At 71.5% G+C, this 55879-nt stretch carries 53 protein-coding genes and 2 tRNA genes (2 of these 55 only partly in view); 29 read left to right on the forward strand and 26 right to left on the reverse strand.

Annotation, left to right across the window (positions count from 1 at the left end):
- The 6 genes in view from tdh to QOL88_RS34135 are tightly spaced (at most 46 nt apart) and all read left to right on the forward strand, a layout consistent with a single transcriptional unit that may run on beyond the window.
- A protein-coding gene (gene tdh, locus QOL88_RS34110) for an L-threonine 3-dehydrogenase (protein ID WP_097222086.1) crosses the window boundary here: on the forward strand, positions 1–97 show its 3' portion. 932 nt of this gene lie to the left of the window's left edge; the window shows 97 of its 1029 coding nt (coding positions 933–1029); its start codon lies beyond the left edge, outside the window; it ends in the stop codon at positions 95–97.
- A 36-nt stretch (positions 98–133) separates the two neighbouring features.
- The gene (locus QOL88_RS34115) at positions 134–1327 is read left to right on the forward strand and encodes a glycine C-acetyltransferase (RefSeq protein ID WP_097222087.1); all 1194 of its coding nucleotides are present in this window, start codon (positions 134–136) and stop codon (positions 1325–1327) included.
- Positions 1328–1363: 36 nt separating this feature from the next.
- Positions 1364–2266 (forward strand): LysR family transcriptional regulator, encoded by a 903-nt coding sequence (locus QOL88_RS34120; protein WP_097222088.1) that lies wholly within the window; start codon positions 1364–1366, stop codon positions 2264–2266.
- Between the two features lie 46 nt (positions 2267–2312).
- Positions 2313–2885, forward strand: coding sequence for a helix-turn-helix domain-containing protein (locus QOL88_RS34125; protein WP_097222089.1), 573 nt, complete (start codon positions 2313–2315; stop codon positions 2883–2885).
- A 5-nt stretch (positions 2886–2890) separates the two neighbouring features.
- Positions 2891–3409 (forward strand): GNAT family N-acetyltransferase, encoded by a 519-nt coding sequence (locus QOL88_RS34130; protein WP_373559360.1) that lies wholly within the window; start codon positions 2891–2893, stop codon positions 3407–3409.
- Between the two features lie 30 nt (positions 3410–3439).
- On the forward strand, positions 3440–3796 hold the full coding sequence (locus tag QOL88_RS34135) for an MmcQ/YjbR family DNA-binding protein (protein ID WP_179879035.1): 357 nt from the start codon (positions 3440–3442) through the stop codon (positions 3794–3796).
- A gap of 13 nt (positions 3797–3809) precedes the next feature.
- On the opposite strand, the gene QOL88_RS34140 is transcribed toward QOL88_RS34135, so the two are convergent.
- Positions 3810–4019, reverse strand: coding sequence for a hypothetical protein (locus tag QOL88_RS34140; protein WP_143668910.1), 210 nt, complete (start codon positions 4017–4019; stop codon positions 3810–3812).
- Positions 4020–4185: 166 nt separating this feature from the next.
- Between QOL88_RS34140 and QOL88_RS34150 the strand changes: the two genes are divergently transcribed.
- A tRNA-Pro gene (locus QOL88_RS34150) sits at positions 4186–4259 on the forward strand.
- 203 nt (positions 4260–4462) lie between these two features.
- Here the strand turns inward: QOL88_RS34150 and QOL88_RS34155 are convergent.
- The 6 genes from QOL88_RS34155 to QOL88_RS34180 all read right to left on the reverse strand — a co-directional run bounded on the left by QOL88_RS34155 (position 4463) and on the right by QOL88_RS34180 (position 9894).
- Positions 4463–4621: a hypothetical protein gene (locus tag QOL88_RS34155; protein WP_179879036.1), complete on the reverse strand. Its 159-nt coding sequence runs from the start codon at positions 4619–4621 to the stop codon at positions 4463–4465.
- A gap of 101 nt (positions 4622–4722) precedes the next feature.
- Complete coding sequence (locus QOL88_RS34160; protein ID WP_179879161.1) at positions 4723–5250, reverse strand: NUDIX hydrolase family protein; 528 nt, start codon at positions 5248–5250, stop codon at positions 4723–4725.
- An 85-nt stretch (positions 5251–5335) separates the two neighbouring features.
- Positions 5336–6475, reverse strand: a complete 1140-nt coding sequence (locus QOL88_RS34165) for an amidohydrolase family protein (RefSeq protein WP_097222093.1) — start codon at positions 6473–6475, stop codon at positions 5336–5338.
- 1 nt (position 6476) lies between these two features.
- Positions 6477–7880 carry a type I glutamate--ammonia ligase gene (locus QOL88_RS34170; RefSeq protein ID WP_097222094.1) on the reverse strand — a complete coding sequence of 468 codons (1404 nt, stop codon included), beginning with the start codon at positions 7878–7880 and terminating at the stop codon, positions 6477–6479.
- A 47-nt stretch (positions 7881–7927) separates the two neighbouring features.
- Entirely contained in the window at positions 7928–8740 is an 813-nt protein-coding gene (locus QOL88_RS34175; RefSeq protein WP_097222095.1) for an SAM-dependent methyltransferase, read from the reverse strand.
- A gap of 338 nt (positions 8741–9078) precedes the next feature.
- Positions 9079–9894, reverse strand: a complete 816-nt coding sequence (locus QOL88_RS34180; RefSeq protein WP_097222096.1) for a hypothetical protein — start codon at positions 9892–9894, stop codon at positions 9079–9081.
- A 279-nt stretch (positions 9895–10173) separates the two neighbouring features.
- Between QOL88_RS34180 and QOL88_RS34185 the strand changes: the two genes are divergently transcribed.
- The 7 genes from QOL88_RS34185 to QOL88_RS34215 are packed head-to-tail and all read left to right on the forward strand — an operon-like array spanning position 10174 to position 17177.
- Positions 10174–10815: a helix-turn-helix domain-containing protein gene (locus QOL88_RS34185; protein ID WP_097222097.1), complete on the forward strand. Its 642-nt coding sequence runs from the start codon at positions 10174–10176 to the stop codon at positions 10813–10815.
- A gap of 52 nt (positions 10816–10867) precedes the next feature.
- Positions 10868–12265 (forward strand): M24 family metallopeptidase, encoded by a 1398-nt coding sequence (locus QOL88_RS34190; protein WP_257027970.1) that lies wholly within the window; start codon positions 10868–10870, stop codon positions 12263–12265.
- Positions 12265–13242: a thiamine pyrophosphate-dependent dehydrogenase E1 component subunit alpha gene (locus tag QOL88_RS34195; protein WP_097222098.1), complete on the forward strand. Its 978-nt coding sequence runs from the start codon at positions 12265–12267 to the stop codon at positions 13240–13242. Before QOL88_RS34190 ends, QOL88_RS34195 begins: the two co-directional genes overlap by 1 nt.
- Positions 13230–14210 (forward strand): alpha-ketoacid dehydrogenase subunit beta, encoded by a 981-nt coding sequence (locus tag QOL88_RS34200; RefSeq protein ID WP_097222099.1) that lies wholly within the window; start codon positions 13230–13232, stop codon positions 14208–14210. The genes QOL88_RS34195 and QOL88_RS34200 overlap by 13 nt, the downstream gene beginning before the upstream one ends.
- Positions 14211–14251: 41 nt before the next feature.
- Positions 14252–15613: an amidohydrolase family protein gene (locus QOL88_RS34205; RefSeq protein ID WP_097222100.1), complete on the forward strand. Its 1362-nt coding sequence runs from the start codon at positions 14252–14254 to the stop codon at positions 15611–15613.
- Positions 15610–16491 (forward strand): cupin domain-containing protein, encoded by an 882-nt coding sequence (locus QOL88_RS34210; protein WP_097222101.1) that lies wholly within the window; start codon positions 15610–15612, stop codon positions 16489–16491. The genes QOL88_RS34205 and QOL88_RS34210 overlap by 4 nt, the downstream gene beginning before the upstream one ends.
- The gene (locus QOL88_RS34215; protein WP_097222102.1) at positions 16488–17177 is read left to right on the forward strand and encodes an SDR family oxidoreductase; all 690 of its coding nucleotides are present in this window, start codon (positions 16488–16490) and stop codon (positions 17175–17177) included. The genes QOL88_RS34210 and QOL88_RS34215 overlap by 4 nt, the downstream gene beginning before the upstream one ends.
- A gap of 105 nt (positions 17178–17282) precedes the next feature.
- Here QOL88_RS34215 and QOL88_RS34220 read toward each other — a convergent pair whose 3' ends face one another.
- The 4 genes from QOL88_RS34220 to QOL88_RS34235 are packed head-to-tail and all read right to left on the reverse strand — an operon-like array spanning position 17283 to position 19062.
- A complete protein-coding gene (locus tag QOL88_RS34220; protein ID WP_097222103.1) occupies positions 17283–17930 on the reverse strand; it encodes an HhH-GDP family DNA glycosylase in 648 nt (215 codons plus the stop codon).
- A 4-nt stretch (positions 17931–17934) separates the two neighbouring features.
- Entirely contained in the window at positions 17935–18279 is a 345-nt protein-coding gene (locus QOL88_RS34225) for a DUF3140 domain-containing protein (RefSeq protein ID WP_097222104.1), read from the reverse strand.
- A 52-nt stretch (positions 18280–18331) separates the two neighbouring features.
- On the reverse strand, positions 18332–18808 hold the full coding sequence (locus QOL88_RS34230) for a Dps family protein (RefSeq protein ID WP_097222105.1): 477 nt from the start codon (positions 18806–18808) through the stop codon (positions 18332–18334).
- Entirely contained in the window at positions 18805–19062 is a 258-nt protein-coding gene (locus tag QOL88_RS34235) for a WhiB family transcriptional regulator (RefSeq protein ID WP_097222106.1), read from the reverse strand. The genes QOL88_RS34230 and QOL88_RS34235 overlap by 4 nt, the downstream gene beginning before the upstream one ends.
- A gap of 184 nt (positions 19063–19246) precedes the next feature.
- Here QOL88_RS34235 and QOL88_RS34240 point away from each other — a divergent pair, with 184 nt between their 5' ends.
- Positions 19247–20434 carry a thiolase family protein gene (locus QOL88_RS34240; protein WP_097222107.1) on the forward strand — a complete coding sequence of 396 codons (1188 nt, stop codon included), beginning with the start codon at positions 19247–19249 and terminating at the stop codon, positions 20432–20434.
- A gap of 134 nt (positions 20435–20568) precedes the next feature.
- On the forward strand, positions 20569–21342 hold the full coding sequence (locus QOL88_RS34245; RefSeq protein WP_097222108.1) for a sulfite exporter TauE/SafE family protein: 774 nt from the start codon (positions 20569–20571) through the stop codon (positions 21340–21342).
- Here QOL88_RS34245 and QOL88_RS34250 read toward each other — a convergent pair.
- Positions 21328–22128, reverse strand: a complete 801-nt coding sequence (locus QOL88_RS34250) for an HAD-IIA family hydrolase (RefSeq protein WP_097222109.1) — start codon at positions 22126–22128, stop codon at positions 21328–21330. The two genes, QOL88_RS34245 and QOL88_RS34250, sit on opposite strands and share 15 nt — an antisense overlap.
- 171 nt (positions 22129–22299) lie before the next feature.
- On the opposite strand from QOL88_RS34250, the gene QOL88_RS34255 reads away from it, so the two are divergent.
- Positions 22300–23040 carry a cobalt-precorrin-6A reductase gene (locus QOL88_RS34255; RefSeq protein WP_097222110.1) on the forward strand — a complete coding sequence of 247 codons (741 nt, stop codon included), beginning with the start codon at positions 22300–22302 and terminating at the stop codon, positions 23038–23040.
- Between the two features lie 204 nt (positions 23041–23244).
- Here QOL88_RS34255 and cobF read toward each other — a convergent pair whose 3' ends face one another.
- Positions 23245–24015 (reverse strand): precorrin-6A synthase (deacetylating), encoded by a 771-nt coding sequence (cobF, locus tag QOL88_RS34260; protein WP_179879037.1) that lies wholly within the window; start codon positions 24013–24015, stop codon positions 23245–23247.
- A 191-nt stretch (positions 24016–24206) separates the two neighbouring features.
- Entirely contained in the window at positions 24207–24746 is a 540-nt protein-coding gene (locus tag QOL88_RS34265) for a DUF309 domain-containing protein (RefSeq protein WP_097222111.1), read from the reverse strand.
- A 98-nt stretch (positions 24747–24844) separates the two neighbouring features.
- Here QOL88_RS34265 and QOL88_RS34270 point away from each other — a divergent pair.
- A tRNA-Pro gene (locus tag QOL88_RS34270) sits at positions 24845–24918 on the forward strand.
- 74 nt (positions 24919–24992) lie between these two features.
- Here QOL88_RS34270 and QOL88_RS34275 read toward each other — a convergent pair.
- Positions 24993–25736 carry a TetR/AcrR family transcriptional regulator gene (locus QOL88_RS34275; protein ID WP_097222112.1) on the reverse strand — a complete coding sequence of 248 codons (744 nt, stop codon included), beginning with the start codon at positions 25734–25736 and terminating at the stop codon, positions 24993–24995.
- Positions 25737–26078: 342 nt separating this feature from the next.
- On the opposite strand from QOL88_RS34275, the gene QOL88_RS34280 reads away from it, so the two are divergent.
- From QOL88_RS34280 to QOL88_RS34295, 4 genes are read left to right on the forward strand one after another with little or no spacing between them, the layout of a single operon-like run.
- Complete coding sequence (locus QOL88_RS34280; RefSeq protein ID WP_097222113.1) at positions 26079–28226, forward strand: glycosyltransferase; 2148 nt, start codon at positions 26079–26081, stop codon at positions 28224–28226.
- Complete coding sequence (locus tag QOL88_RS34285; RefSeq protein WP_097222114.1) at positions 28226–29629, forward strand: O-antigen ligase family protein; 1404 nt, start codon at positions 28226–28228, stop codon at positions 29627–29629. The genes QOL88_RS34280 and QOL88_RS34285 overlap by 1 nt, the downstream gene beginning before the upstream one ends.
- 10 nt (positions 29630–29639) lie before the next feature.
- Positions 29640–30323 carry a YveK family protein gene (locus QOL88_RS34290; RefSeq protein WP_097222115.1) on the forward strand — a complete coding sequence of 228 codons (684 nt, stop codon included), beginning with the start codon at positions 29640–29642 and terminating at the stop codon, positions 30321–30323.
- Positions 30320–31087, forward strand: coding sequence for a polysaccharide deacetylase family protein (locus tag QOL88_RS34295; RefSeq protein ID WP_097222116.1), 768 nt, complete (start codon positions 30320–30322; stop codon positions 31085–31087). The genes QOL88_RS34290 and QOL88_RS34295 overlap by 4 nt, the downstream gene beginning before the upstream one ends.
- Here QOL88_RS34295 and QOL88_RS34300 read toward each other — a convergent pair.
- Complete coding sequence (locus QOL88_RS34300) at positions 31020–32195, reverse strand: glycosyltransferase (RefSeq protein ID WP_373559328.1); 1176 nt, start codon at positions 32193–32195, stop codon at positions 31020–31022. The genes QOL88_RS34295 and QOL88_RS34300 overlap by 68 nt on opposite strands.
- A 281-nt stretch (positions 32196–32476) precedes the next feature.
- Between QOL88_RS34300 and QOL88_RS34305 the strand changes: the two genes are divergently transcribed.
- Together QOL88_RS34305 and QOL88_RS34310 are read left to right on the forward strand one after the other, a co-directional pair.
- On the forward strand, positions 32477–33778 hold the full coding sequence (locus QOL88_RS34305; protein WP_097222117.1) for an exopolysaccharide biosynthesis polyprenyl glycosylphosphotransferase: 1302 nt from the start codon (positions 32477–32479) through the stop codon (positions 33776–33778).
- Between the two features lie 83 nt (positions 33779–33861).
- Positions 33862–35202, forward strand: coding sequence for a UDP-glucose dehydrogenase family protein (locus QOL88_RS34310; RefSeq protein WP_097222118.1), 1341 nt, complete (start codon positions 33862–33864; stop codon positions 35200–35202).
- Positions 35203–35228: 26 nt separating this feature from the next.
- Here the strand turns inward: QOL88_RS34310 and QOL88_RS34315 are convergent, their stop codons facing one another.
- Complete coding sequence (locus QOL88_RS34315; RefSeq protein ID WP_097222119.1) at positions 35229–36314, reverse strand: GNAT family N-acetyltransferase; 1086 nt, start codon at positions 36312–36314, stop codon at positions 35229–35231.
- A gap of 252 nt (positions 36315–36566) precedes the next feature.
- On the opposite strand from QOL88_RS34315, the gene QOL88_RS34320 reads away from it, so the two are divergent.
- Complete coding sequence (locus QOL88_RS34320; protein WP_143668911.1) at positions 36567–37658, forward strand: GNAT family N-acetyltransferase; 1092 nt, start codon at positions 36567–36569, stop codon at positions 37656–37658.
- A gap of 33 nt (positions 37659–37691) precedes the next feature.
- On the opposite strand, the gene QOL88_RS34325 is transcribed toward QOL88_RS34320, so the two are convergent.
- Positions 37692–39170, reverse strand: coding sequence for a flippase (locus tag QOL88_RS34325; RefSeq protein ID WP_179879038.1), 1479 nt, complete (start codon positions 39168–39170; stop codon positions 37692–37694).
- 323 nt (positions 39171–39493) lie between these two features.
- Here QOL88_RS34325 and QOL88_RS34330 point away from each other — a divergent pair, with 323 nt between their 5' ends.
- Positions 39494–41380: a glycoside hydrolase family 15 protein gene (locus QOL88_RS34330; protein WP_097222122.1), complete on the forward strand. Its 1887-nt coding sequence runs from the start codon at positions 39494–39496 to the stop codon at positions 41378–41380.
- A 33-nt stretch (positions 41381–41413) separates the two neighbouring features.
- On the opposite strand, the gene QOL88_RS34335 is transcribed toward QOL88_RS34330, so the two are convergent.
- Together QOL88_RS34335 and galE are read right to left on the reverse strand one after the other, a co-directional pair.
- Entirely contained in the window at positions 41414–44560 is a 3147-nt protein-coding gene (locus QOL88_RS34335; protein WP_097222123.1) for an EAL domain-containing protein, read from the reverse strand.
- A 140-nt stretch (positions 44561–44700) separates the two neighbouring features.
- The gene (gene galE / locus QOL88_RS34340) at positions 44701–45732 is read right to left on the reverse strand and encodes a UDP-glucose 4-epimerase GalE (RefSeq protein WP_257027971.1); all 1032 of its coding nucleotides are present in this window, start codon (positions 45730–45732) and stop codon (positions 44701–44703) included.
- Positions 45733–46048: 316 nt separating this feature from the next.
- Between galE and QOL88_RS34345 the strand changes: the two genes are divergently transcribed.
- Together QOL88_RS34345 and QOL88_RS34350 are read left to right on the forward strand one after the other, a co-directional pair.
- Positions 46049–47032 (forward strand): aldo/keto reductase, encoded by a 984-nt coding sequence (locus QOL88_RS34345; protein WP_097222125.1) that lies wholly within the window; start codon positions 46049–46051, stop codon positions 47030–47032.
- 75 nt (positions 47033–47107) lie between these two features.
- A complete protein-coding gene (locus QOL88_RS34350; protein WP_097222126.1) occupies positions 47108–47911 on the forward strand; it encodes a DUF427 domain-containing protein in 804 nt (267 codons plus the stop codon).
- Here QOL88_RS34350 and QOL88_RS34355 read toward each other — a convergent pair.
- Genes QOL88_RS34355 through iolC form a run of 6 tightly spaced genes read right to left on the reverse strand, consistent with a single transcriptional unit; the run spans position 47901 to position 54916 of the window.
- Positions 47901–48686, reverse strand: coding sequence for a GntR family transcriptional regulator (locus QOL88_RS34355; protein ID WP_097222127.1), 786 nt, complete (start codon positions 48684–48686; stop codon positions 47901–47903). The genes QOL88_RS34350 and QOL88_RS34355 overlap by 11 nt on opposite strands.
- 21 nt (positions 48687–48707) lie before the next feature.
- Positions 48708–50201, reverse strand: a complete 1494-nt coding sequence (locus tag QOL88_RS34360) for a CoA-acylating methylmalonate-semialdehyde dehydrogenase (RefSeq protein WP_097222128.1) — start codon at positions 50199–50201, stop codon at positions 48708–48710.
- A gap of 41 nt (positions 50202–50242) precedes the next feature.
- Positions 50243–52117: a 3D-(3,5/4)-trihydroxycyclohexane-1,2-dione acylhydrolase (decyclizing) gene (gene iolD / locus QOL88_RS34365; protein WP_097222129.1), complete on the reverse strand. Its 1875-nt coding sequence runs from the start codon at positions 52115–52117 to the stop codon at positions 50243–50245.
- Positions 52114–53007: a 5-deoxy-glucuronate isomerase gene (iolB, locus tag QOL88_RS34370; protein ID WP_097222130.1), complete on the reverse strand. Its 894-nt coding sequence runs from the start codon at positions 53005–53007 to the stop codon at positions 52114–52116. Before iolB ends, iolD begins: the two co-directional genes overlap by 4 nt.
- Positions 53008–53020: 13 nt before the next feature.
- The gene (locus tag QOL88_RS34375; RefSeq protein WP_097222131.1) at positions 53021–53899 is read right to left on the reverse strand and encodes a Cgl0159 family (beta/alpha)8-fold protein; all 879 of its coding nucleotides are present in this window, start codon (positions 53897–53899) and stop codon (positions 53021–53023) included.
- Positions 53900–53938: 39 nt separating this feature from the next.
- Entirely contained in the window at positions 53939–54916 is a 978-nt protein-coding gene (gene iolC / locus QOL88_RS34380; RefSeq protein ID WP_097222132.1) for a 5-dehydro-2-deoxygluconokinase, read from the reverse strand.
- Between the two features lie 322 nt (positions 54917–55238).
- Between iolC and QOL88_RS34385 the strand changes: the two genes are divergently transcribed.
- Positions 55239–55879 carry the 5' portion of a sugar ABC transporter substrate-binding protein gene (locus QOL88_RS34385; RefSeq protein ID WP_030840685.1) on the forward strand. It continues 379 nt past the right edge of the window, so 641 of the gene's 1020 nt are visible here — the first part of the coding sequence; its start codon is at positions 55239–55241; its stop codon lies off the right edge, out of view.

The raw sequence follows: 55879 nt of genomic DNA on the forward strand, positions 1-55879 counted from the left end.
CATCACCGGCCGCTACGGCCACCGCGACTTCGAGGCGGCGTTCGAGGACGCGGCGAGCGGCCGCGGCGGCAAGGTCATCCTCGACTGGACCGCGTAACCCCCCTTCTCCGCGAGCACCTTAGGAGCTTCCCCCATGTTCGACTCCGTGCGCGACGACCTGCGCGCCACCCTCGACGAGATCCGCGCCGCCGGCCTGCACAAGCCCGAGCGCGTGATCGGCAGTCCGCAGTCCGCCACCGTCGACGTCACCGCGGGCGGCCGTCCCGGCGAGGTCCTGAACTTCTGCGCCAACAACTACCTCGGTCTCGCCGACCACCCCGAGGTCGTCGCCGCCGCCCACGAGGCCCTGGACCGCTGGGGCTACGGCATGGCCTCCGTCCGCTTCATCTGCGGCACCCAGGAGGTGCACAAGGAGCTGGAGGCTCGCCTGTCCGCCTTCCTGGGCCAGGAGGACACGATCCTCTACTCCTCGTGCTTCGACGCCAACGGCGGCGTGTTCGAGACACTGCTCGGCCCGGAGGACGCGGTCATCTCCGACGCCCTCAACCACGCGTCGATCATCGACGGCATCCGCCTGTCCAAGGCCCGCCGCCTGCGCTACGCCAACCGTGACCTGGCCGAGCTGGAGGCGCGGCTCAAGGAGGCCTCCGACGCGCGCCGCCGCCTGATCGTCACCGACGGCGTCTTCTCCATGGACGGCTACGTCGCCCCGCTGCGCGAGATCTGCGACCTCGCCGACCGTTACGACGCGATGGTCATGGTCGACGACTCCCACGCCGTCGGCTTCGTCGGCCCCGGCGGCCGCGGCACGCCCGAGCTGCACGGCGTCATGGACCGCGTCGACATCATCACCGGCACCCTCGGCAAGGCCCTCGGCGGCGCCTCCGGCGGCTACGTCGCCGCCCGCGCCGAGATCGTCGCCCTGCTGCGCCAGCGCTCCCGGCCGTACCTGTTCTCCAACACCCTCGCCCCGGTCATCGCGGCGGCCTCCCTGAAGGTCCTCGACCTGCTCGAGGCCGCGGACGACCTGCGCGTCCGGCTGGCCGAGAACACGGCCCTGTTCCGCGGGCGGATGACCGAGGAGGGCTTCGACGTCCTTCCCGGCGACCACGCCATCGCCCCGGTGATGATCGGCGACGCGGCGGTCGCCGGGCGCATGGCCGAGCTGCTGCTGGAGCGCGGCGTCTACGTCATCGGCTTCTCGTACCCGGTGGTGCCGCAGGGCCAGGCCCGGATCCGCGTCCAGCTGTCGGCCGCGCACTCCACGGACGACGTCAACCGCGCCGTCGACGCCTTCGTGGCGGCGCGGGCCGAGCTGGAGGGCTGACCGCCGGCACGGGGCGCATTTGAGACAATCGATCGCATGATCGAAGCGCGGCGGCTCCACATCCTCCGGGCGGTGGCCGACCACCGTACGGTGACGGCGGCTGCCGCCGCGCTGTATCTCACGCCGTCAGCCGTGTCCCAGCAGCTCGCCGCCCTGGAGCAGGAGACCGGCCACCGGCTCGTCGAGCGCGGCGCCAAGGGCGTACGGCTCACCCCTGCCGGCGAGATCCTGCTCAACCACACCAACGCGGTCCTCGCCCAGCTGGAGCGGGCCGAGGCCGAGCTCGCCGCGTACAGCTCGGGAGCGGCCGGCACCGTCACGGTCGCCTCCTTCGCCACCGGCATCGCCCTGGTCGTCGCGCCCGCGGTGGCCGCTCTCGCGCGCTCGGCGCCCGGGATCCGCATCCGTGTCCAGGACGCCGAGGGCGACGCCAGCCTGCCGATGGTGCTGGACCGGCAGGTCGATGTCGCCGTCGCCGTCGAGTACCGCGGGGCCCCGCCCGCCGACGACCCGCGACTGGCCCACGTACCGCTGTACGCCGAGCCCTTCGACGCGGTCGTCCCGGTCACCCACCGCCTGGCCGATGCGGCCGAGGTGCCCCTCGCCGACCTGGCCAAGGACCCGTGGATCGGCCAGTACCCCGGCAACCCCTGCCACGACGTGGTGATCCTGGCCTGCGAGAACGCGGGTTTCCAGCCGCGCATGGAGCACTCCTCCGACGACTTCCGCGCGGTCGTCGCCCTCGCCTCGGCCGACGCGGGCGTCGCCCTGGTGCCGCGCTCGGCGCTGCGCGGGATGGACCTCGCCGGGGTGGTCGTACGCCCCGTCGACGGAACACCCCCCACCCGCCGGGTCTTCGCCGCCGTCCGCAGGGGAGCAGAGGAGCACCCCCTGATCCGCCCCGTGCTGGACGCGCTCGGCGAGGCGGCCCGGCTGTGAGCGTCCCGTAACGCCCTCGTCTCATATCCGGGATAGCGTCCCGAATGTGAGACGCGACGAGACGGACCCCGTGGACGCCCGGCTGGGTGCGCGCCTGGCCGAGTTGCGGGCCGAACACGACTGGTCCCTGGGCGAGTTGGCCGACCGCAGCGGGGTGAGCCGGTCCACCCTGTCCCGGGCCGAGCGGGCGGAGGTCAGCCCCACGGCCTCCCTCCTGAACCGCCTGTGCGCCGTCTACGGGCGCACCATGTCCCAGCTCCTCAGCGAGGTCGAGGCCGAACCGGAGGCCGTCGTCCGTTCCGCTGCCCAGCCCGTGTGGCAGGACCGCACCTCCGGCTTCGTACGCCGGTCCGTGTCACCCCCGCACGCCGCCCTGCGCGGCGAACTCGTCGAGGCCCGCCTCGCACCCGGCGCCGACCTCGCCTACGACCGTCCGCCCGTGGCGGGACTGGAGCAGCACATCTGGATCCTGGAAGGCGTCCTGGAAGTGACCGCGCAGGACACCGAGCACCGTCTGCACGCGGGGGACTGCCTGCGGATGCGGGTGTGGGGCCCGACCCGGTTCCGGTGCGCGGACCCCGAGGGTGTCCGCTACCTGCTGGCGGTGGTGCGACCGTGAACCGACTGAACGAGGCCCAGCTGCTGCAAAGGGCAACGGAGTTGGCGGATCTGCTGACCGGCACCGTGAACGGGGGTGCCTCCGTCGGCTTCCTCGCCCCGCTCGGCCGGGCGGAGGCCATGGCCTGGTGGGAGGGCCGGGCCGCCGACGTCGCCGCGGGCCGGCTCGCCGTGTGGGTGGCGTGTGACGGGGAGCGGGTGCTCGGCACCGTCAGCCTGGCCTTTGCCGACAAGGCCAACAGCCGTCACCGCGCCGAGCTCGTGAAGCTGATGGTGGCGCCGGAGGCCCGTGGGCGCGGCCTCGGCCGCGGGCTCCTGGCCACGGCGGAGGCCGCGGCCGAGGCGGCCGGCATCACCCTCCTGCACCTGGACACCGAGACCGGCAGCCTCGCCGAACAGCTGTACCGCTCCAGCGGCTGGACCCCCATCGGCGCCATCCCGGACTACGCGGCCGACCCCGGCGGCGTGCTGCGGCCGACGACGATCTACTACAAGCACGTACCGGTAACCGCTCCCACCAGGTGATTGTCGGTGGGAGCCGATACGGTGCCTGCCATGCCGGATGCCGAAGACGTACGACGGATCGCCTTGTCCCTGCCGGACACGACGGAGAAGATCGCCTGGAGCATGCCCACGTTCCGGGTCGCGGGAAAGATGTTCGCCACGCTGCCGGAGAACGAGACCTCCATCGCCGTGCGCTGCCCCAAGGAGGAGCGCGACGAACTGGTGCTCGCCGAGCCGGGGAAGTTCTGGATCGCCGACCACGAGTCCCAGTTCGCCTGGGTGCGGGCCCGGCTCGACGCCATCGAGGACGAGGGCGAGCTGCGGGACATCCTCGCCGACTCCTGGCGCCAGGCGGCCCCGACCCGGCTCCTGGAGGTTCACCCGCGGCTCGGCCTGCCCGCGGAGTGACGACCTCCTGATCTCAGACGCGGACCGTCGCCCCGAGAAACCCCGAGACGCGCTCCCGCAGTGACCGGGCGTCGAGACCATGGGCGGCGACACGCTCCTCCAGCAGCCCGTACCGCCGCGGTTCGCGGCGGCCCACGCCCAGCCCGAGGGCCCGGTGCGGCACATCCGGCAGCGCGTCGTTCGCGGCGGCCGTCGATCTCGGCCCCGGTCGGACAGCGCCCACAAGACGTCCAGCGTGGACGCCGCGGCCGGGTCGTGCTTCTCGTCGCCGGTCATGACGACGAGCGTGCAACCTCAACGGCCCGGAAACGGATGCGCGATCAGTGGTGCGAGTGCGGTATTGTTTCCCTGCGCGTTGGGCCGGGGGAACTCCCAGGTCAGACGGGCAACGGGACGTGGCGCAGCTTGGTAGCGCACTTGACTGGGGGTCAAGGGGTCGCAGGTTCAAATCCTGTCGTCCCGACTGTGAGGCAGTCATTCAGAGGCCGTATCGGATTCCACGGATACGGCCTCTTGATCATGTCTACGGACGGGGAGCCGGCCGGCGGTCGCTGGTGGCGCTTCTGGCCACCAGCTCGGAGAGCTGTCTGCACGCCTGCGCGATGACCGACACCGCGAGGGCGCAGGTCGCGGCCCCGGCCAGCCGGAAGCGGAAGCCGACCCGGATCAGCAGCGGGAAGCCGAGGAAGCCGGCCCGGTGGCGGGCAGCTCCACCTCACGGCTGATGGCCACCACGGCGTCCAGCAGACCCCGCATCCGGTCCATCGCGTCCAGCCGGGCGCGCAGCTGTTCGTCGAGCGGGCTCAGCTCCGTGCGCAGGCGCACATGCGGCTCGGCAGATGCGGCTGCCCCGGGAAAGGGTCCCGCTCCGCGTCCATCACCTGCACCTCCAGGCCGGAGGCCGGTCACGTGACAGAGCCCAGGCCTCAGATCGCGCAGCCCGCATGCGCCAGCGCCTGCTTCAGCAGCACTCCGTGCCCGCCCGGCATCTCGCTCTGCACGGCCTCCGAGACGGCGTCCTGGGGGCTGAACCACACCAGGTCGAGCGCGTCCTGCCGGGGCCGGCAGTCGCCCGTCACCGGCACGATGTAGGCGAGGGACACCGCGTGCTGGCGCGGGTCGTGGTACGGCGTGACGCCGTGGGTCGGGAAGTACTCCGCGACCGTGAACGGCTGGAGCGACGCCGGGACGCGGGGCAGCGCGACCGGGCCGAGGTCCTTCTCCAGGTGGCGCAGGAGGGCGTCGCGGACGCGCTCGTGGTGCAGCACGCGGCCGGAGACCAGGGTCCGGCTGACCGTACCGTCGGGGCCGATGCGCAGCAGCAGGCCGACGCTGGTCACCTCGCCGCTGTCGTCGACGCGGACCGGGACGGCCTCGACGTAGAGGATCGGCATGCGGGCGCGTGTCATCTCCAGCTCGTCGGAGGACAGCCAGCCGGGCGTGGTTTCGGTCATGTCAGACATTGCTTGATCATACTTTCAGCCGTTCGGACTTCCTGGGTAGCCGCTCCAGGAGAACTGTGACCGGCCACACGCCTGTTCAATCGTCCTGCGGCCCGTCGGTCTCCAGCCGGTAGACCCGCAGGGCGTTGTCCCGCCCGGTCCACCGCGCGATCCGCAGCGCGTCCGGCAGGGACAGCTCGTCGGCGTCCACGCGCTCCTGGAGCAGTTCCGCGAGCCCTTGCCGGAAGGCGAGCGCCCCGAGGTGGTAGAACTCGGCCACACCGTAGGCGTCGGAGCTGTACAGCAGTTTGCGGAACGGTGTGATCTCCAGGGCCTCCGCCAGGACCGCACCGGCCCGGGCGGGGCCGACGTGGTGCAGGGTGAGTCCGACGTCGAGGTACACCTGCTCGAAGACCGCGGCGAGGTAGGCCGCCTGTCGCTGGTACGGCCAGCAGTGCAGGAGCAGGACGGGGATCGTCCCGGCGGTGAGGTGCAGCCAGTCGGTGAGGTGGGTGGGGTCGACGCGGTGCAGCCGGATGTCGTTGTCGCCGAAACCGGTGTGCAGCTGGAGCGGCAGACCGAGGTCGACGGCGGTCCACAGCAGGTGTCGCACGAGGACCGGGTCGTCGAGGCGTCCGCCCCCGGAAAGCCAGCGCCGGGCCGCTTCGGTGACCTGCGCCTGCGAGGGGCGGGCCGGGTCCAGGTCGAAGCCGGTGCGGTAGGCCGCCACCGACTTCACGGCCACAACACCGGGCCGCCGCACGGCGGCCAGCGCGGCCGCGTGGAAGGCGTCCGCGTAGGCGTCCGGGTCGACCCCCGCGGCCTGCACCGACTCCGCGACGCCCTCCAGCCGCACGACCTCGTACGAGGTCCCGCCCGCCGCCTCGGCGATCTCCCGCGGCGTGGTGAGGGGGTCGGGCGCGTAGCCGGTGTCGACGCAGAAGACGTCCGTGCCCGCGGCGCGCAGGAAGCGGCGCTGCACCTCGCGCCGGCCGAGTTCCGAGCGGCGGGCGAGGTACTCCTCGGCGGGCGCGTGCCGGGGCAGGTCGAGCAGGGGAGCGCAGTGCCGGCGCAGGGCCACGCCCACCGGGCTGTCGAAGGGGGAGATCCCCGGCCACACCTCGCCCTCGGTGAGGTGGGCCTCGAAGGCCTCCCGGCCGAGGTCGGCCGTGACCGTGCCGTGGCAGTGGTGGTCGACCAGCCGCACGGAGCCGAGCGCCTCACGGACCGCGCTCACGTCAGTACACCCAGCGGTACGCCGCCGCCACCTGGTCGTCGTCCAGCCCGGCGACGGACGCCTGCTCGCCCCGCCGTACGGCGACGACCGCGTCGGCCAGGACCGGGCCGAGGGCCGTCCGCAGGGCCTCGTCGTCGCGGAAGGCCTCGACGGCCCGCTCCAGGGACTCCGGCAGCCGGCGCACGCCCCGGGCCGCCGCCTCCGCCTCGCCCAGGTGGGCCGGGTCGCCGGTGGTCTCGTCGGGCAGGACGGCGGACGACGTCAGGCCGTCCAGCCCGGCGGCGATCAGGGCACCGATCGCGAGGTAGGGGTTGGCGGCCAGGTCGACGGGCTTGATCTCCAGGTTGGCCGCCCGGTCGCGCAGCCCCGCGGTGCCGGTGACGACCCGCAGCGCGGTCTCCCGGGTCTCGCGGCCCCAGGCGGTGAACACCCCGGCCCACTGGGAGGGCTTGAGCCGCAGACGGCTGGCGGGGCTCGGGGCGGTGACGGCCGTGAGGGCGGGCAAGTGGGCCAGGATGCCGGCCGTGAACGACTCGGCCTGAGCCGTCATCCCGTGGCGGCGATCGCCTCCGGCGTGCAGGTTCGCCCCGTCACGCCAGGCGGACAGGTGGACGTGCCCGCCGTTGCCGACGCCGCGGCCCACCACGGCCGGGGCGAACGAGACCCGCAGTCCGTGCCGCTGGGCCACCGCCCGGACGGTCTGCCGGACCAGCACACTCCGGTCGGCCGCCGCCACCGGATCGACGGCACCCACCGAGATCTCGAACTGTCCGGCCGCGTACTCGGGATGGACCTGCTCGACGTCCACGCCCTGGGCCGCGCATGCCGCCAGCAGGTCGGCGGTGTAGTCCCCGAGCTCGATCTGCCGGGTCGCCCCGTACGCCGGTCCGGTCGTCGCGGGCACGAACGCGTCGCCGGGCGCGTCGCCCCGGGCCACGCTCCACTCGATCTCGATGGCGGCCTTGAAGGTCAGGCCGTGCCGCTCGGCCGCCTCGGTGACGATCCGGCGCAGGAACGTGCGGGTGCAGCCGGGATGCCGCTCCCCGTCCTGCGTGACGCGGTCCACCGGCGCCCAGGCCCAGCCGGGCTGCCCGGCCAGGACGACGAGCCGGTCGAGGTCCGGGTAGAGGCGCAGATCGCCGTCGGGTGAGCCGAGGACGTCGGTGGTGACGACGGAGTCGTTCGCCAGGAACGTGTCGAACACCGGCGACATGCCGACGCCCCAGGCCGCCGCGGAGGCGAGGCGGGCCGTCGGGACGGTCTTCACCCGGCCGATGCCCGCGGTGTCGACGTAGGCCAGCACGACGCCGTGCACGCCCCGGCCGGCGAGTTCGCCGCTCAGCGCGGTGGCCCGCTCGACGTCGCCGGGGCGGCCGCCGGGCACGGGATCGGCCAGGGTGGTCATACGTCCTCCGCGGTTGTCCTCGTTCTTCTCCGGCGAAGGCGGCACCGTCAGGGCTTCACGGCCACCGCGCCGTACTGCGGTACCAGCACCGCCGAGCCGGGCTCGGCGCGCCACTGCCCGCACGACACCATGCCCGGTTCGAGGACCTCGAGGCCCTCGAAGAACGCGGCGATGTCGGCGCCGCTGCGGGCCGTGATCGGGGGAGTGGCGTTCTCGTTCCAGAACTTCATGGCCGGGATCTGGCCCGCGCCGCCGAGCTCGTCGTCGAAGGTCGGGTGGGTGAGGACCAGGAAGCTGCCGGACGGTGCCGCGGCCATTACCCGGCGCACGATGTCCCGGGCCTTGTCGACGTCCAGGACGAAGTTGAGGATGCCCAGCATCATCACGGCGATGGGCCGCGTGAAGTCGAGGGTGTGCCCGGCCCGTTCGAGGATGGCGTCCGGGTCGTGCACATCGGCGTCGATGTAGGCGGTGACGCCGTCGTGGGTCCCGGTGAGCAGGGTGCGGGCGTGCACCAGGACGATCGGGTCGTTGTCGACGTAGACGATGCGCGAGTCGGGCGCGATCCGCTGGGCGATCTGGTGGGTGTTGTCCGCCGTCGGCAGTCCCGTGCCGACGTCGAGGAACTGCCGCACCCCGCGCTCACCGGCGAGGAAGGACACGGCCCGGCCGAGGAAGTCCCGGTCCGCGCGGGCGATGTCCCGGATGATCGGGAACATGCCGGCGACGTGCTCGCCGACCTGCTGGTCGACCTCGTAGTTGTCCTTGCCGCCGATCCAGTAGTTCCACACGCGCGCGTTGTGCGCCACACCGGTGTTCAGCCTCGCCGACCCTCCCGAAGGGGTGTGGCCATCACTCACGACTCGTCCTCTCCTCGCACGCACGACCGAGGCCGGTCGCCGCCGCCATTGTGCCGCTCCGGTGATCACGCTGTCCCGGGAATCGTGGGAGCGGACACGGCGGTTGGGGCGGTCCGGCGTGCGGGAGGAAGCTGCTTGCCGTGCCGACCGGTCTAGGGCCTGTCGTTTGGATCAGGCCGCAGGAAACTGACGGTGCGGGTCGATGCCGGTGAGCGGGGTCTGGTGCGTGCAGCTGCAAGGCGGAGGAGGGCGTCGACGCGGAGCGTCGGCAACCGACGACAACGCGGCAGATGTGCGTGCCAGACCCCGCGTCTGCGGCGTGATCCAAACGACGGGCCCTAGTTGGGGCTCGCGGCGGGCGACTTCCCGGCCAGGATGTCCTTGAGGCGCTGGGTTCCCTGCTGCACCGCCTGCTTCACGGAGTCGTTCTCGTCCCCGTCGAGCCCGCCCGCCGTGACGGTGATCGCGTCGTCGCCGACCCGTACGGCGGCGACGTCCAGGGTCAGTGTGGCGTCGTCACCGCCGGCCGAGCCCTGCACGGTCACGCGCAGGCCCTCACGTGCGTCGCCCACCTTCGGCAGCGAGATCTCGATGACCTGGACGGTGCGCTTCTCCTTGCCGTCGGTCACGGTGAACTGGTCGCACTTCTCCGGCAGGGTCGCCATCCAGTTGAGCGAGTCCTGCGGGTCGGTCCGGTCGTAGGAGGCGACCTGGTACAGCAGCCGGGAGTCGCCCTGCGCGAAGCCGCGCAGCTCGGACGCGCCCGACGGCCTGCCCAGCAGATCGTCGTCGAACAGCGAGTCCAGGAGTCGCTGGCAGTCGGACGCCTGGGCCTTGGCGGTGAGGAAGTCGGAGACGTCGACCGTGCCGATGAGCAGACTGTCGTGCCAGTTCTCGGCCTCCGTGTCCTTGACCTGCGTCCAGTTGTCCTCGATGTCCGCCTCGGTGATCAGCGCGGTGCGGGCGCCGTTCGTGGAGAGGGTGGCGGTGGGGGAGGGCGTCTGCCGCACTTCGGCGGCCTGGGACGCGGTGACGCCGGAGACGCGCGAACCGTCCGTGCCGCCGTCGTCCGAGCAGGCGGCGATGGAGAGCAGCGTGCCTGCCGCCAGGGCGCAGGAGAGGACGCGGACGAGCCGGGTCGGACGACGGGTCATCGGGAGTGCCTCCTGAGAACGTGGCGCGTGCCCTCAGCGCACCACCGCCACCGACGGCCCACCACCGGCACCGGACCGTTCGGGTGAGCGCCGCCGGGGGTGCCGGGGGCTCCCGTTCCGGGCCGCCGGCGACAGGAGCCGGGCGACCGCGTCGAGCGGATCCTGGCGCCGGGACGTGCCTGCGCTGTTCAATGAAACTGCACACTCTTCCGGAGCAGAGCAGAGCAGAGCAGAGCAGAGCAGAGCAGAGCAGAGCAGAGCAGAGCAGAGGAGCCGACTGTGTCGATCGCCGTCGTGCCGCCCGTCGGGGCGCGCATCCGGCAGGCGCGCCTGGAGCGTGGCACGAGCCTGCGCGCGCTGGCCCGGGAGATCGGGGTGTCGGCGAGTCTGGTGTCGCAGATCGAGACCGGCAAGAGCCAGCCGTCCGTCAGCACGCTGTACGCGATCACCATGGCGCTGGGGATCTCCGTGGAGTCCCTCTTCGACGCCCGGGAAGGCCCCGCCGCGAGCCCGCCCGGGACGCCCCCGGCCACCGTGCCGCACGCCCTCGCCGCCTTCGCCGCCGATCCGGGGCGGCGGATCGGGCCCCTGGTCGGCTCGGGCGGACGCGAGACGCTGGAGCTGGACTCGGGGGTCGTGTGGGAGCGTCTCGGGCGGGTGCCGGGCGCGGAGGCCGACTTCCTGCTGGTGACGTACCGGCCCGGCGGCTCGTCCTCCGGCTCCGGCGGGCTGATGCGGCACGCCGGCACCGAGTACGGCTATCTGACCTCCGGCGAGCTGGTCCTCACCCTCGGTTTCGAGGAGTACACGCTGCGGGCGGGCGACTCCGTCTGCTTCGAGTCGACGACCCCCCACCGATACCGCAACGATGGAGAGGTACCGGCTGTGGGCGTCTGGTTCGTGTCCGGCGATGTTCAGTGACACTTGACACCCATGGCACACGGGCGTTCACTCCGAAGTGGGGGTGGTCGCCATGGCGATCCGCACATACGGCCCCAACGCCGTCGACTGGGAAGAGCGCATCGACCTGGACCGGCTGCGCGGGCAGCGGCTGGCCCGGCTGCACGAGTCCCTGAACCGCTCCGAGCTCGGCGCGGTGCTCAGCTTCGACTTCGCCAACATCCGCTACATGACCGCCACCCACATCGGCACCTGGGCGATGGACAAGCTGATCCGCTTCGCCCTGCTGGTGCGCGACGGCGAACCGGTCGTCTGGGACTTCGGCTCCGCCGCGCGCCACCACCAGCTGTACAACCCGTGGCTCGACTACAGCGACGGCAAGGCCGGCCCGCCCACCGGCGCCCGGGCCGGCATCTCCACCCTGCGCGGCGCCTTCCACCCGGACGCCGGGATCGCTGAGGACGTGGCCGCCAAGATCGCCACCGAACTGCGCGACCACGGGCTCGCGGGCGAACCCCTCGGCGTCGACGTCGCCGAGATGCCGGTCCTCGCCGCGCTGCGCGCCGAGGGCATCGACGTCGTCGACGGGCAGCAGGTCTTCCTGGAGGCCCGCCGCCTCAAGACCGTCGACGAGATCGCCCTGCTCACCCAGGCGTGCGCCATGGTCGACGCGGCCTACGAGGAGCTGTACGGCTACCTGCGCCCGGGCGTGCGCGAGAACGAGTGCGTCGGCGTGGTCAGCAAGGTGCTGTACGACCTCGGCAGCGAGTACGTCGAGGGCGTCAACGCCATCTCGGGCGAGCGCTGTTCGCCGCATCCGCACGTCTACAGCGACCGGTTGATCCGCCCCGGCGACCCGGCCTTCTTCGACATCCTGCACAGTCATCTCGGCTACCGCACCTGCTACTACCGCACGTTCGCCGTGGGCAGCGCCTCACGGGCGCAGCGGGACGCGTACGTGCGCTGCCGGGAGTACATGGACGAGGCGATCGCGCTGGTCCGGCCGGGCGCCACCACCGCCGACATCGTGCGGCTCTGGCCGCGCGCCGAGGAGTTCGGCTTCGCCGACGAGACCGCCGCCTTCGCCCTCCAGTACGGCCACGGCGTCGGCCTGTCGATCTGGGAGAAGCCGATCTTCAGCCGGCTGGTCTCCCTGGACCACCCCGAAGTCCTCGAAGAGGGCATGGTGTTCGCCCTGGAGACGTACTGGCCGGCCGCCGACGGCTGGTCCGCCGCCCGCATCGAGGAGGAACTCGTCGTCACCGCCGACGGCTGCGAGGTCATCACCAAGTTCCCCGCCGAGGAACTGCTGGTGGCCGGGCGCAAGTACTGGACGGTGGGCGGCGAGCTGAACACCCGCCGCGAGGCGCAGTCCCACCTCAACACCGGGGACCGGGCACGGGCGGACACCGGGGAGCGCTCACGCGCGCACACCGATCACGGCCCGCGGACGACCCACGGGGACCGCTGATGGACGCGGGCGCGCTCCTCGACCGGTACGAGCGGATGAACGTCATCCGCCGGACGGAGAAGGCCGCCCACGACCTGTTCCTCCAGGGCCTCGTGAAAGGCACCACGCACCTGGCCGCCGGGCAGGAGGCGATCGCCGTGGGGGCGAGCGCCGCCCTGCGCCCGGACGACTATGTGTTCGCCACCTACAGGGGCCACCACCATGCCCTCGCCCGGGGCGCCACACCCGAGGAGTGCCTCGCCGAGCTGATGAGCCGGGCGACCGGGCTGTGCGGGGCCAAGGGCGGCTCCATGCACCTGACCAAGGCGGCCACCGGCATGCTCGGTTCGTACGCCATCGTCGGCTCGCACCTCCCGATGGCGGTCGGCGCGGCCTGGTCGGCCCGGCTGCGCGGCACCGAGCAGCTCGCGGTCGCCTTCTTCGGCGACGGCGCGACCAACATCGGCGCCTTCCACGAGTCCCTCAACCTGGCCGCCGTGTGGAGGCTGCCGGTGCTGTTCGTGTGCGAGAACAACCTGTACATGGAGTACACGCCGATCGCCGACGTCACGGCCGTGCCCCGCCCCGCAGCCGACCGGGCCCCCGCCCACGGCATCCCGGGCGAGGTCGTCGACGGCAACGACGTCGTGGCGGTCGAGGAGGCGGTGGGGCGGCTCGCGCGACGGGCCCGGGCCGGAGACGGGCCCGCCGTGCTGGAGGCCGAGACCTACCGCCACTTCGGGCACAGCCGCGCCGACCCGGCGGCCTACCGCCCGGCCGAGGAGGTCGAACGCTGGCTGAAGCACGACCCGTTGGACCTCGCGCGGGGGCGCCTGGCCGAACTGGGCGTGGGCGAGGAGACGGTCGCCGAGGCCGACGAGCGGGCCCGGGTCGTCGTGGAACGGGCCGTGGAGGCGGCGAAGGCGGCGCCGCCACCCGATCCACGCGAGGCACTGACCGACGTGTGGGCGGACGGAGGCGCCGCATGGCGGACGTGATCACCTACCGGGACGCGGTCGCCGAGGGCATCGCCCGCGAGATGCGGCGCGACGCGTCGGTGGTGTGCCTCGGGGAGGACATCGCCGCGGCCGGCGGGGTGTTCAAGACGACCACGGGCCTGCTGGAGGAGTTCGGACCCGAGCGGGTGTGGGACACGCCCATCTCCGAACAGGCCATCGTGGGCGCGGCGATGGGCGCCGCCATGACCGGGATGCGGCCCGTCGCGGAGATCATGTTCTCCGACTTCCTGGCCTGCTGCTGGGACTACCTCGCCAACGAGATCCCCAAGGTCCGCTACATGACCGGCGGCCAGGTGACCGTGCCCCTCGTCGTGCGCACCGCCAACGGCGGCGGACTCGGCTTCGGCGCCCAGCACTCCCAGGCCACCGAGAACTGGGCCCTGACCGTCCCCGGGCTGAAGATCGCGGCGCCGGCCACACCCGCCGACGTCATCGGCATGCTGGCCGCGGCCATCCGCAGCGACGACCCGGTGGTCTTCTTCGAACACAAGGGGCTGCTCGCGACCAAGGGCCCACCGCCCCCGCCCGGTCACGTAGTCGAGCTGGGCCGGGCCGCCGTCGTCCGCGAGGGCGGCGACATCACGCTCGTCGCGCTCGCCTCCATGGTGCCCCTGGCCCTGAAGGCCGCCGGCGTACTGGCCGAGGAGGGCATCGAGGCCGACGTCGTCGACCTGCGCTGCCTGGTCCCGCTGGACGCCGCCACCGTCCTCGCCTCGCTGCGCAAGACCTCACGGCTCGTCACCGTCGAGGAGAACCCCTACCAGGGCGGCTGGGGCGCCACCGTCGTCTCGGTCGTCGCCGACGAGGGGTTCGGCCTGCTGGACGCGCCCGTGCGGCGGGTGGCGGGGGAGTGCGTCCCGCTGCCGTTCGCCGACGCGCTGGAGCAGCAGGTCATCCCCACCGTCGACAAGGTCGTCACGGAGGTCCGCAGGCTCGCCGCGTACTGAGGCCGCACATCCGCCACCGAACACCCATGGGAGGAAGCGCGATGACCACAAGGACACTGCTGCGCTCCGGTCACGTGATCTCGATGGACCCGGACATCGGGGACCTGCCCCAGGGGGACGTCCTCGTCGAGGACGGCAGGATCACGGCCGTCGAGCCCGAGATCAGCGCCGACGCCGAAGTCCTCGACATGAGCGGACACATCGTGATCCCCGGCTTCGTCGACACCCACCGCCACACCTGGGAGGCACCCATCCGGGGCGTCGCCCCCGACGCCACCCTCGACGACTACTTCGTCGACATCCTCGACACCTTCGCACCCCTGTACACCCCGCAGGACGTGTACGCGGGCAACCTCGCGGGCGCGCTGGAGTGCCTCAACGCCGGCATCACCACGCTCGTCGACTGGTCGCACATCAACAACACCCCCGAGCACCCGGACGCGGCGATCCAGGGCCTGGCGGAGTCCGGGATCCGGGCGCAGTACGCGTACGGCAGCGCCAACACCTCCCTCGCGGAATACTGGTTCGAGAGCAGGATCGCCATCCCGGCGGACGACGTACGGCGGATCCGGTCGACCCACTTCGCGTCCGACGACGGGCTGCTGACCATGGGGCTCGCCACCCGCGGCCCCGGCTTCTGCGTCGACGAGGTCGTCGCGGCCGAGTGGGCCATGGCGCGCGAGCTGGGCCTCCCGATCACCGTGCACGTGGCCATGGGACGGCTGGCCGGCCGCTTCGGCATGGTGAAGCAGCTCCACGACCTGGGGCTGCTCGGCCCGGACACCACCTACGTCCACAGTTGCCACCTCAGCGGGGAGGAGTGGCGGATGGTCGCCGACAGCGGCGGCACCGTGTCGGTCGCGCCGCAGGTGGAGCTCCAGATGGGGCACGGCTGGCCGCCCGTGATGCAGGCCATCGAGTACGGCCTGCGGCCCGCGCTCAGCATCGACGTCGTCACCACCGTACCCGGCGACATGTTCACCCAGATCCGGGCGGCCTTCGGCGCCGAACGCGCCCGCGTCAACGCCGACTGCTGGCAGTCCAACATGCCGGTCCCCAGCACCATGCTGACAGCACGTCAGATGCTGGAGATCGCCACCGTGAACGGCGCCCACGTCGCCGGGCTCGAGGACCGCACCGGCTCCCTGACCCCCGGCAAGCGCGCCGACATCGTCGCGATCGACGCCACCGCTGTGAACGTCGCCCCGGTGCACGACGCGGCGGCCGCGGTGACCTTGTGCGCCGACGTCTCCAACGTGGACACCGTCCTCGTCGACGGCGTGATCCACAAACGCGACGGCCGGCTCCTCGGCGATACCGCACGCGCCCTGCGGCTCGTCGGCGAGGCCCGCGACCGGCTCCTCGCGGCGAAGGAGGCCAAGGGGGCGAAGGCGCCGGCATGACGAACCACCTGGTGCGCCACGCCGCCGACCTGCCCGAGCCGCCGTACGACGGCCACGGCCACCGGCGCAGGACGATGGTCGGCGAGGACGACGGCAGCGTCCACACCGGCTTCGGCCTGTGCGAACTGCGGCCCGACGGCCGGGTGCCCGCCCATGTGCACTCGTACGAGGAGACCTTCTTCGTCCTCGACGGGGCGCTGATCCTCGACCTGCCGGACGGCTCGTACCTGCTTCAGGAGGGCGACCACGGACTGCTGCCGACCGGCGTCCCGCACGCCTGGCGCGGGGCCGGGAGCACCGGCGGACGCTGGGCGGACATGCTGGCCCCCGTGCCACGGGCCCGCTACGGACACGACACCCAGGCCGTGCCGGATCTGCCCGCGCGCGAGCCGGCCCGGGTCGACGTCCGCGACCCGCGCACCCGCGCCTTCGGCCACTTCGAGCCCGCCCAGATGGACCCGGGCAAACAGTCCCAGGAGCTGCTGGCCGCCACGGCAAGCATGCGGACCGCGCTGCTGGTCTACAGCGGGATCACGGTGAAGATGATGATCGACGGCGACCTGGGCGCGGTCGCCTCGACGATGTTCATGGTGCAGTACGCGTCCGACGGGATCATCGGCACCCACGACCACCCCTTCGAGGAGACGTATCTGATCCTGGAGGGCGTCGCGGAGGCCACCCTCGACGGCGAGCGGTACCGGCTGGAGCCCGGCGACCTGGCCTGGGCGGGCGCCGGATGCGTGCACGGCTTCGGCAACGCGGGGCGGGGGCCCCTGCGCTGGCTGGAGACACAGGCGCCGCAACCGCCGTCGCGGCACTCGTACCGGTTCACGCGGGACTGGGACTACCTGCGCGCGGCACTGGAGGAGAAGTCATGAGCAGTGTGCTCGTCGTCGGCGGAACGTCCGGGATCGGGCTGGAGTTCGCCCGCACACGTGCCGAGCGCGGGGACGACGTGGTGCTCACCAGCCGCGACGCCCAACGCGCCGACGTGGTCGCGAAGGAGGTGGGCGCGCGCGGACTCGCCCTCGACCTGGAACGGCCGCTGGAGATCGCGGCGGCCCTGGCCGGCATGGGACGTGTCGACCACCTGGTCATCGCGGGCGTCTCGCGCGACGACAACAAGGTCACCGACTACGACATCGACGCCGCCCTGCGGCTGGTCACCCTCAAACTCGTCGGCTACACGGAGGTGGTGCACACGCTGCGCAGCCGGCTGCACGACGACAGCGCCATCGTGCTCTTCGGCGGCCAGGCCAAGGAACGCCCCTATCCGGGCGCGACGACGGTGGCGACGGTCAATGCGGGGGTGCGCGGCCTGATGAACTCCCTCGCCGTGGAACTCGCTCCCGTTCGGGTCAACGCCGTGCATCCCGGTGTCGTGGGGGACAGCCCGTACTGGCAGGCCAAACCGGAGAAGGTCCTCGCCACGCTGCGCACCGAGACTCCCACGGGGCGGCTCGCCGCGATGGTCGACGTGGTGGACGCGGTGGACTTCCTGTTGCGGAACGCATCGGTGAACGCGGTCGAACTGACCGTGGACGGGGGCTGGTTGCTCGGGTGAGGGCCGGTTGCCCGAGTGAGGCCCGGCTGCTCGAGTGAGGGCAGGTTGCCTGGGTGAGGCCAAGGCTGCTCGGGTGAAGCCTGGCAGCTCGGGCGACGGGGCTGCTCACCCGGCGCGGCTGAGCGTGTCCCGCACGACCTCCTTGTCCACCGCCGCCCGTACCAGCGCGGCGGCGAGCACGGCCGGGTCGGTGTCCCCGGCCAGTGCGGTGAGGCGCTCGGGGTCCTTCGGCAGATTCAGCCGCTCGGCTCCCTGGAGGGCCTTGGCGTCCAGGCAGGGGGCCGCCTCCGGCCAGACGCTCTGCGCCTCGCGCAGGAAGATGCCGGCGCCGGCCGGGCCCATGCCGGGGAACTCCTGGAGCAGGCGGCGCAGTTCGGGCACCTCGCCGTCCGCCTCCCGGCGCAGCCGCCGCAGGTCGCCGCCCCACCGGTCGTTCAGCAGCTCGGCGGCTTCCCCGAGCTGGGTCGCCGTCCGCTCGTCGTAGCGCCGGTAGCCGCCCCGGCCCAGCGCGTCCACCCGCTCCTGCCAGGAGGCCTGTGCCATGCGCCGCGGATCGCGCAGCCCCGCCTCGTGCAGGGCACGGGCGGTGGCCAGCGCGATCGAACCGCGGATGCGGGCACTGAGCAGATGGGACAGCACCAGCAGCCGGTACAGCGGCTGCGGGGTGTCCTTCAGCGCGATGCCCGCCTCCTCGGCGTACGTCCGGCCGTGCGCGCCGACGAGTTCCCGTACGACGCGTTCCTCGCGGCCCACGGGCCTATCCCCGCAGCGGGTCGTGCCCGACCGTCATCAGCCGGTGCCGGCGGCGGGTGTCCTCCGCCGTCACCTCGGGCTCGGGCTCGTTCTCCAGGTCCACCTGGTCGGTGACCGTCTCCACGACCTTCCGCATCACGCGCAGGTCGTCCTCGGTCAGGTCGGTGCGCCGCTTCTGGAGGATCGCCAGGACGTGCTGTCCGGTGGCGGAGCCCGCCTGGTCCGGCAGCGGCTCGGTGGTCTCGTCGGCGTCGCGGACCCGCAGCCAGGCCGCGAGTTCCTGCGAGGTCATGTTCACCACGCGGTGGAAGTCCTCCCACAGCGCGTCGAGTTCGAGGGCGTCGGTCATCGCCTGCCCCTTCCGTACGTCCGTCGGATGTTCTGTGCCGTCGCTCCGCGGGTCAGCGGGGGAAGTTCTCGGCGTCGAACATCCACCGCTGCTTCTCCAGCTCCGCGGTGATGGCGATCAGCAGGTCCTGGGTGACCGGGTCGGACTTCTCGGTCGCGTCGATGCGCTCGCGCAGCCGGCCCACCGCCTCCTGCAGCGCCTCCACCATCACCTGAACGGCGTCCGAGTCGCGCACCCAGCCCTCCTTGGGGGCGGGCAGGGTGAAGGCCTTGGCGACGGTCTCCGGACGGCCGTCCGGCGGGACGCCGAGCGCCGCGGACCGCTCCGCGACCGTGTCGGCGAAGTCCCGCGCCGCCGTGACCACCTCGTCGAGCTGGAGGTGAATGGACCGGAACCGCGGTCCGACGATGTTCCAGTGCGCCTGCTTCCCGACCAGCGAGAGCCCGAGCAGATCCACCAAGGTGTCCTGGAGTGCCTCGCAGGCGACCTTCCGGGCGTCGTCGGGCAGTGTGCTCCTCACAGTCGTCATAGGGCGCTTCTCCTTCTCGCGTCGTTCCTGGTCGTCCGGAGCAGTCGGTCGCGCTCCTCCTCGCCGGTGCCGCCCCACACGCCCGTGGTCTGACCGCTGCCCAGCGCGAAACTCAGGCACTGGTCGGTCACCGGGCAGCGCGCGCAGACCCGTTTGGCGGCGCTCACGTCACGCAGGGCGGGGCCGGCGGTGCCGACGGGAAAGAACAACTCGGGGTCCTCGTCCACGCAGGCGGCGCTCCGCAACCACTCCATGGACGCGCGGGTGCCCCGGGCGTCCTGGTGCAAACGCGACGCATGGGAGTCGTCCGGCCTGCGATATGCCCCCTGGGGAACGCCGGAAGGCGCGGAATCTTCACAGACGGCGGGGCGAGGGTCTATAGTCCGAAACTAGCAGTGCTAATTAATGCGCGTTGATGCGCGGCGTGAGGAGCCTCTCGTGCGTCCCGTCCACTTCGCGGCCGCCCGCCGCACCCCCATCGGCAAGCTGCGGGGAGCCCTCTCCTCGGTACGGCCCGACGACCTCGCGGCGACCGTCGTCCGCGCCCTGGTGACCGGCGTGCCCGCGCTGGACCCCGCCCGGATCGACGACGTCTACTGGGGAGCCGCCAACCAGGCCGGCGAGGACAACCGCAACGTCGCCCGCATGGCCGCGCTGCTCGCCGGCCTCCCTGACTCCGTGCCCGGCGCCACCGTCAACCGCCTCTGCGCCTCGGGCCTGGAGGCCGTGACCACGGCCGCCCGCACCATCGCCTCCGGCGAGGCCGACATCGTGATCGCCGGCGGCTCGGAGTCGATGAGCCGCGCCCCCTTCGTGCTGCCCCGCCCCGACGAGGCCCTGCCGCACCGCATGGAGACCGCCGACACCCGCCTCGGCTGGCGGCTGGTCAACCCGGCGATGCGCGATCTGCACGGACTGCTGGCCATGGGCGAGACGGCCGAGGAGGTCGCCGCGCGGTACGGCATCCCCCGTGAACGCCAGGACGACTTCGCCCTGCGCAGCCACCAGCGCGCCGCCCTGGCCCGCAAGGACGGCCACTTCGACGACGAACTCCTCCCCGTGGAGCGCCCCGACGGCGTGGTCGTCGACACCGACGAGTGCGTCCGCGAGGACACCTCGTACGAGAAGCTGTCCCGGCTGAAGCCGGTCTTCCGCGACGGCGGCACGGTCACCGCGGGCAACGCCTCGCCGATGAACGACGGCGCCGCCGGTCTCCTCCTCGTCAGCGAGGACGCCCTGAACGACCTGGGCCTTACGTCCCTGGGCCGCTACGTCGCCGGCGCCTCCGCCGGTGTCCACCCCGACGTCATGGGCATCGGGCCTGTCCCCGCCACCCGCAAGGTGCTGACCCGCGCCGGCTGGAGCGTCGGCGACCTGGAGGAGGCCGAGTTCAACGAGGCCTTCGCCGCCCAGGCCCTGGCCTGCGTGGACCAGCTCGGCATCGACCCCGACCTGGTCAACCCCAGTGGCGGCGCCATCGCCCTCGGCCACCCCCTGGGCTGCTCGGGCGCCCGCATCCTGACGACGCTGCTCCACCGGATGCGGCGTACGGGAGCGGGCCGGGGTCTCGCCACGATGTGCGTCGGGGTGGGGCAGGGGAGCGCGATGCTCGTCGAACGGCCCTAGCGGCAGGCGAACCCTCCTCGCGGCGGTCGCACGTCCCTCGCGGCAGTCGTGCGTCCTTCGCGACCCCGGCCTGGCCCACCAGGCGAGACAGCGCTTACGGACCCCTGTTCGTTGCACATAGCATCAGTCTTCGCATGAACACCATGACGCTCTGGCACATCACCGGCTGGGAGTTCGCCGCCCTCGCCCTCGCGGCCCTGCTCGTCGGCTTCTCCAAGACCGCCGTGAGCGGGGCCAACACGGTCAGCCTCGCCATCTTCGCCGCCGTGCTGCCCGCCCGCGCCTCCACCGGCGTGCTGCTGCCCATCCTGATCGCCGGGGATCTCCTGGCCGTCGCCACCTACCGGCGGCACGCCCACTGGCCCACGCTGTGGCGGCTGTTCCCGGCGGTCGCCGCGGGCGTCGTCGTCGGCACGGTGTTCCTGCTCTGGGCGGACGACGCGATCGTACGGACCTCGATCGGCGCGATCCTGCTGCTGATGGCGGCCGTGACGGTGTGGCGCCGCCGTGCGGCCGACAAGGAGGAGGAACCGGAGTCGGTCACCACCCGGTCGGGTCGCCTCAAGGCCCGCTCCTACGGCGTCCTCGGCGGTTTCACCACCATGGTCGCCAACGCGGGCGGCCCCGTGATGTCGATGTACCTGCTCTCCGCGGGCTTCCGCAAGCTCGGTTTCCTCGGCACCTCGGCCTTCTTCTTCCTGATCGTCAACGTCTCCAAGCTGCCCTTCAGCGCGGGCCTCGGCCTGATCGACGGCCGCTCGCTGCTGCTCGACCTCGCGCTCGTGGTGTTCGTCGTGCCCGGCGCGCTGTGCGGCAAGTGGGCCGTGCACAGGATCAACCAGCGGCTGTTCGAGCGGCTCGTCATCGCGGCGACCGTCGTGGGTGGTCTGCAACTACTGCTGCGCTGACCGCCGCAGCAGTGCCGGAAGGTCCGCGAAGGAGTCGATCACGTGGTCGGGCGTGCCGTCGGCGGCCCGCAGCGTCTCCGGCTGGAACTTCCCGGTCCGCACGAGTACGCCGGTGACCCCGGCGCGCTGCGCCGCGAGCACGTCGGACTCGACGTCGTCCCCGACCATCAATGCCTCCTGCGCGCCGACGCCCAGCCGGGCGAGCGCCGACGCGAAGAAGGCCCGCGCCGGCTTGCCGGTGATCTCGGCCTCCACCCGCGCGGCCCGCTCCAGCCCGGCCAGGAACGCCCCCGAGTCCAGCCGCAGCCCCTCGGACGTGCGCCAGTACAGGTTGCGGTGCATCGCCACCAGCCGGGCCCCGCGCTGCAGATGGCCGAAGGCCCGGTCGAGCGCCGCGTAGCCGAACTCGGGGCCGGCGCCGCCGACCAGGACGACATTCGGCACGGCCTCGGTGTCACTCGCCTCGACGACGGTGACCCCGTCGAGGTCCTCCGCGATGTCGCCGCTGTTCAGCAGCGCGCAGCGGGCGCCGGGGTGCTGCTCGGCGAGGTACGCGGCGGTGGCGGCGGGCGCGGTCAGGATGTCCTCCGCGGACACCGGGAACCCCGCCTCCGCCAATGTCGCGGCGATCGAAGCCCGGGTGCGGGAGGTGGTGTTGGTGACCAGCAGAACGCCGAACCCGGCCTCCCGGACCTCCCGCAACGCCTCGACGGCCCCGGGCAACGGCCGCCACGAGACGGTGAGCACCCCGTCGATGTCGATGAGCACGGCACGCACGGACTCCATGGCAGGACGATAACCACGGAGAGCGGCCTTCGCCGGTCGGCACCGTCGCGCTGCGGCTCCCGTTCGCCGGTTCGCCGCTCGGCACCCCCGTCCCGCTGCCGTCAGCCGGTCGGCACCCGTCCCGGCACCCGTCCCGGCACCCGCAGCACCCGACCTCGTACGCTCGACGTCGTGTCCCCTCACGTCCTGATCCTCGGCGGCACGGCCGAGGCACGAACCCTGGCCGCCGCGCTGTGCACGCGTCCCGACGTGCGCGTCACGACGTCCCTCGCGGGGCGCGTGGCCAAGCCGGGGGCGCTCCACGGGGAGGTGCGCGTCGGAGGCTTCGGCGGGGCGTCGGGGCTGGCCGATTGGCTGCGGGCGGAGCGGGTGGACGCGCTCGTCGACGCCACGCACCCCTTCGCCGAGTCGATCACGGCCAACGCGGCCCGCGCCGCGTCCGAGACCGGCGTGCCCGCGCTGCTGCTCCGCCGCCCCGGGTGGCGGCCCGGCCCCGGGGACCGGTGGCATTCCGTCCCCTCGCTGGACGCGGCCGCGGACCTGCTCCCGCGCCTCGGCCGCCGGGTGCTGCTCACCACCGGGCGCCTCGGCCTGGCCTCCTTCGCCCACCTTTCGCGCCTGCACTTCGTCGTGCGGTCGGTGGATCCCCCCGAGCCGCCGATGCCGCCCGACACCCATGTGCTGCTCGCCCGCGGCCCGTTCACCGTCCCCGGCGAGACGGCCCTGCTGCGCGAGCACCGCGTCGACGTCCTGGTGACCAAGGACAGCGGGGGAGCGGCGACGGCTGCCAAACTGACCGCGGCCCGGGACCTCGGACTGCCGGTCGTGGTCGTACGGCGGCCGCCACTGCCGGACGGCGTGACGGCGGTAGCGGATGTGGAGGGCGTGCTGGAACGGCTGCGGCTCGACTAGGGCGCTCACACGAGCCGGCCGTGAGGGACTTCTCCGCACTGCGCGGCAGCCCATGGTGCGACGACGGGCGTTCAGCACCGGCGGCGGGGAGTCGGGCGGGGCGGTTTCGCCCGCGACGGTCACGTCGTCACCCGCACACCTGTGGGCTACGCGCGCAGGCCGGAACGGCCGTACGAGAGCCCGGTGATGCGGCCGCCGGTCCCGTCAGTCGCGGGGGTTGCGGCGCAGCAGATAGGTGTCCATGATCCAGCCCTTGCGCTCGCGGGCCTCGGCGCGCAACCGCTCGATGCGGGGGGCGGCCTCGGCGATCGGACCGGCGACGAGGATCTCGTCCGGAGTGCCGATGTAGGCGCCCCAGTAGATGTCGACGTCCTCCTGCGCGTACTGTCGGAAGGCCTGATGGGCGTCGAGCATCACCACGACGTCGTCCACGCCCTCCGGGAAGCCCTCCGCCAGCCGCCGGCCGGTGGTGATCTGCACGGGCCGCGCGACGCGGTTGAGGCCCGTGCGGTGCCGGGCGACGAGCGCCGAGACGCTGCTGATGCCGGGCACGACGTCGTACTCGAACGCCACCGCACCCCGCTCCAGCACCTCCTCCAGGATCCCGAGCGTGCTGTCGTACAGCGACGGGTCCCCCCACACCAGGAACGCGCCGGTCTGCTCCTCGCCGAGCTCCTCGGCGATCAGCCGCTCGTAGATGTCGGCGCGGGCGCTGCGCCAGTCCCCGACGGCGGGGGAGTAGGCCGAACCGCCGGCGCTCCGGTCCCGCTCCGGATCACGCGCCTCGACGACGCGGTACGTCCCCTCGGGCACGTGCGCGTCGAGCATGTCCCGGCGGAGCCCGGTGAGATCCGCCTTCACCTCGCCCTTCTCCAGGATGAAGAACACGTCCGTGCTCCGCAGTGCCCTGACCGCCTGGAGGGTGAGCTGGTCGGGGTCGCCCGCGCCGATACCGATGACATGAATCTTTCGCACGCCCCGAGTCTGCCGTACGGGGATGTGGCCGGGTTCACCGCGGTCGGGCCTCCGGCCCTCGACTCGGGGTCCGGCCCCGTCGTCCGGCTCGGAGCCCGGCCCCTTCCGTCGTCGGTCCCCGGCTCGGAGCCCGGCCCCCTCCGTCATCGGCCCCCGGCCGAGCCCTCGGGCACCCCGTCATCGGCCCCGGCTCAGCGCCCGGGGGCCCCGCCCCGCAGCCGAGGCGCCCGCGCACCCGCGTCCACGGCTCGGCCCTCCCGCTCCACGTCCCCGGCCAGCTGCCGTGCCCAGGCGGCCACGCTCGCCACGTCGATGCCGTGCGGCCGGGGCTGCCCGGGCCCGGACACCCACGCCTCGGTCGCACCCGCCCCACGCCGGAGCAGCCGCGCCCCGCCCGTCAGATTGCCGCGGGCGGCGTGCGTCAGACCCACCGCGAGCTGGGCGAGGCCGCGCCAGAGCTCGCGCTCCTCGTCGGGCCCCGACTTCCACGCGTCCTCGAAGACCTCGTGCGCGTGGAACGGCTTGCCCTCGTCCAGCAGCCGCTGCGCTTCCACCACGGTCTGCTCCGGGGTGCGGACGACGCCCTCGGGCTGCCGGGGCACACCGTCGGCGTCGTACGGCAAGGGCCGGCCGAGCCCGTCCCGGGGCCGGGCGTTGCGCGCCCGCCCCTCAGTGTCACGGTCCCGTGCGTCGCCCGGCCGGCCCGGGTCGGTCTCTCCTGTGCTGCCCATACGCCGATTGTCCCGCCCGGCCCGTTTTCGGCGCGGCCAGGGGTGTGGGGTAAAGTGCTGTTCGCGCGATCACGCGGTTCACCGCGGGTGGCGCGCACCGGGACGTGGCGCAGCTTGGTAGCGCACTTGACTGGGGGTCAAGGGGTCGCAGGTTCAAATCCTGTCGTCCCGACGGTGTGGAAGGCCCTCACAGGCATGGCCTGTGAGGGCCTTTCCCTGTCGCTGAAGCGAGAGCGATCACTGAAATCAGCCCTGGGCTCCGGCGTCCTGGCCCGGAACGAACCGGTCGAGCAGCCCGTCGAGCCCGGCCGCCAGTGCCTCCGGCCCGCCGGGCTCGGCCAGCGCCGCGGCCGTTGCCCGGAGCGTGGGCAGTTCCTGGGCCGGCAGACGGTGCAGGCCGAGGCGGAAGGCCGGCTCCGGTTCCTCGGGGTTGTCCACCATGGGCTGGAGCTCCACCGACACATAGCCCAGTAGCCACGCGGTGAACGCGCGGAAGACGGTCGACGCGGTGGCTTGGTCGAACCCGGCCTCCTTCAGTAGCGCGAGCACCCGTTCGTGGTCCAGGAGGACGGCCGACGGCCGCCGCGCCAGGGGCACCGCCAGCATGCGCGTAGCGAGCAGGGGCACCGCCCGTGGATGGGCGAGGCAGACGTCGTACGTCGTCCGGGCGATGCGGTGGAGTCCGTTGCGCCATGCGGGGGCGTCGGCGAGGGCATGGGGATCTTCCCCGGTGTCGAGCCGTTCCTCCAGTTCGAGGTACAGGGCCTCCACCAGACCGTCCAGGAGGGCGTCCTTGCTGGCCGCGTACCGGTAGAGGGCCATGGCCTCCACTCCGAGTTCGGCACCCAGCCGTCGCATGCTCAGAGCCGAGAGGCCTTCGCGATCCACCAGTTCCAGGGCGGCTGCCAGTACCCGTTCCCGGTTGAGCCTGCCGTAGCGCCCGCGATCGCTGGCGCGTCGAGCCGGGCTCGCCCCTGAGCCGTTCGCCATGCGCGTGCCTCCTTCACGTCGACCCGGTGACGCGGGGTCGGTATCCGTTTTCCGCAACGTAAAGATATGCGGGGCCACCGCACATGTGCGGCTCTGGCGCAGCAACTCGGGGCTCGTACTCAGGACGGCTGTCATCTGTTGGCACGCCCGAGCGGTGTGAGTAAGGATTGATGAAGGGCTCCCCGCCGAGGAGTTCCCGCCTCGTTTTCTTTTCCCTTTTCTTGCCACCACGGAGCTCGGCGTCAGGATAATCGGCAATTCTGCGTATGCGCTCGTAGCACCATACGCCGGTCCGGAACAGGTGCACGTCCTGCGCGGAATCCTCATGCCGAGGAGGAGCACATGATCGAGCCGCTGCGCGTCACCGTCGTGGCCCCTGTCGGTGTTCTCGGTGGTTCCGAGCTGTGGCTGCTCTCCCTGCTGGACGCCACCGACCGGCTCGCGCCGGAGGTCGTGATGCTTGCCGACGGGCCGCTGCGCGACGAGTTCACCCGCCGGGGCATTCCCTGCGTCGTACGCCCGACCGGCGCGTCTGGCGGTGCGGTGGCAGGGGCAGCCGCGTGGCTGACCCGCCGACTGCGGGGCAGCCGCCCTGACGTGGTCCTCGCCAACGGAGTCAAGGCCGCGGTGGTGGCCGCTCCAGCCGCGTGGCTCGCGGGGATCCGGTGCGTCTGGGCCAAGCATGACCACTCGTTCGACGGCCCTGTCATGACGTCACTCGCCGCTCTGACCGACGCCTGCGTCGCCACCGAGGCCGCCTTGCTCGCCGACTCGCGGCACCCCAGGGCGACCCTCGTCCCTTTTCCCGCTCCGGGACGGGATGCTCTGCCTCGGGACACCGCGCGTCAGGAACTCGTCCGACGAGGGGTGAGACTTCACCGGGATGAGCTGTTGCTGGTCATGGCGGCACGGTTGGTCGGATACAAGGGCGTGGACGACGCCGTCACGGCTCTCGCACAACCGCGCGGATCCCGCTGGCGGCTTGCCGTGATCGGCCCCGAAGACCCGGCGGCACCGGACGAACACAGGCGACTCGCGACACTGGCAGCGGACTTGGGCGTCGCCGACCGGGTGGACTTCACCGGCTGGGTGCCGGACGCGTGGCGGCTCCTCCCCGGCGCCGACGCGGTCGCCGTGCTGACCAAGCCGTACGGGAGCGGCCCGGAGCAGGAGAGCTTCGGTGCGGTCGCGCTCGAGGCGATGGTGTCCGGCGTCCCCGTGATCGCGACGGCGCCCGGCCCTGTCGCGGACCGGATGGGCGGGCCGGGTGAACGTCCCGGGATCACGGTGCCGCCCGCGCAACCCGTCGAGGTGGCCGATGCGTTGCACCAGATGGAGGATCCGGCAGCCCGTGCTGCGATGGGCCGGGCCGGACGGTCCCGCGCCACCTCTCATCCGAGCGCGGTTCCGTGCGCCGCGCTGCTCGCGCAGGCTCTGTCCGAAGCTGCCCGCCTGCCCGGTGCGGGACTGACCGGGACAGCGCCGATATCCGTCCTGACGTGCTTCTGGAACGAGGGAGAGGCCGTCGACCGACTCCTCGGTCTCCTCCTGCCACAACTCACCGTGGACGGCGACGAACTGGTGGTCGTGGACGACGGCTCCATGGACGACACGGCTGATCGAGTCGCCGCCTGGGCTGCCAAGGACGCGCGTGTACGGTTCCTTGCCCTCCCTCACCAGGGCATCTCGGCTTCCCGCAACGCCGGTGTCCGCGCGGCCCGGCACTCGCTGATCGCCTGTACCGATGCGGGGTGCGACCCTGCTCCCGACTGGCTGGCCAGGCTGCGTGCGGCGTGGGCCGAGCCGAACCCCGCCGATCTTCTCGCCGGCGTCTACCGGGTGAGCGGTCACGGCACGCTCGACAAGGCAATGGCGCTGGTGGGGTCTCCGCTCCCCGAGGAGGCGCGTCATCCAGGGCCGTGGACCCGTGTGTACTCGCGGTTTCTCGGCCGGGCCTTCGACGCGGCCAGACCCCCGGGCCGTTCGATGGCCTTCACCCGCGAGGCATGGCAGGGCGCGCGCGGGTTCCGCGAAGGGCTCACGTCGGCTGAGGACATCGCCTTCGGGCAGAGCGCCATCGCGGCCGGCCATCGGGCCGTGGTCGTCGCGTCCGCCGTAGTGGTCTGGAAACAGCATCCGACGCTGCGTAAGACGGCCCGGATGTACTTCCGTTACGGCCAGGGCAGCGGGCGCTCGGCCGATCCTCGCCTGATCATGCGCGACATCCCGAGAGCGATCGCCTACCCGGCCGCCGCGACCGCCGTGCGAACACCCCGCGGCCGACGCGTCACAGCGGTAGCGGCCCTCGTCTACCTGTCGCTGCCGGCAGCGCGGGCCGTGCGCGAACGTCATTGGGCCGTCCTACCGGTCCTACCCCTGGTCGTGGTGGTACGCGATCTCGCCAAGGCGGTCGGCACGGTACACGGACTGGCCGAACGACTGAGGGCCGGTCGGACCACGGAGCCCGCTGCGGACAGGGACGGCCGTTGATGGAGCAGAACAAGGCCGTCGACCTCCGAGGCGTGTTCGGCGCCCTCGCCCTGACGCTCGTGGCTGTCGGCGTCTGGGTCACCGGGCAGAGCGTGCCCCTCCGCGTCGTCCTCCTGCTCGCGGTACCGGTGCTCGTCATCGCGGCCGTCATCGCCGTCCATCGGCCGGTGCTGGCCCTGGCTGTGGTCGCCGTCCTTCTGGTATCGGGAGACGTCGACCTGCCGCCGGGGATTCCGCTCGTACGGCTGCTCGCCCTGGGCGCGGTGGTGATCGTCGTGACGGCCCGGTTGTGCGGACGAGGACGGCCCATCGGCTGGTCGCCGCTGCTCGCCGTCATGGCTCTGCTGGTCACGGCTGCCTTGCTGTCCACGATTTTCGGCGTCGATCCGAGCCGTGCGCTGCGGCAGGACTTCGCCTACGTCGTCGGACTGATGTTGGCGGCAGCCATCGTCATGGCGACGGCCGATCACTCCGACCTGTTCCTGCTCGCCCTGGCCCTTTGCCTCGGAGGGGCACTGCTGTGTGTGACGGCCCTGACCAAGATGCCTGACTTCGAGGTGGCGAGCAGTGACGCGGCCGTGGTCAGCAACCGGCCGGTGGGAGTCTTCGCACAGCCCAACGAGTTGGGTCTCTGTGCGGCGATGGTCTTCTGCTTCAGCTTTGCCATGATCATCTTGACTCGTCGTCAGCGCCGTTCCTGGCTGGTCGCACTGTGCGTGGTGGCGGCGCTGCTGGCCCTGACAGCCCTGCTGCTGAGCCTGTCCCGTGGGGCCTGGATCGGCACGGTGGTGGGACTCCTGGTCCTCGCCCTGCTGCTGCGCGAGGCGCGTCCGGCGCTGCTCTGCCTGGCCACGGTGGTCACCATCGGCTTGGCGCTGCTGGTGGTCGTCCCGTCGGTGAACCCTCCGGTCATCGCCCAACGGCTGCTGTCCGTGTTCGGCGGTCCGGGCAACCCGTACGACGAGCGGCCGGCCGCGAGAGCCGAGGCCGTGGTCCAGATGTCCGAGCGTCCGCTCCTGGGGAGTGGACCCGCCTCCTATTCGTGGGCTGCCCAGCAGGGCCTCGCCCACGTACCGGCTGCAAAGGGGGAGGAGCACGCCCACAATCTGTATCTCGCCGTGGGCGCGGAGCAGGGAGTCCTGGGCGTGACCCTGCTCGTCACCGCGGTCGGTGTCGGTGCGGCCGCCGCGCTGCGCAATGGGGGTGCGCGGGGAGATCGCGGCGGCGATCCGACGGTGCGCATGGTGTCCGCGGGCTCGGCCGCCGCGCTTGCCGCCGTCCTCGGCCACGGGGTGGTCGATTACCCCTTGCGCAATCCCATCATCGCGACCATGACGTGGCTGTTCATCGGCCTTCTTGCGGCGTGCGCACGAACGCGCCGGACTTCTACCCACCCATCCTGAGGCGGAAGAAATGAGAGCTTGGCAAGCCAGAGCATCCGGTGGTTCGGCGTCCCGAACCGGGACGGGACCGGACACCGCCGATCCGGACGAGGCGGCGGCACCGGGCAAGTCCGGCCCGGCGGGCTTTCTGAGCTCCGGCAGCCCGCGTCGGCGCGGACTGCTGGCGGCGCTCCTGGCGGGCCTGATCGTGCTCGGCGCCGGTCTCGTGGTGGTCGAGCAATTGCCCACCCGTTATTCGACGACCAGCACGATCTCCTTCGCCCCCCGCTCGCTGAACGTCGTCGACGCGGACGTCGTCGAACTGATCGCCAACAAGTACTCGGTGGTGGCAGGCGCGACGGCGACCGTGGATTCAGCCGCCGACACGGCCGGGGTCACGCCCAAGCAGCTCCGGGACACGTTGTCCGCCACCGTGGAGCCGAACACCGGCAACCTCAACATCTCCGTCTCGCTCGGCAACGCCCGCCAAGCCGCCGTGGCGGCGAACTCGATCGCGAACACGGTCAACCGAGCGGCGGGCAACGACCGGCTGATCGCAGGGGAGATCACCGCTCGGGCCGACCCCACGGCGGCACAGCTCAAGCCGTCCCGCACGCTGCTCCGTGTCGTCGTCGTGGCCGCTGCCCTGCTGGTGGCGGGCTGGGTCGGCTTCGCCGTGCGGCAGCTCAGCCGTCGAGCGGGGAAGGAGACATGACCGCGTCGAGACAGGGTCCCCTGGTGCTGATGTACCACGGGGTGGGCCGGCGTAGTGGCCAGGAAGATCCTTTCAACCTGTTCGTCTCACCGGACCGGCTCCACGGGCAGCTCACCGCTCTGCTCCGGCGCGGCTGGACGCCGCTGACCCTCGAGCAGTATCTGCATCGCACCGCCCCGCGCCGAAGCGTGCTGTTGACCTTCGACGACGGGTACCGGGCGATGGTGGACGAAGGGCTCCCGATCCTGCGGGAGCTCAACGTGCCCGCCACCGTCTTCGTGCTCAGTGGCCTGCTGGGCGGCAGGTCCCGGTGGATGACGGAGATGCCCGACGAGGCACTCGTCGACGCCGAAGACGTGGCGAGGCTGGTTCGCGCCGGACTGGATGTGGAGTGCCACGGTTGGGACCATAGATGTCTCACGGCGGCGGATCCCACGACCCTGGTCCGCAATGTCGTGGACGCGGCCAGGGCTCTGCGCGACCTCACCGGCCGCCGCCCGCGCGCATTCGCCTACCCCTACGGGGAGCACGACGCCACGGCCCGTCGAGCGGTCGCCGAGGCCGGCTTCGAGGTTGCGTTCAGCACCCACCACGGAGGAGGGCGGTATGCCGTGCCCCGTGTCGACGTCAACTCCACCGACACGGACACGACGTTCCGGATCAAGACCTTGCGCGGCTACCCGGCCATGCGTCGGGTCACCGGGCGCGTTCCCGCGCTGCGTCCGGCTCTGCACTCCCTGATCGGCCGCGCCGCACGGCACTGACGGGGGTCCGTCGTGTTGCGGTCCGGGACGCACGTCCGCGGGCGGCAGGCCTCCGGGTGGTCCGGGCGGCCTGGTAGGCGGCCTCTGTGCGCTCCAGCATGGAGCTCACGTCGTGGTGCCGTCGTACGTGCGCACGTCCCTGCCTCCCCAAGTCGTCGCAGGCCGTGCGATCAGGCAGCAGGGCCGTCACGGCATCGGCGAGGGCCCGGGGATCGCCACGCGGTACCAGCATGCGCCCGGCATGGCCCGGCGGCAGCGACTCGAGCGCCCCCGGGACGTCGGTCACGACGACGGCGCGGCCGGAAGCCATGGCTTCCAGCGGGGCCAGTGCCATTCCCTCCCACCGGGAGGGCAGCACCACGAGGTCCGCCGCGAGGTACCAGTCCCGGGGATCCCCGACCTCTCCGGTGAAGACGACGTCGGCAGGCGCCCGGTGCCTGAGCAGCTCGCGGTACGGCCCGTCGCCGACCAGGACCAATCGTGCTCCGGGAACCCGGTCGCCGATGTCCTGCCAGGCGTTCAGCAAAACGTCCTGCCCCTTCTGACGGCACAGTCGTCCCACGCAGACGGCGAGCGGGTCGGACGGAGCCATGCCGAGCCGCAGCCTGGCATCCGCGCGCGCGGCGGGCTCCGTGAGGCCGAAGTGGTCGACATCAATGCCGTTCGGTATCACCGTGTAGGGCGCCGCGACTTTGGCCGCAACGCCCTGGGCGCGTTCTGCCTCGCTGACGCAGACCACCTGGTGTGCCCATCGAGCCCCTGCTCTCTCCCAGTGGATGGAAGCGATCCGCAGGCCGCCGCCGACCGCGTTGAACGACCACGCGTGGGGCTGGAAGACGGTGGGGAGCCGGCCGCGCACGACGAGGCGGCCGGCCAGACCAGCCTTGGAGCTGTGCAGGTGCACGATGTCGGGGCGGACCGATTTTATGAGCTGATACAGATCCCGCACCTCGCGGGGGAGCTCATGGCCCGGTTCCCGCGTGGCCCGCCAGGCCAGCACCTCGGCCCCGCACCGCGCGGCCGCAGCGGAGAGTCCGCTGTTCGGCAGGCAGGCGACGACGACTCGGTCACCCGAGGCGAGTTGGCCGGTCGCAAGGCTCGCCACCACGCGGGACACACCACCTCCGCTGGACTGCGCCACATGCAGGACGGTCGTGCGGTGATGGCCTTGAGCGTGTGCACGACCGAGGGGCTGATCTGATTCGAAGCGGGTCGTCAGCACGGCGCCAGAGCTCCTCAGAAAGATCTTCAAGTGTCCGTTTACGGCGTATATATGCAGTGTATCGACATGTGGACCTATTGGGATAGTATGTACGTATATGACGTAAACGTACGCCCTGTCGCTTGCGATAGGGGGCTGTGCCAGGCTCCGCAGGAGGCGTGACCGCAATGTCCAGGACCGCTCTCACCGACCGGCGCCCCGCTGCGCCGGGAGTCCGGCATCGCACGCACACCCGCCCGCCGCACGGCGGGTCCGGGGGCTCACGGCTGGGAGGGGCGAGGAGGCGCAGGCTCTCGCACGCCGCACCGCAGGCAGTCGGCCTGATCGTGATCGCGGCGGGGGCGGTCGTATGGTTCCTCGCCGCGGGGACGCTGCTCCGTGTGGCGCTGTTCGCCGTGACCATCACGGTCCTGCTGGCCTTCCTGTTCCACGAGGGCCGGCGCGGGCGGATGCCGCCCGCCCGCGCCGGGCGGCGGCAGGGGCCGCTCATCCTGCTCGTCGGGCCCGCCCGTCCGGCGGCCGAACTGATCACCCGACTGCACCGGGACACTCCCTGCGGTCTGAGGGCCGTGGCGGCCTGCCTTACGGATCCGGCCCGCGCCGACGAGGTCACCTCGCTCGGTGTGCCGGTGTTCGGAATCGAGGACGTTGTCCCTACGGCACGCCGCTGCGAACCGGACGCGGTGCTGGTCCTGCCGCACCCCGACCTCGGTGCCGAGGCGCTGCGAGAGCTGGCCTGGAGCCTGCGGGGAGAAGACGTCGAGCTGTTGCTGGCCCCGGCGCTCCCCGACGTCGCTCCTGCGCGCATCAGCGTCACGGCGGTCGCGGGAATGCCACTACTGCGCGTGCGGGTGCCCAATCTCTCCCGGGTAGCGCGCATCCCCAAGGCACTGTCCGACCGAATCTTGGCGAGCCTGGGTCTCGTGCTCCTCGCCCCGCTCCTGGTCGCCCTCGCGCTTCTGGTGCGCCTGGACAGTCCGGGCCCGGTGTTCTTCCGGCAACGGCGGCTCGGGCTGGACGGCCGGTCCTTCACCGTGATCAAGCTCCGTACGATGCAGCGGGACGCGGAGAAGCGCAAAGCCGAATTGATCGCACTCGACTCCAGGCGCGACGGTCTGTATTTCAAGGTCGCCGATGATCCCCGAGTGACCAGGGTGGGTTCGATTCTGCGTCGGTATTCGCTCGATGAACTCCCCCAGTTGTTCAACGTCGCGATGGGGCAGATGTCGCTCGTCGGGCCCAGGCCGCTGTCGGCGAAGCCCAGCGCCTATACGGAGATGATGAAGCGCAGGCTGCTCGTGAAGCCCGGCATGACCGGACTCTGGCAGGTGAGCGGCCGTTGCAACCTCTCGCGGGAGGAGAGCCTTCGCCTTGACCTCAGCTACGTGGAGAACTGGTCACCCGCGCTGGACATGAAGATCCTACTGCGCACGGCCGGCGCTGTGGTGCGGGGTACAGGTGCCTACTGACCACCCGCGACCTTCCGGCGCCGGCGAGTGATTCCGAAACGAACGTTCATACCTAGCGAACGTATTGGTGATGGAGGGTTCCCATGCGGCTGACAGTCATAGGAACCGGATACGTCGGGCTCGTGCATGCCGCGTGCATGGCGGACATGGGGCACGAGGTCCTCGGCATCGACCGTGATGCCGACCGGATCACGGCCTTGTCCAAGGGCAGAGTGCCCTTCTACGAACCGGGTCTGCACGAATTGCTCAACAGGAACTTGAAGTCGGGCCAACTGCGCTTCACCTGTTCCCTGGCCGAGGCGACCCGGTTCGCCCGTACACACTTCGTCTGCGTGGGGACTCCGCAGCAGCCCGGCTCCCACGCCGCCGACCTGCGTTTCGTCGACGGTGTCATGGACGAACTGGCCGTCCATCTGCGCGATCAGCGGGGTTGGTGCCTGGTCGTGGGGAAGTCGACTGTGCCGGTGGGAACCGCGACACGACTGGCGGACCGGCTGTGCGAGGTCGCACCGCACGCCGAAATCGCCTGGAATCCTGAGTTCCTGCGCGAGGGCTTCGCCGTGCACGACACCCTCATGCCGGAGCGCCTGGTGGCCGGTGTCGTGTCCCCTAGGGCGGATGCGACGCTGCGAGAGATCTACGCGCCCATGGTGCACGCGGGAACGCCCTTCATCAGTACCGATCTGGCCACCGCCGAACTGGTCAAGCTCGCGGCGAACTCCTTCCTCGCCACCAAGATCTCGTTCATCAACGCGATGGCGGAACTGTGCGACGCCATGGGTGCCGACGTGGTGACCCTGGCGGAGGCCGTCGGCCGGGACCCGCGGATCGGACGCCCGTTCCTGCAGCCAGGCCTCGGGTTCGGAGGCAGCTGTCTGCCGAAGGACATCCGTGCTCTCGTCGCCTGGGCCGAGGAACTGGGACTCGGTGCATCGGTGGGCTTCCTGCGCGAGGTCGACGAGATCAACATGCGCCAGCGCCTGCGCACCATCACTCTGGCGGAACAGCTCGCCGGCGGGTCCTTCTCCGGCCGGAACGTCGCGGTGCTGGGCGCGGCCTTCAAACCCGGCAGCGATGACGTGCGTGACTCGCCGGCCCTTGCGGTCGCCGACGGCATCCGCTCCCGAGGTGCGCGGGTACGCGTGCATGACCCGGAGGCCGCCGACCGCGGCCGCGCCGTCTTTCCCGGGCTGCAGTTCACCTTGGACGTGCCCAAGTCGTGTGAGGAAGCGGATGTCGTCCTGCATCTGACCGCATGGCCCGAGTACGGCGGGATCGATCCGGCCGAACTCGCGAAGGTGGTGCGCAGACCGGTGATCCTCGATGCACGCCACGCTCTTGACGCGGCGAGATGGCGGAATTCGGGATGGACGTTCCGGGCGTTCGGACGGCCGTCGCCTGGCGATCCCGCCGGCGGGGCGTAGTGAATCACCATGCAGGTGATGAAGCGTCAGACCGGCTTGAAGCGAATCGCGCGCCTGACGGCCCACCAGAGCCCCCGTCGGGGCATGGATGTGGGAAGCCGCTCACGGAAGTACCGTGGAGACGAGGTGCTCTCCGTTCCGAAGCTGTCCTTGAATCTGCGCAGTGTCGTTCCCTCGCGCGAGGTTCCCATGTCGTACCGCAGACAGCCCGCGGCGCACGCGTCCTCGATCGCCAGCCTGTGCAACAGGTGATTGGCCCGTATGGGATGGGCCAGTTCCCGGTTCATGGCGCCGCGCCAGTACAGGGCGTGGTTGCCGTGGCGTAGGACGACGATCGCCGCGGCGGGCTCCCCGGCATGCCGAGCCATGTAGATCGCGCATTGTTCCCCGAGCCGGGCCGCGACCGCCTCCAGTCTTTGCCGGGGAAAGACGCGTGTTCTGCGCCAGCGGGCCAGGGCCAGCGGCTCGTTCTGCTGGCCGGCCCAGCGCGGGATCGACAGCTCGAACAACTGGTAGAACTCCGGCGCCAGACGGCCCGTGCGGTCCACCTCGACCTCGATGTCGCAGCGCTCGGCCTGACGGACTCCGCGCCGTACCCCTTGGTGGAAGCGACGTTCCCACACCGTGTCGAACCCGCCCTCGAGGTCCAGGACATGCGCGGTGTGCGGCTCGAGGCGGAAGTTGTCGGGGGCGGTGCGCGTCCACACGTCGTCGTCCCCGGGGCGGAACCACACACCGACTCGGTTGGCCGGTCGGCGCGACAAGTCGTCGAACAACGCCTCGGCTTCCGCCGAACCGACGCTTCCCCGGAACACCGGCCCCCCGATGCCCCACTCGCCCGGCCAGGACTCCTCCTCACCCAGCCACCGCGGACGTTTCCGCATGCCCACCAGGGGGAGCACCCATTGCCTGCCGTTCTCGAACTCGTACAAGCGGCTGGCATCGCGGTACGGTCCCGTCGCGCAGATGCAGTCGAGCCACTCGGGAATCTGGGTGACCTGTGTTGCCGGATCCCGCTCGGCCAGTTCCCGCCAGGTCTCACGTGGCGCCGGGGTGGTGACCCGCACCGGACCGGCGCGCGTGTCGATCAGCAGTGCAGCAGATCCGCTCACAGCCTTCTCCCGCCTCGCTCGAGGAGGGACCCACCAGTGCCCACGTTCCGATTTTAGGCCGCGCAGAACGGGCGGGCATCTCGGTGAAGCATCGAGAGAGATCCGTCCGGCATTGATCAAATGGCAAGGGACGCACCCGGATTGCAGGTAGCGAATCACTGCTGAACGCTCGCCTGGCTGGAAAGGGAAAAGGCAACTTAGACTTGTTCATGTGGTGGGTCGTGCAGCCGTTGTCCTACTGAGGTGATCGCGATGGACGTCACGGTCCTCCGGCCCGACGAACTGACCACTGCCGACATCACCGCGTGGCACGCCATGCAGCGAGCAGACCTGGCGCTGGCCAATCCCTTCTTCTCACCGGAGTTCACCAGGGCGGTGGGGCGACAGCGCGCCAACGCCAGGGTGGCCCGGCTGACCGTCCCGGCCCCGGACGGCCCGCGCATCGTCGGGTTCTTCCCCTTCGAACGGCATGCCCTCGGCGCCGGCAAACCCATCGGCTCGGGATTCTGCGACTGCCAGGGGCTGATTCACGAGCCGGATCTCGACTGGGACCCTCAGGAATTGCTGCGCGCCTGTGATCTCTCGGTCTGGGAGTACGACCACTTGGCCGCTGGACAGACCCCCTTCGAAGACTCGGGAACGCCTCGCGGGCGCGCCTCCTCGCCCATCATGGAATTGAACGGCGACCGCGGCTCGTACCTCGAACGTCTGGAAAACCTTCGGCGCAAACCCCTCAAAGCGGCGCGGAGAAAGGAGCGAAAACTGAGCCGCGAAGTGGGCCAGGTCCGTCTCGTCTTCCATACGCCCGATCCCGATCTCCTCGAAACCCTGATCCGCTGGAAGTCCGCCCAACTGCGGGCGAAGGGGGTTCGTCGCAATCTCCTCTCCCAGGAGTGGTTCCGAGTGATCCTCCGGGAGCTCTTCGACCTGCCCTCCGACTCCTGCTCGGGCACGCTGTCCGCGCTCTACGCGGGCGAGGAACTCGTCGCCATGCGCTACGAGTTGCGATCTCGGCAGGTGCTCGCCTGCTGGTTCCCCGCCTACGACACGCGGTTCGCCTGGTACTCGCCCGGAGTCGTGCTGTCCCTCAAGGTCGCCGAGGCCGCCGCGGATCTGGGCATCGCCCTTATAGACCTGGGCAAGGGGGCCGAGCGCCACAAGCAGGAACTCAAGACGGCGGATCTGACGCTGACCGAGGGGTACGTGGCCCGACGCACTCCCAGGGCGGCGCTGTGGCGGGCCTGGACGGCGTCGGACCGTACCGTCCGCGCCGTGGTCCGCTCCCACCCGAGGGTCCGCCGTGTCGCCGTCAAGGCGGCCGGGGCCGTGGAGCGGCTCCACTGATCGTCGGCTGTCCGATTCCCCGCCCGGCGTCGGTCATCCGCTCCTGCGTCTTCTGGACATCTGGCGGAGAACCTGGATCTGTTCCGGATCGAGGCGTCGTGCGATGGCCGCCCAGCAAAACACATAGACCACCGCGGCGGCGAGCAGAGCCGGTGCGAGGGGCCAGGGAGCCAGCAGCGGCCCGGCGGCGAGACCCGAGGCCACGACGGCGGGCAGCACGGTTCGTGTCAGCCGGGGGCGCCCTATTCTCGCCGGGCCGAGAAGGATCAGCACGACGGCTGCGACCGCGTACGAGCACGACGTGGCGAACGCCGCGGCGACTCCGCCGTAGTGGGGGATGAGCGAAAGATTGAGCACCACGTTGACCACCAGGGCCGTCACCGCTCCGGTGAGCGCACGCAGGGTCGGGCCGGCCGCGGTCAGGGCGTCGCTGAGCAGGTAGGCGATGCCGAACAGCAGAGGCGCCGGGGCCAGCCAGCGCAGCATGTCCGTGCCGGCGTCGGCGAACTGCTCACCGTAGAGCAGCAGTAGCACGTCGTGCCCCCGGCACAACAGCACCGTCATGTAGGGGATGAACACGGCTGCCAGGACACCGATGCCGCGCTCGGTGTGGCGGCGAACGCGGTGTGGCCTCGGATCGGAGGCCATCAGGGGGAACACCGCCCGGCTCACGACCCAGCAGACGAACACGGCCGTCTCGAGCAGACGGTAGGGCGCGGCGTAGATGCCGACCGCCCGGTTGCCCGCGAGCCAGCCGAGGAACAGCGTGTCCAGCCTGAACAGAGCCATCGCGACGATGGATTCCAGACCGATCATCCAGGTTCCGCGGTTGAGTCGGACGAGCGACCCGACCGACACGGCACCCCAGTCGGCGCGTGTCCCTTGGCGTCTGATCAGCACCATGGCGGCCACCGGGCCTACCGCGGTTCCGGCGAAATAGGCGAGGGCCAGTCCCATGAGACCGGTGTCGAGCAGCAACGCGGTCAGTACCCAGGCCGCGGTCAGCAGGCGCTGCATCAGGTGAACGACGGCGATGGTGTTCTGCTGCTGCCGGGCCGCCGCGACCGACCGGTACGCCTCCGTGAAGGTGTCCAGCAGGACGGCGGCGACCACGATCAGCCCCGCCAGGGCCGTGTCCGTGTCGGAGGGCCGGGAGAGTGCGAGCACCCCGCAGATGACCGCGAAGACCAGTACCACCAGGCCGGTTCGCATGACCAGGAGCTCGGCGAGCAGCGCACGCAGCCGCTCGGGTGCGGCGCTGGCACGCTGCACCACGATCGTGTCGTAGCCCCACAGGGGGACAGTCGTGGCCAGGGCACCCACGGCCAGGGCGTAGGCGAAGACGCCGAAGTCCGCCACTCCGAGCAGCCGGGCGGCGCCGATGACCACCAGCACCATGGACAGCTTGCCGATGACCTCGGTGACGCCGAGCACCACGATGGTGCGGGCGGTGCGTACCGTCCGGTCGCTGGTGGTCTCGGCCCGACCGACACGGCCGTCGGGCTCGGCCACGGCACCCCTCCGCTTGCGAAGCCTGCCGAGACGGGAACGGACCGGGCGGTGCCGGGTCTTCACGACGGCGCCGCCACCGACCCGGGGCCCGTGCGGCGCACGTGCAAGCAGCTCAATGTGCAGCACCCCTGCCATGTCCCTGAAGGGCTGACCCCTTTCATCGTCACCCACGCCGCGCGGGCGTGCCAACGGGCGAAGGGCGTCGCCGGAACGGGGTTGACCCCGGCCGACGGCGGGGAGAAGATTGTAAATATACGACGTAAACATACGTCACTGAAACGGGAGTCCCTCGGGGCCAGTCCCCGGGGGCGGAGGCACCGATCATGAGCGCACCGATCGAGGACTACGCACTCCTCAGTGATCTGGAGGCCGCTGCCATGGTCGGCCGGGACGGGGCGATCGACTGGCTGTGTCTGCCGCGCTTCGACTCGCCGGCCTGTCTGGCCGCGCTGCTCGGCACCGAGGGCAACGGGTTCTGGCGGATCGCCCCCGTCTCCGGCGGCCCCTGCACCCGCCGCGCCTACCGTCCCGACACACTGGTTCTGGACTCCGTATGGCAGACGGCCACCGGGGCCGTGCGTGTCACGGACTTCATGCCGCCCCGTGGGGGGCTGCCCTGTCTCGTGCGGGTGATCGAGGGCCTGACGGGGAGCGTGACGGTGCGCAGCGAACTGCGCCTGCGCTTCCATCAGGGCCGCGTGGTGCCCTGGGTCCGCGACGTCGGACACTGCACCGTCGCGGTCGCCGGGCCGGACGCCGTCTGGCTGGGTGGTGACACTCCGGAGCGGGTCGAAGGCGGTGAAGAGGCCACGATCCGGTACTTCACCGTTCCGGCGGGCCGGCGAGTGGCGCTGACGCTGGCGTGGTCACCCTCCCACCGGCCCGGCCCGCCCGAGCCTCTGTCCGTGCCGGCCGAGACCGCACTCAAGGAGACGGCCGACTTCTGGCGCCGCTGGAGCGGTCAGTGCCGGTACGAGGGCCCCTGGCGGGACGCCGTGGTGCGCTCCCTCATCACGCTCAAGGCGCTCACCTACGCCCCCACGGGCGGCATCGTGGCCGCGCCGACCACCTCACTCCCCGGCACCATCGGAGGGGAGCGCAACTGGGACGACCGGTTCTGCTGGCTACGCGACTCCACACGGACCCTGTCGTGCCTGCTGCGCAGTGGTTACCGGGAGGAGGCCACGGCCTGGCTGGACTGGCTGGTGCGCGCCATTGCGGGTGACCCCGCCGATCTGCAGACCGTGTACGGCGTCAAAGGACAGCGGCTGCTGACGGAGACCGAGGCGCCGTGGCTGCCGGGCTACGAGGGGTCCCGGCCGGTGCGGTTCGGTACCTCCGGGGCGCGTTCCTTCCAGCTGGACGTGTACGGCGAGGTCATCGACACGCTGTGGCACTCGCTGCGGGCCGGGATCGCGATGCCGGCTCATGTGTGGGACCTGGTCGAAGCGCTGATGGGGTTCCTCCACCGGCACTGGCGCGAACCCGACCTCGGACTCTGGCAGGCACGGGGACCGCGGCAACAGTTCGTGCACTCCAAGGTGATGGCGTGGGTGGCCGCAGACCGCGCCCTGCGCATGGGTGAACTGCTCGGCCGTAACGGCTCCTCCGGGGAGTGGCGGGCCATGCGGGATGAGGCGCACCGGCAAGTCTGCCGGGAGGGCTGGGACACCGCCCAGGGGTCCTTCGTGCAGTCGTACGGCTCGTCGGCCCTGGACGCCTCCGCCCTGCTCATGCCCCGGCTCGGCTTTCTCCCGGCCGGGGACGAGCGGGTGCGCGGCACCGTCCGCGCCATGCGCAGGCTCGGGCACGGAGGATTCATGCGCCGGTACGGCCCGGGCCGCCGGGGGGCGTCGGACGGCATGCCCGGCCATGACGGGACCTTCGTCTCGTGCTCCCTGTGGTACGCCGATGCCCTCGCAGCGACCGGGCGGCCGCAGGAGGCTCGTGAGGCCTTCGAGCGCGTCCTCGCCGTCCGCAATGACGTGGGGCTGCTCGCGGAGCAGTGGGACCCGGACGTGGGCCGGCAACTGGGCAACGCGCCGAAGGCGGTCAGCCATGTCGCGCTGGTGGAGACGGCGTTCGCGTTGTCAGCGGCATCGGGCGAGCTCCCGCCGTGGCGAGACGGCACCGCGCGCTCGCCGGTGAGCATGCGACGGCAGGGCCTCGGCAGGCTTCCGCGTGGCTCCGCGGTGCCGGTCGGTGGGTGAGCGGTTCGTCGAGCGGACCTTCTTGGTCCATGTTCAGTCGCGTGGTGACATGCGGTCGGCGGCCTGCCGCCGCAGTACGGTCTCGCTCTGCTCCACCGTCATCGGCCGGGCGAAGAGGTATCCCTGCCCGTACCGGCAGCCGACCCTCTCCAGCAGCTCCCGCTGTGCCGGCTGCTCGATTCCCTCCGCGATCACCTGGAGCTCCAGCGCGGCGGCGAGGTGGACGATGCCCTCGACGAGAGCGATCTGCCGGGGGTCCGCCGGAATGTCGTCGATGAACGACTTGTCGATCTTCAGTACGTCGATTGGGAAATCCCGCAGATAGCGCACCGAGGAGTAGCCGGTGCCGAAGTCGTCGACGGCGATGCGCACGCCGCGGTCCTTCAGGGCCCGCAGGAGCGTGTCGATCTGCTCGGTGCGCCGCATGAGGACCGACTCGGTGAGCTCCAGCTGCAGCGTGCCCGGAGCCAGCCCGCCGTCGAGGGCGCGGCACACCTGCTCGAGGAAGTCCGTGTCGTGCCACTGACGGGCGGAGACGTTGACACTGAGGTACGGCGTGAGCCCCGCCGTGCGATGCTGCAGCCCGGCCATGTCGGCGGCGGCGCTGTGCAGCACCCAGGCGCCCAGTGCCGAGATGTGTCCGGTCTCCTCGGCGAGTGGGATGAACTGCGTCGGCGGGACCGGTTCGCGGTGCTGTCCCGGCCAGCGCGCCAGGGCCTCGAAGCCCACCACCTCGTCCGCGGCGATGTCCACGACCGGCTGGTACCGCAGATCGAACTCCTGCCGGGCGACCGCGCTGTCCAGCCTTGCCCTGAGGTCGTGCCGTGCCGCCATTCGTACGCGCTGCTGCGGCTGGAAGCGACGCCACTGCCGCTTCCCGGCCGCCTTCGCGGCGTACAGCGCGACGTCGGCGAGGGCCAGCAACTCCTGGGTGTCGGTGCTGTCCCTGGCGGTGGCGATGCCCACGCTGGCCGACACCCGCACCGACGCGTCGGCCAGCTGGAACGGCCTGCTCAGCGTCTGGATCAGCTGTGCGGCAAGGAGCTCGCCGTCCAAGGGCTCTTTGGCGTCCTCCATCAGTACGGCGAACTCGTCGCCGCCGAGGCGGGCCGCCGTGTCGGTACGGCGCAACACAGCCGCCAGGCGTTCCGCCACGGCGCACAGCAGGCGGTCTCCGACCGCGTGGCCCAGTGTGTCGTTGACGATCTTGAAGTCATCCAGGTCGACGAAGAGCAGACAGGTGACGGTCGACTCCCGGCGGCCGCGGAGCAGCGCCCGTTCGGTGCGTTCCAGCAGCAGGGTCCGGTTGGGCAGGCCGGTCAGCGAGTCGTGGAAGGCCCGCTGGGTGAGGTCGTGCTCCAGCTGCCGTTGCTCGGTGACGTCCCGGAGCGTGACGACCAGGCCGCCGACGGTCCGATCCTGCCGCAGGTCACGGCAGCGCACCTCCACTTCGATCCGTCTGGTGTCCCGCGCCACCCACCAGTGGTCGCGTACCTCCTGCCGCTCTGGGTTCCGCAGTGCGGTGAGGGTCCGTACCACGCGGTCGCTCTCCCCGGAGCCAACCAGGTCCGGCAGTCGGGCCCCGGTCAGCTCGGCGCTGCCGAACACGGCACGGGAGGACGGGCTGGCGTAACGGACGGTCATGTCGTCGTCGACGATCAGAATGACGTCCGAAGCATTGTGCACGAGGGTGCGGAAGTACGCCTCGCTCTGCTTGCGGACGATCTCCCGTCGCAGCGCGACGCGTTCCGTCGCCAGCCCGGCGTGCGAGGCGAGGATCTCCAGCGAGTCGCGCACCTCGGCGAGGTGCTGATCGTGGCCGGCCACCACCAGCACGCCCGGTGGCTCGCCGCCCGCTGGTCGGTCGGGCTGGACCATGGGGCAGACCAGAGCGGTCGGCAGACCTCGGAGCCGGGCGGCGACGACCGGCCCGCAGTCCGAGGTGGGGACCATGAGGGTGCGCGGGCCGACCGGCTCGGGGAGCGCGCCGCGGGCGGTCTCATCCCGGACGGCGCCGCCGCGTGCGGGCACAGGCCGCCCCTCGCCTGCGACGCCGTCGCCGTTGCGGGAGCAACTCGCCAGGCGTGCGTAGAGGTCGTGGGCGTCCTCGGCCGGCAGGAGCATCGTCGCGTGCCGCACCTTCCCGCCGACCAGGCCGACGACCGCCGCCTCGCAGGTCTGCGCGATCTCATGGGGCCAGAACGCCGCCACCAGCGCGCTGGCGGCGGCGCGCAGTGCTTGGTCGCGTGCCACTGCCTCCCGGTACGCCAGGACCATCACCGCGAGCCGGAGGATCACAAGCAGGAACAGCGTGCCGGAGAACGCGGCGAGCGCCGTCGCGTCCCCCACCCGGCCCAGGGCCTCCTCGTGGATGAGGAGCACGGGTGACACCAGCGTGGCCGCCGCGAGGATCAGGAGCCGCCGCCACGGTGGCAGCAGCGAGCGCGGCGGGGACTGAGCGGCGCTGAGACCCGCCATGGACGGGTGCAGAGCGGCCAGTCCCCACGCTGTGTAGAAGACGATCCAGCCGGAGTCCAGCAGCGTGCCCGCCTGCCATGCGCCGGCGAGTTGCTGGATTCCGTAGGCGATGTCGATGCAGAGCAGCGTGAGTGTGCCCAGCACGAGGAACTGCACGGCACGGTTCACGCCGGACGCGGTTCCGGGGGAGAGCAGGGGGGCCAGGAGGGCCAGCACCAGCACGTCCCCGAGCGGATAGGCAATGCCGATCGCGCGTTCCTGCCAGGTCAAACCCTCCAGCCGGGTGAGTGTCTGGACCAGATGGACCCATACCACCAGGCCGAGACCGGTGGTCACCAGCAGGGCGTCAAGCAGGCCGGGTACCGCGCGGCCCGCCCAGCGGTACCGCACCAGACCGAACAGGCCTGCGGCGAACAGGGGATAGACCGCCAGATAGCAGGCGTCCGCCGGGGACGGAAAGGGGTTGGCCGTGGTGAAGTACGCCTCCTGGACGTTGTAGTACGTGTCGCCCGCTGTGAAGGCGAGCAGGCCGGCGGCGAGCGTCCACCAAGGCCAGTGGTGCGCGGGCCGGTGGACGTGCACACCGCAGCAGACGGCGCCGACACTCGCCAGCCCGATGAGGGCCCACAGCGGCGTACGCAGTTCCGGGACGGTCATCCAGAGCATGGTCAGCGTGCCGGCCAGGACGAGGAAGGCGGTCATGAGCCGATGGCCGACCGGCGTCCCGCCGGGCCTGCGCACGCGGTCCGCGGGGCGGTCGCGCGGAGCCAGTGGCCGCCCCGGTCGAGCGAACGGGTTTGCCCGGTGATCAGTGCGCTGGGCCCGGGGCGACATGACAGGCCCTACTCGTGCCCGTCCGGCTGTCGCGGGCCGTCCGCGTAGCCGTACGGGTTGAGCCGCTGGAAGTGCCAGGCGTCCCGGCACACGTCGGCGAGACCCCGGGTGGGGCGCCACCCCCAGGCGAGTGTGACGGCGGACGGGTCCGTGACGCGTTCGGGGACGTCACCCGGGCGGCGGGGCAGGATGTCGTAGGGGATGGGGCGGCCGCTCAACCGGGAGAAGGCGGCGATGACGTCGAGGACCGTACTGCCCTGCCCGGCGCCGATGTTGTAGACGCGCATGCCCGGCCCGTCCGTGAGATGGTCGAGCGCCACGCGGTGTGCCTCGACCGCGTCCATGACGTGCAGGTAGTCCCGGACCGCGGTTCCGTCCCGGGTGGGGTAGTCGTCGCCGTAGACGCGCAGTCGCCCACGTCTGCCGTCGGCCACCTGGGCGACGTACGACATCAGGGTGTTGGGTGAGTCCCGCGAGTCCTCGCCGAGCAGCCCGCTGGGATGCGCCCCGGCGGGGGTGGAATAGCGCAGGCACAGCACGGTGCACTCGGGGCAGTGGCGGCACACGTCGTCCAGAATCTGCTCGCAGATCCACTTCGAGGCCGCGTAGGGGTTGGCGGGCCGGGCGGGCGTCTTCTCGTCGAGCGGGCCGGGGCCGGCGTCGCCGTAGACCGAGCAGGACGACGGGTACACGAGGTGATGCACGCCGTGGTCGTGCATGGTCCGCAGCAGGGACGTCGTGCCGCCGACATTGGTGTCGTAGTACTGCACGGGCATTCGTTTCGACCGCTCCGCAGTCTTGTACGCGGCGAAGTGCACGACGGCGTCCACGGAATGCCGGTCGAAGACGGCCGACAGGGCGCGCCGGTCGCGGATGTCCAGCTCGTAGACCGCACCGACGAAGCGGCCCGCTACCCGTTCCACCCGGGCGAAGACCTGTGGAGAGCTGTTGGAGTAGTCGTCGACCACGATCACCTCGTAGCCGTGGTCGAGGAGTTCGACACAGGTGTGGCTGCCGATGAATCCCGCTCCACCGGTCACCAGGACGGTCGACGGCGCCCATGGGGCTCCGGCGGGCGTGCTCGACTCAGGGCGGGTATCCGCCCCGGGAGGATCGGCCGAGACCGGCCTGTTGCGCGCCATAGGGGAAACATCCTGGGTGCGATCGAAGGTACCGTATGTTTACGGTGTATATGTACAACTCTGCGTCACAGGCCCCACCTGAGTCAAGGTGCGTTCGCCCGCTCATGGCGACCCGGCCATATCCGTCGACCGGTCCTTGACGTGGAGCGCACTTCAAGTTGAAGACTCCCGTGCGAAACGCCCCGGAGCGGGGTGGGCGAGGGAGGAAACGACCATGAAGTACCGCACCATAGGTACCGATCCGCGGACTCGCCGCCGGGTGAGCGTGCTCGCACTCGGCGCGATGCTGTTCGGCTCGGTGACCGACGAGAAGACGTCCTTCGCCATCCTCGACCGATACGTCGAGGCGGGCGGCAGCTTCATCGACACGTCCGACAACTACGCCTTCTGGGTCGACGGGGGCCAGGGCGGGCAGAGCGAGGAACTGCTGGGGCGGTGGCGGCGCAGCAGGGGGACCGGCGACGAGGTCGTCATCGCGACCAAGCTGGGCGCCCGTCCTCTCGCCCCGGGCACGAGCTACGTCGACCATACGGAAGGACTGTCGGCGAAGGTGATCCGGGAGTCCGCCGAGCGCAGCCGGGAGCGCTTGGGGGTGGACCGCCTGGACGTGCTGTACGCGCACATCGAGGACCCGAAGGTGGCTTTGCGCGAAACCGTCGAGGGCTTCGCCGCCCTGGTCGCCGAGGGCACCGTCGGTGTGCTCGGTGTGAGCAACCACGCCGTATGGCGCGTGGAGCGGGCCCGGGCTCTCGCGGCGGCGGCCGGGCTTCCCGGCTACGAGGTGCTTCAGTACGCCCACAGTCATCTGCGTCCCCGCAGTGACATGCCGGGCGACCTCTTCCCCGACGGCAGCCTCGGCCACGCAGGCCCCGACCTCCTCGGTTACCTGCGGGACGAGCCGGGGCTCACGCTGGTCGCCTACTCGCCGCTGTTGAAGGGCGCCTACACCCGGCCGGAGCGGCTGCCTTCGGACTACGACCACCCGGGCACGCCTGCCCGCCTGAAGGTGCTGCACGAGGTGGCCCTGGAAACCGGTGCGACCGTCGGCCAGGTCGTGCTCGCCCGGCAGATCGGCGGCCCGCTGCCCGTCGTCCCCTTGGTCGGCGTGTCGTCGGTAGCGCAGTTGGAGGAGAACCTGGCCGCCGTGGATCTGGAACTGACGCCGGAGCAGCATGCCCGGCTGGAGGCGGCGCACTGACCACTCTGTGAGGGCCCGAGCGGCCCGGTGGTGGGACCGTGGATGTGTACCGGACATCCGGAGGGAGCACCGGCCATGACCACCCACCCCGCCGCCCGACCCGTGCGCACCACCCCGGATGGCCTCCTGTGGGAGCCCAGCGAGCGCTGGGTGCGCGGCCGCAAGGGCGACGTCACCGTCGTCGACAGCCGGCACCCGGTCCTCGTCTGGGAGCCCCACCTGCCCGTACCGCAGTACGCCTTCCCCCGGGGAGACGTCCGCACGGACCTCCTGCGCCCCGCCGCGCACCCGCCCACGGGAACGCACACCGGATCACAGATCTTCTACGACCTGCACGCAGGCGGCGAACGCGTCGCGAACGCGGCCTGGACGTTCCCCGCGGACGACCTGGCCGGACACATCGCCTTCGAGTGGTTCCGGCGCCGGGACAGCGGCCTGGACCACTGGTACGAGGAGGAGGAAGAGATCTTCGTCCACCCGCGCGACCCCTACAAACGCGTCGACGCGCTGGTCAGCAGCCGACACGTCCAGGTCGGCATCGAAGGCATCCTCGTGGCGGACACCGTGAGCCCCGTGCTGCTCTTCGAGACGTCCCTGCCGACCCGCTACTACATTCCCCGCGACGACGTCCGCTTCGACCTGTTCGAGCCGACCGACCACCGCACCGCGTGCCCGTACAAGGGACGGGCCCGGTACTGGACCTGGCGCGGCGAGGGCGACGTGCCCCGCAACGTCCTCTGGAGCTATCCGGATCCGTTGCCGGCGGTCACCGTCGTGCGGGAGTTGCTCGCGTTCTACAACGAGGCCGTCGACATCATGGTGGACGGCCAAGAGCTGGAGCGCCCGGCCACACCGTTCACCGTGAGTCTCAGGACCTGACCAGCAACTGGAAGTCGAACGTGTAGAGCGAGGCCCGGTAGATGTGCGTTCCGTACTCGACCGGGCGACCCGTGTCGTCGTACGCCGTGCGCTGCATCGTGAGGAGCGCCGCGCCCTCCCGCTCGTCCAGGCGGGCCGCCTCCCCGGCGGTCGCCGCGCGGGCGCCGACGGTCTGGCGGGCGCTGTGCAGGGTGATGCCCGCCGAGCGCATCATGCGATACAGGCCCGTCGACTCCAGACGGGTGCTGTCCAGGTCCAGCAGGGACACCGGCAGGTGGTTGCGCAGCAGCGCCACCGGCCGGCCATGGGTGCGACGCAGCCGGTCCAGGACGGTCACCTCGTCGCCCTCCGGCACGCCGAGGGCGGCGGCCACCTCGCAGGAGGCCGGGACGACCTCGTTGCGCACGACCTCGGTGGTCGGCGCCTGCCCCGCCGTCTCCAGGTCGTCGTAGAGGCTGCTCAGTTCCAGCGGGCGTTTGACCTGGCTGTGCACCACCTGCGTGCCCACCCCGCGCCGCCGGACCAGCAGCCCCTTGTCGACGAGGGACTGGATGGCCTGGCGGACGGTGGGGCGGGACAGGCCGAGGCGCACGGACAGGTCGACCTCGTTGCCCAGGAGGTTCCCCGGGGCGAGGACCCCGTGCTCGATCGCCGCCTCCAGCTGCCGCGCGAGCTGGTGGTAGAGCGGCACGGGACTGCCCCGGTCCAGGGCGAAGTCCAGCGAGCCGAGCGCGGCGGCGGCCGTGGTACGGGCCCGGTCACCTGTCTTCGCCATGGACGAACCCCCCTTACGGTGTCAGGAGTTGCTCGGGAAACCGAGGTTGATGCCGCCGTCGGACGGGTCCGGCCAGCGCGTGGTGATGACCTTGCCCTGCGTGTAGAAGGCGATGCCGTCGTTGCCGTAGACGTGCAGGTCGCCGAAGAGCGAGTCCTTCCAGCCGCCGAAGGAGTGGTAGCCGACGGGGACCGGGATCGGCACGTTGACGCCGACCATGCCGGCCTTGACCTCCAGCTGGAAGCGGCGGGCCGCGCCGCCGTCCCGGGTGAAGATCGCCGTGCCGTTGCCCCAGCGCGAGGAGTTGATCAGCTGGATGGCCTCCTCGTACGTCTCCGCACGGACGACCGCCAGTACCGGGCCGAAGATCTCGTCCCGGTACGCGTCCGCCGTCAGCGGCACCCGGTCCAGCAGGGAGACGCCGAGGAAGAAGCCGTCCTCATGGCCCTCCACCGAGAAGCCCGTGCCGTCGACCACGACCTCCGCGCCCTGCTCGGCGGCCGACGCCACGTACGACGCCACCTTGTCGCGGTGCTCGCGCGTGATCAGCGGGCCCATCTCCGAGGCCGGGTCGTCGCCGGGGCCGATCCTCAGGTTCTTCGCCCGCTCGGCGATCTTGCCGACCAGCGCGTCACCGATGTCACCGACGGCCACGACCACCGACACGGCCATGCAGCGCTCGCCCGCCGAGCCGTACGCCGCGTTGATCGCCTGGTCGGCGGCGAGTTCCAGATCGGCGTCGGGCAGCACCAGCATGTGGTTCTTGGCGCCGCCCAGGGCCTGCACCCGCTTGCCGTGCTCGACCGCCGCTCGCTGGATGTACTTGGCGATCGGCGTCGAGCCGACGAAGGACACCGCCTCGATGTCCGGGTGCTCCAGGAGACGGTCCACGGCCGTCTTGTCGCCCTGCACGATGTTCAGGACGCCCTCCGGCAGACCCGCCTCGGTGGCCAGCTCGGCCAGCCGGAAGGAGGCCGACGGGTCCTTCTCCGACGGCTTCAGCACGAAGGTGTTGCCGCAGGCGATCGCCAGCGGGAACATCCACATCGGCACCATCGCCGGGAAGTTGAACGGCGTGATGCCCGCGACCACGCCCAGCGGCTGGCGGATCGAGGCGACGTCGACCCGGGTGGAGACCTGGGTGGACAGCTCGCCCTTGAGCTGGACGGAGATCCCGCACGCCAGCTCCACGATCTCCATGCCGCGCGCGACCTCGCCCAGCGCGTCGGAGTGCACCTTGCCGTGCTCGGCGGTGATCAGCTCGGCGATCTCGTCGCGGTGGGCGTCCAGCAGCTCGCGGTACTTGAACAGGATCGCCGTGCGCTTGGCCAGGGAGGACTCACCCCAGCTCGCGAAGGCGGCCTTGGCGGAGGCGACCGCGGCGTCGACCTCGTCGACGGACGCGAACGCGACCTGCTTCTCCTGGGCGCCCGTCGCCGGGTTGTAGACGGGGCCGAACCGGCCGGAGCTGCCCTCGACGGGCTTGCCGTCGATCCAGTGGGTGATGGTCTTCATGGTGCGGGGGGCCTTTCGTGGAGCCTGAGTTCGGCGGGGGTTCAGAGGTGGCGGCGGCGGTCCGCCACCTGGCGGTCGTAGCGCTCGCGGGCCTCGACGGCCGCCTCGCGGGAGGCGGTCTCGGCGACCGGCACGTCCCACCAGGCCTCGGCCGGGGGAGCGGTCGGGGCCGGGTCGGTCTCGACGTACACACACGTCGGGCGGTCCGAGGCGCGGGCCGCGGCCAGCGCCTCGCGCAGCTCGCGCACCGTCTTGGCGCGCAGCACGTCCATGCCGAGGCTGGCGGCGTTGGCGGCGAGGTCGACGGGCAGCGGGGCGCCCGTGAAGGTGCCGTCGGCGGCCCGGAAGCGGTAGGCGGTGCCGAACCGCTCGCCGCCGGTCTCCTCCGACAGGCCCCCGATCGAGGCGTAGCCGTGGTTCTGGAGGAGGACGATGTTGACCGGCAGACCCTCCTGGACGGCGGTGACGATCTCCGTCGGCATCATCAGGTAGGTGCCGTCGCCGACCAGTGCCCAGACCGGGGTGCCCGGGGCGGCCTGCTGGACGCCGATGCCGGCCGGGATCTCGTAGCCCATGCAGGAGTAGCCGTACTCCAGGTGGTACTGGCGCGGGCTGCGGGAGCGCCACAGCTTGTGCAGGTCGCCGGGGAGCGAACCGGCCGCGTTGATCACCACGTCGTCGTCGCCGACGGCCGCGTCCAGCGCGCCGAGCACCTGCGTCTGGGTCGGGACCGCGTTCTCGTTCTCGGCCCGGTAGGCGGCCTCGACGACCTCGTCCCAACGCTCCTTGCCGATGCGGCACTCGGCCTCGTAGGCCTCCGGCACGCGATGCCCGGCCAGCCCCTCGGCCAGCTTCTCCAGGCCGGACCGCGCGTCGCACACCAGCGTCCGCGCCGCCAGTTTGTGGGCGTCGAAGGCGGTGATGTTGAGGTTCAGGAACCGCACGCCGGGGTGCTGGAAGAGCGTGCCGGAGGCGGTGGTGAAGTCGGTGTAGCGGGTGCCGACGCCGATCACCAGGTCGGCGGTGCGGGCGAGTTCGTCGCTGACCGCCGTGCCGGTGTGGCCGATGCCGCCGAGGTCGGCGGGGTGGTCGTGACGCAGCGAGCCCTTGCCGGCCTGGGTGGAGGCGACCGGGATGCCGGTGGCCTCCACGAACGCCTTCAGCGCCTGCTCGGCCTCGCTGTGGTGCACGCCGCCGCCCGCCACGATCAGCGGCCGCTCGGCCGACCGGATCGCCTCGACGGCGGCGGTCAGCTCGACCGGGTCGGGCGCGGGACGCCGTACGTACCAGACCCGCTCGGCGAAGAACTCCTCCGGCCAGTCGTACGCCTCCGCCTGCACGTCCTGCGGCAGGGCGAGGGTGACCGCGCCGGTCTCGGCCGGGTCGGCGAGCACCCGCATCGCCTGGAGCGCCGAGGGGATCAGCGCCTCGGGGCGGGTGATCCGGTCGAAGTACCTCGACACCGGGCGCAGCGTGTCGTTGACCGACACGTCGGCCTCGACCGGGTGCTCCAGCTGCTGGAGCAGCGGGTCGGGGGCGTGCGAGGCGAAGTAGTCGCCGGGCAGGAGCAGCACCGGCAGCCGGTTGATCGTCGCCAGGGCGGCGCCGGTGACCAGGTTGGTGGCGCCCGGGCCGATCGAGGTCGTCACCGCCTGCGCGGACAGGCGGTTCAGCTGCCGGGCGTAGCCGACGGCGGCGTGCACCATGGACTGCTCGTTGCGGCCCTGGTGGAACGGCATGGCTTCTTCGCCCGCCTCGAGGAGCGCCTGGCCGATCCCGGCAACGTTGCCATGGCCGAAGATGCCCCAGGTCCCGGCGATCAGCCGGCGGCGCACGCCGTCGCGCTCGGTGTACTGGGCGGACAGGAACCGGACCAGCGCCTGGGCGGTCGTCAGTCTGCGGGTGGGGGCGCTCATACGGAGGTCTCCGGGGCGGTGTAGAGGGGGAGCCGGGGGTCGACCGGCTGGTCCGGCCAGGTCTCGCGGACCCAGGCGTGGTCGGGGTGGTCGCAGATCAGCCAGGCGCGCTCGGCCTCCGGGCCCGCCATGACGTTGAGGTAGTACATGTGGTGGCCGGGCGTGGCCATCGACGGCCCGTGCCAGCCGTCCGGGATCAGGACGACGTCGCCGTCGCGCACCTCCGCCAGCACGTCGGTGTCCCGGCCCGGACCGGACGGGGAGACGCGCTGGTAGCCGAGGCCGGGGACGCCGTCGTGGCCGGCGAACTCGAAGTAGTAGATCTCCTCCAGCACGGACTCCTCGCCGGGCCGGTGCTCGTCGTGCTTGTGGGGCGGGAACGACGACCAGTTGCCGCCGGGGGTGATCACCTCGACCGCGATGAGCTTGTCGCACTCGAAGACCCCGGCCGCGCCGAAGTTGTTGACCTGCCGGGAGCAGGTGCCGGTGCCCCGCAGCTCCACCGGCACCTCGGACGCGGGGCCGTAGCGCGCGGGCAGCCGGCGGGTGCAGCGTGCGCCGGTCAGCGCGAACCGTCCGCCGCCGGCGGACGTCACGGTCGCGCGGGCGTCGCGCGGCACGTACGCGAAGTCGGTGACGCCGCTGAACACGTCGGCGCGGCCCTGGAGTTCGAACGTCTCCTGACCGAAGTCGTCCGCCGCGGCGACCGTGCAGCCGCCGCTCAGCGGGACGACGATCCACTCGCTGTCGCCGGTGTCGAAGGAGTGCGCGCCGCCGGGCGGCAGCTCCAGGACCCGCAGGCTGGAATGCCCCCAGCCGGCCTTCTCGGGCGTGACGTCGACGGTGTAGGGGCCGCCGAGGGCCTTGCCGGCGGGAAGGTGGTACGTCATTGCGTCCTCCGGATCACAGCAGACCGACGGCCGTGTCCACGGCCTCTTCCACGCTGCCCCCGGCCGGGTAGAGCAGCGACCGCCCGACGACCATGCCCTGGACGGTGGGCAGGCGCAGGGCCTTGCGCCAGCGTTCGTAGGCGCCCTCCTGGTCCTCGCCCACCTCGCCGCCGAGCAGCACGACGGGCAGGGTGGAGGTCTCCAGCACCTCGGCCATGTCGTCCGGGTCGTCGGTGACGGGCAGCTTCAGCCAGGTGTAGGCGGAGGTGCCACCGAGCCCGGAGGCTATGGCGACGGACCGGGTGACGGCCTCGGCGGACAGGTCGTTGCGGACCGTGCCGTCGACCCGCCGGGAGATGAACGGCTCGACGAACAGGGGCAGTCGCCGCTCGGCCATGGCGTCGATCGCCCGCGCCGTGGACTCCAGCGTGGTCAGCGAGCCCGGGTCGTCGTAGTCGACGCGGACCAGGAGCTTGCCCGCGTCGAAGCGGAGCCGGGCGATGTCCTCGGCGCGGTGTCCGGTGAAGCGGTCGTCCATCTCGAAGGACGCCCCGGCCAGACCGCCGCGGTTCATGGAGCCCATGACGACCTTGTCGTCGAGGACGCCGAGGAGCAGGAGGTCCTCCAGGATGTCGGCGGTGGCGAGCACCCCGTCGACGCCGGGCCGCGACAGCGCGGTGCACAGCCGCTGGAGCAGGTCCGCGCGGTTGGCCATGGCCAGGCGCCGGTCGCCGACCCCGAGGGCGCCGCGCGCCGGGTGGTCGGCGGCCACGATCATCAGGCGGCCGCTCGTACCGAGCAGCGGGCGCCGCACCCGGCGGGCGGCCGCTTCCGCGACCGCCTCGGGATTGCGGGCTCTGACCGTGGTGAGGTCGGGGATGCCGATGTTCAAGGAAGGCTCCGTTTCAGTGGCTCGTGCTCGGCGACGGCATCAGTGGCTCGTGCTCGGCGACGGCACCCCGGCGAGGAGGTCCGCGACCTCGGACTCGGTGGGCATCGCGGAGGAGCAGGCGAGGCGGGAGGCGACGAGGGCGCCGGCGGCGTTGGCGTGGCGCATGGTCTTCTCCAGGTCCCAGCCGGCGAGCAGACCGTGGCAGAGCGAGCCGCCGAAGGCGTCGCCCGCGCCCAGGCCGTTGACCACCTCGACCGGCACGGGCGGCACTTCGGCCCGGGTGCCGTCGCGGTGCACGGCCAGGACGCCCTTGGGGCCCTGCTTGACGACGGCAAGCTCCACGCCGGCCTCCAGCAGCGCGTCCGCGCAGGCCTGCGGCTCGCGTACACCGGTGGCGATCTCGCACTCGTCGAGGTTGCCGACGGCGACCGTGGCGTGCCGCAGTGCCTCGCGGTAGTACGGGCGGGCCTCCTCGGGGTCGCGCCAGAACATCGGCCGCCAGTCGAGGTCGAAGACGGTGATCCCCGACTTGTCGCGGGCCTTGAGGGCCGCGAGCATGGCGGACCGGCTCGGCTCCTCGCTCAGGCCGGTGCCGGTGATCCAGAAGATCCGGGCGCCGCGGATGGCGAAGAAGTCCAGCTCGTCGGTGTGGATCTCCAGGTCCGGGGCCTTGGGACGGCGGTAGAAGTACAGCGGGAAGTCGTCCGGCGGGAAGATCTCGCAGAACGTGACCGGCGTCGGGTACGCGCCGACCGGGGTGACCCAGCGGTCGTCGACGCCGAAGCCCTTCAGCTCCTCGTGCAGGTAGGTGCCGAAGGGGTCGTCGCCGGTGCGTGTGATCACCGCCGTCCGGCGTCCGAGGCGGGACGCGGCGACCGCCACGTTGGCCGCCGAACCTCCCAGGAATTTCCCGAAGGTCTCCACTTCGGCCAGGGGGACCCCCGTCTGCAGGGGGTAGAGGTCGACCCCGATGCGGCCCATCGTGATCACATCGAAATACTGGGCTGGCTCGGCCATGCGCGACCTCCTCGGGAAGCTGGGGATGCGGGTCCAGAAGCGCCCTGACACGGTGGGGGCGTGGATCCACGGGACCTGCCGCCTCCCAGGTGTAGGTCTCGGAGGGCGACGCTGTCAATAGTTTGTACTTACATTCGGACCTGCTCGTGAAATGATGTCTTGACAAATTATTGACAGCGGGCGCGGCAGGGACTTGTATCCCGTGCCATCGCAACAGTCGGTTTGCGGCATCATGATCCGGACTCCGTAAGGCTCCGGGACCACGGATCCCTTCGTGATCCCCTCCTTTCCCCCGCAGTAGCACAGTGAGGTGCCAGGAAAGATGGACCGCTCTTCTCACCCCCGCTCTCGCAGGTTCGCGCCCGTCGTCGCCGTGGCCGCGGCAGCGGCCCTGACCCTCGCCGGCTGCTCCAGCAGTTCCGGAGGCAAGAAGTCCGAGGAAGGCGCCGCGGACGCCTCGGCGGGCAAGGCGACCACGCCGCGCATGACCGTCGCCCTGGTCACGCACCAGGCGCCCGGCGACACCTTCTGGGACACCGTCCGCAAGGGCGCCGAGGCCGCTGCCGCCAAGGACAACATCAAGCTCGTCTACTCCGCCGACCCGAACGCGGGCAACCAGGCCAACCTGGTCCAGAACGCGATCGACCAGAAGGTCGACGGCATCGCCGTCACCCTCGCCAAGCCGGACGCGCTCAAGGGCGTCATAGGCAAGGCCGAGAAGTCCGGCATACCCGTCGTCGGCCTCAACTCCGGCCTGAGCGACTGGAAGAACCTCAACCTGCTGGAGTTCTTCGGCCAGGACGAGTCCGTCGCGGGCGAGGCCTTCGGCAAGAAGCTCAACGAGGTCGGCGCCAAGCACGCCCTGTGCGTCGTGCAGGAGCAGGGCAACGTGGGCCTCACCCAGCGCTGCGACGGGGTGGAGAAGACCTTCGACGGCAAGCTCGACACCCAGAACGTCAACGG

Source organism: Streptomyces sp. Ag82_O1-12 (assembly GCF_900182715.1).
GTDB lineage: Bacteria > Actinomycetota > Actinomycetes > Streptomycetales > Streptomycetaceae > Streptomyces > Streptomyces massasporeus.

Excerpts from the sequence above, each read along its gene's own strand:
- QOL88_RS34115 (WP_097222087.1), top strand. The coding sequence starts at position 134 with ATGTTCGACTCCGTGCGCGACGACCTGCGCGCCACCCTCGACGAGATC.
- QOL88_RS34120 (WP_097222088.1), top strand. The coding sequence starts at position 1,364 with ATGATCGAAGCGCGGCGGCTCCACATCCTCCGGGCGGTGGCCGACCAC.
- QOL88_RS34135 (WP_179879035.1), top strand. The coding sequence starts at position 3,440 with ATGCCGGATGCCGAAGACGTACGACGGATCGCCTTGTCCCTGCCGGAC.
- QOL88_RS34160 (WP_179879161.1), bottom strand. The coding sequence starts at position 5,250 with ATGACCGAAACCACGCCCGGCTGGCTGTCCTCCGACGAGCTGGAGATG.
- QOL88_RS34170 (WP_097222094.1), bottom strand. The coding sequence starts at position 7,880 with ATGACCACCCTGGCCGATCCCGTGCCCGGCGGCCGCCCCGGCGACGTC.
- QOL88_RS34180 (WP_097222096.1), bottom strand. The coding sequence starts at position 9,894 with ATGACCCGTCGTCCGACCCGGCTCGTCCGCGTCCTCTCCTGCGCCCTG.
- QOL88_RS34190 (WP_257027970.1), top strand. The coding sequence starts at position 10,868 with ATGGCGATCCGCACATACGGCCCCAACGCCGTCGACTGGGAAGAGCGC.
- QOL88_RS34195 (WP_097222098.1), top strand. The coding sequence starts at position 12,265 with ATGGACGCGGGCGCGCTCCTCGACCGGTACGAGCGGATGAACGTCATC.
- QOL88_RS34200 (WP_097222099.1), top strand. The coding sequence starts at position 13,230 with ATGGCGGACGTGATCACCTACCGGGACGCGGTCGCCGAGGGCATCGCC.
- QOL88_RS34205 (WP_097222100.1), top strand. The coding sequence starts at position 14,252 with ATGACCACAAGGACACTGCTGCGCTCCGGTCACGTGATCTCGATGGAC.
- QOL88_RS34210 (WP_097222101.1), top strand. The coding sequence starts at position 15,610 with ATGACGAACCACCTGGTGCGCCACGCCGCCGACCTGCCCGAGCCGCCG.
- QOL88_RS34215 (WP_097222102.1), top strand. The coding sequence starts at position 16,488 with ATGAGCAGTGTGCTCGTCGTCGGCGGAACGTCCGGGATCGGGCTGGAG.
- QOL88_RS34225 (WP_097222104.1), bottom strand. The coding sequence starts at position 18,279 with ATGACCGACGCCCTCGAACTCGACGCGCTGTGGGAGGACTTCCACCGC.
- QOL88_RS34230 (WP_097222105.1), bottom strand. The coding sequence starts at position 18,808 with ATGACGACTGTGAGGAGCACACTGCCCGACGACGCCCGGAAGGTCGCC.
- QOL88_RS34235 (WP_097222106.1), bottom strand. The coding sequence starts at position 19,062 with ATGGAGTGGTTGCGGAGCGCCGCCTGCGTGGACGAGGACCCCGAGTTG.
- QOL88_RS34245 (WP_097222108.1), top strand. The coding sequence starts at position 20,569 with ATGAACACCATGACGCTCTGGCACATCACCGGCTGGGAGTTCGCCGCC.
- QOL88_RS34250 (WP_097222109.1), bottom strand. The coding sequence starts at position 22,128 with ATGGAGTCCGTGCGTGCCGTGCTCATCGACATCGACGGGGTGCTCACC.
- QOL88_RS34265 (WP_097222111.1), bottom strand. The coding sequence starts at position 24,746 with ATGGGCAGCACAGGAGAGACCGACCCGGGCCGGCCGGGCGACGCACGG.
- QOL88_RS34275 (WP_097222112.1), bottom strand. The coding sequence starts at position 25,736 with ATGGCGAACGGCTCAGGGGCGAGCCCGGCTCGACGCGCCAGCGATCGC.
- QOL88_RS34280 (WP_097222113.1), top strand. The coding sequence starts at position 26,079 with ATGATCGAGCCGCTGCGCGTCACCGTCGTGGCCCCTGTCGGTGTTCTC.
- QOL88_RS34285 (WP_097222114.1), top strand. The coding sequence starts at position 28,226 with ATGGAGCAGAACAAGGCCGTCGACCTCCGAGGCGTGTTCGGCGCCCTC.
- QOL88_RS34290 (WP_097222115.1), top strand. The coding sequence starts at position 29,640 with ATGAGAGCTTGGCAAGCCAGAGCATCCGGTGGTTCGGCGTCCCGAACC.
- QOL88_RS34295 (WP_097222116.1), top strand. The coding sequence starts at position 30,320 with ATGACCGCGTCGAGACAGGGTCCCCTGGTGCTGATGTACCACGGGGTG.
- QOL88_RS34305 (WP_097222117.1), top strand. The coding sequence starts at position 32,477 with ATGTCCAGGACCGCTCTCACCGACCGGCGCCCCGCTGCGCCGGGAGTC.
- QOL88_RS34310 (WP_097222118.1), top strand. The coding sequence starts at position 33,862 with ATGCGGCTGACAGTCATAGGAACCGGATACGTCGGGCTCGTGCATGCC.
- QOL88_RS34320 (WP_143668911.1), top strand. The coding sequence starts at position 36,567 with ATGGACGTCACGGTCCTCCGGCCCGACGAACTGACCACTGCCGACATC.
- QOL88_RS34330 (WP_097222122.1), top strand. The coding sequence starts at position 39,494 with ATGAGCGCACCGATCGAGGACTACGCACTCCTCAGTGATCTGGAGGCC.
- QOL88_RS34335 (WP_097222123.1), bottom strand. The coding sequence starts at position 44,560 with ATGACCGCCTTCCTCGTCCTGGCCGGCACGCTGACCATGCTCTGGATG.
- QOL88_RS34345 (WP_097222125.1), top strand. The coding sequence starts at position 46,049 with ATGAAGTACCGCACCATAGGTACCGATCCGCGGACTCGCCGCCGGGTG.
- QOL88_RS34350 (WP_097222126.1), top strand. The coding sequence starts at position 47,108 with ATGACCACCCACCCCGCCGCCCGACCCGTGCGCACCACCCCGGATGGC.
- QOL88_RS34355 (WP_097222127.1), bottom strand. The coding sequence starts at position 48,686 with ATGGCGAAGACAGGTGACCGGGCCCGTACCACGGCCGCCGCCGCGCTC.
- QOL88_RS34360 (WP_097222128.1), bottom strand. The coding sequence starts at position 50,201 with ATGAAGACCATCACCCACTGGATCGACGGCAAGCCCGTCGAGGGCAGC.
- iolD (WP_097222129.1), bottom strand. The coding sequence starts at position 52,117 with ATGAGCGCCCCCACCCGCAGACTGACGACCGCCCAGGCGCTGGTCCGG.
- iolB (WP_097222130.1), bottom strand. The coding sequence starts at position 53,007 with ATGACGTACCACCTTCCCGCCGGCAAGGCCCTCGGCGGCCCCTACACC.
- iolC (WP_097222132.1), bottom strand. The coding sequence starts at position 54,916 with ATGGCCGAGCCAGCCCAGTATTTCGATGTGATCACGATGGGCCGCATC.